42 protein-coding genes (2 of these 42 cut by a window edge) are annotated in these 57,671 nt (G+C 41.3%); 7 read left to right on the forward strand and 35 right to left on the reverse strand.

What is annotated here, in order from left to right; genetic code table 11:
• From IV512_RS09575 to IV512_RS09625, 11 genes are all read right to left on the reverse strand, one after another.
• Nucleotides 1–372: the start of an ABC transporter permease gene (locus tag IV512_RS09575; RefSeq protein WP_209402743.1), read on the reverse strand. The gene continues 597 nt to the left of window position 1, outside the view; the window shows 372 of its 969 coding nt (coding positions 1–372); the start codon lies at nt 370–372; the stop codon falls past the left edge of the window.
• A 27-nt stretch (nt 373–399) separates the two neighbouring features.
• Complete coding sequence (locus tag IV512_RS09580) at nt 400–1,917, reverse strand: sugar ABC transporter ATP-binding protein (RefSeq protein WP_209402746.1); 1,518 nt, start codon at nt 1,915–1,917, stop codon at nt 400–402.
• Nucleotides 1,918–1,921: 4 nt separating this feature from the next.
• Nucleotides 1,922–2,563: a DUF2291 family protein gene (locus IV512_RS09585; RefSeq protein WP_209402748.1), complete on the reverse strand. Its 642-nt coding sequence runs from the start codon at nt 2,561–2,563 to the stop codon at nt 1,922–1,924.
• Nucleotides 2,544–3,506, reverse strand: coding sequence for a D-ribose ABC transporter substrate-binding protein (locus IV512_RS09590; protein ID WP_209402750.1), 963 nt, complete (start codon nt 3,504–3,506; stop codon nt 2,544–2,546). The genes IV512_RS09585 and IV512_RS09590 overlap by 20 nt, the downstream gene beginning before the upstream one ends.
• A 5-nt stretch (nt 3,507–3,511) precedes the next feature.
• Complete coding sequence (locus IV512_RS09595; protein WP_209402752.1) at nt 3,512–4,483, reverse strand: transketolase family protein; 972 nt, start codon at nt 4,481–4,483, stop codon at nt 3,512–3,514.
• A gap of 6 nt (nt 4,484–4,489) precedes the next feature.
• Entirely contained in the window at nt 4,490–5,314 is an 825-nt protein-coding gene (locus IV512_RS09600) for a transketolase (RefSeq protein WP_209402754.1), read from the reverse strand.
• Nucleotide 5,315: 1 nt separating this feature from the next.
• Nucleotides 5,316–6,734: an L-fucose/L-arabinose isomerase family protein gene (locus IV512_RS09605; protein ID WP_209402756.1), complete on the reverse strand. Its 1,419-nt coding sequence runs from the start codon at nt 6,732–6,734 to the stop codon at nt 5,316–5,318.
• A 35-nt stretch (nt 6,735–6,769) separates the two neighbouring features.
• Nucleotides 6,770–7,537 carry a DeoR/GlpR family DNA-binding transcription regulator gene (locus IV512_RS09610; RefSeq protein WP_209402757.1) on the reverse strand — a complete coding sequence of 256 codons (768 nt, stop codon included), beginning with the start codon at nt 7,535–7,537 and terminating at the stop codon, nt 6,770–6,772.
• A 284-nt stretch (nt 7,538–7,821) separates the two neighbouring features.
• Nucleotides 7,822–9,156 (reverse strand): polysaccharide lyase family 1 protein, encoded by a 1,335-nt coding sequence (locus IV512_RS09615; RefSeq protein WP_209402759.1) that lies wholly within the window; start codon nt 9,154–9,156, stop codon nt 7,822–7,824.
• Between the two features lie 24 nt (nt 9,157–9,180).
• On the reverse strand, nt 9,181–10,620 hold the full coding sequence (locus IV512_RS09620; RefSeq protein ID WP_209402761.1) for a nucleoside hydrolase-like domain-containing protein: 1,440 nt from the start codon (nt 10,618–10,620) through the stop codon (nt 9,181–9,183).
• Between the two features lie 345 nt (nt 10,621–10,965).
• Complete coding sequence (locus tag IV512_RS09625) at nt 10,966–12,414, reverse strand: nucleoside hydrolase-like domain-containing protein (RefSeq protein WP_209402763.1); 1,449 nt, start codon at nt 12,412–12,414, stop codon at nt 10,966–10,968.
• A 262-nt stretch (nt 12,415–12,676) separates the two neighbouring features.
• On the opposite strand from IV512_RS09625, the gene IV512_RS09630 reads away from it, so the two are divergent.
• Nucleotides 12,677–13,993, forward strand: a complete 1,317-nt coding sequence (locus IV512_RS09630) for a nucleoside hydrolase-like domain-containing protein (RefSeq protein WP_245224715.1) — start codon at nt 12,677–12,679, stop codon at nt 13,991–13,993.
• A gap of 46 nt (nt 13,994–14,039) precedes the next feature.
• Nucleotides 14,040–15,185 carry an exo-alpha-sialidase gene (locus tag IV512_RS09635; RefSeq protein ID WP_209402765.1) on the forward strand — a complete coding sequence of 382 codons (1,146 nt, stop codon included), beginning with the start codon at nt 14,040–14,042 and terminating at the stop codon, nt 15,183–15,185.
• Nucleotides 15,186–15,195: 10 nt separating this feature from the next.
• Here IV512_RS09635 and IV512_RS09640 read toward each other — a convergent pair whose 3' ends face one another.
• Genes IV512_RS09640 through IV512_RS09680 form a run of 9 tightly spaced genes read right to left on the reverse strand, consistent with a single transcriptional unit; the run spans nt 15,196 to nt 25,498 of the window.
• Nucleotides 15,196–16,185 carry an alpha/beta hydrolase gene (locus IV512_RS09640; RefSeq protein WP_209402766.1) on the reverse strand — a complete coding sequence of 330 codons (990 nt, stop codon included), beginning with the start codon at nt 16,183–16,185 and terminating at the stop codon, nt 15,196–15,198.
• 13 nt (nt 16,186–16,198) lie between these two features.
• Complete coding sequence (locus IV512_RS09645) at nt 16,199–17,563, reverse strand: glycoside hydrolase family 28 protein (RefSeq protein ID WP_209402768.1); 1,365 nt, start codon at nt 17,561–17,563, stop codon at nt 16,199–16,201.
• Nucleotides 17,560–18,348, reverse strand: a complete 789-nt coding sequence (locus tag IV512_RS09650; RefSeq protein WP_371743281.1) for a rhamnogalacturonan acetylesterase — start codon at nt 18,346–18,348, stop codon at nt 17,560–17,562. Before IV512_RS09650 ends, IV512_RS09645 begins: the two co-directional genes overlap by 4 nt.
• On the reverse strand, nt 18,302–19,300 hold the full coding sequence (locus IV512_RS09655; protein WP_209402772.1) for a pectinesterase family protein: 999 nt from the start codon (nt 19,298–19,300) through the stop codon (nt 18,302–18,304). The genes IV512_RS09650 and IV512_RS09655 overlap by 47 nt, the downstream gene beginning before the upstream one ends.
• 1 nt (nt 19,301) lies before the next feature.
• Complete coding sequence (gene kdgD, locus IV512_RS09660) at nt 19,302–20,216, reverse strand: 5-dehydro-4-deoxyglucarate dehydratase (RefSeq protein ID WP_209402774.1); 915 nt, start codon at nt 20,214–20,216, stop codon at nt 19,302–19,304.
• A 19-nt stretch (nt 20,217–20,235) separates the two neighbouring features.
• A complete protein-coding gene (gene garD / locus IV512_RS09665) occupies nt 20,236–21,774 on the reverse strand; it encodes a galactarate dehydratase (protein ID WP_209402776.1) in 1,539 nt (512 codons plus the stop codon).
• Nucleotides 21,775–23,211 carry a GntP family permease gene (locus IV512_RS09670; RefSeq protein WP_209402778.1) on the reverse strand — a complete coding sequence of 479 codons (1,437 nt, stop codon included), beginning with the start codon at nt 23,209–23,211 and terminating at the stop codon, nt 21,775–21,777.
• A 15-nt stretch (nt 23,212–23,226) separates the two neighbouring features.
• Nucleotides 23,227–24,468: a glycoside hydrolase family 105 protein gene (locus IV512_RS09675; RefSeq protein WP_209402780.1), complete on the reverse strand. Its 1,242-nt coding sequence runs from the start codon at nt 24,466–24,468 to the stop codon at nt 23,227–23,229.
• 31 nt (nt 24,469–24,499) lie between these two features.
• The gene (locus IV512_RS09680; protein ID WP_209402781.1) at nt 24,500–25,498 is read right to left on the reverse strand and encodes a DUF4861 family protein; all 999 of its coding nucleotides are present in this window, start codon (nt 25,496–25,498) and stop codon (nt 24,500–24,502) included.
• A 579-nt stretch (nt 25,499–26,077) separates the two neighbouring features.
• Here IV512_RS09680 and IV512_RS09685 point away from each other — a divergent pair.
• Complete coding sequence (locus IV512_RS09685) at nt 26,078–29,371, forward strand: TonB-dependent receptor (protein WP_209402784.1); 3,294 nt, start codon at nt 26,078–26,080, stop codon at nt 29,369–29,371.
• A 20-nt stretch (nt 29,372–29,391) separates the two neighbouring features.
• Entirely contained in the window at nt 29,392–31,512 is a 2,121-nt protein-coding gene (locus IV512_RS09690; protein WP_209402786.1) for a RagB/SusD family nutrient uptake outer membrane protein, read from the forward strand.
• A 139-nt stretch (nt 31,513–31,651) separates the two neighbouring features.
• Here IV512_RS09690 and IV512_RS09695 read toward each other — a convergent pair whose 3' ends face one another.
• The 3 genes from IV512_RS09695 to IV512_RS09705 all read right to left on the reverse strand — a co-directional run bounded on the left by IV512_RS09695 (nt 31,652) and on the right by IV512_RS09705 (nt 38,094).
• Complete coding sequence (locus IV512_RS09695; protein ID WP_209402788.1) at nt 31,652–33,235, reverse strand: VCBS repeat-containing protein; 1,584 nt, start codon at nt 33,233–33,235, stop codon at nt 31,652–31,654.
• A gap of 143 nt (nt 33,236–33,378) precedes the next feature.
• Nucleotides 33,379–34,944 carry a RagB/SusD family nutrient uptake outer membrane protein gene (locus IV512_RS09700; RefSeq protein WP_209402790.1) on the reverse strand — a complete coding sequence of 522 codons (1,566 nt, stop codon included), beginning with the start codon at nt 34,942–34,944 and terminating at the stop codon, nt 33,379–33,381.
• A gap of 15 nt (nt 34,945–34,959) precedes the next feature.
• Nucleotides 34,960–38,094 (reverse strand): TonB-dependent receptor, encoded by a 3,135-nt coding sequence (locus tag IV512_RS09705; protein ID WP_209402792.1) that lies wholly within the window; start codon nt 38,092–38,094, stop codon nt 34,960–34,962.
• Nucleotides 38,095–38,440: 346 nt separating this feature from the next.
• Between IV512_RS09705 and IV512_RS09710 the strand changes: the two genes are divergently transcribed.
• Nucleotides 38,441–39,466 carry a LacI family DNA-binding transcriptional regulator gene (locus IV512_RS09710; RefSeq protein WP_209402794.1) on the forward strand — a complete coding sequence of 342 codons (1,026 nt, stop codon included), beginning with the start codon at nt 38,441–38,443 and terminating at the stop codon, nt 39,464–39,466.
• 13 nt (nt 39,467–39,479) lie between these two features.
• Here the strand turns inward: IV512_RS09710 and IV512_RS09715 are convergent, their stop codons facing one another.
• From IV512_RS09715 to IV512_RS09755, 9 genes are all read right to left on the reverse strand, one after another.
• Nucleotides 39,480–41,096 (reverse strand): UxaA family hydrolase, encoded by a 1,617-nt coding sequence (locus IV512_RS09715; RefSeq protein WP_209402796.1) that lies wholly within the window; start codon nt 41,094–41,096, stop codon nt 39,480–39,482.
• Nucleotides 41,086–42,552, reverse strand: a complete 1,467-nt coding sequence (locus IV512_RS09720; protein WP_209402798.1) for a tagaturonate reductase — start codon at nt 42,550–42,552, stop codon at nt 41,086–41,088. The genes IV512_RS09715 and IV512_RS09720 overlap by 11 nt, the downstream gene beginning before the upstream one ends.
• A gap of 45 nt (nt 42,553–42,597) precedes the next feature.
• Nucleotides 42,598–43,638: a sugar kinase gene (locus IV512_RS09725; protein WP_209402800.1), complete on the reverse strand. Its 1,041-nt coding sequence runs from the start codon at nt 43,636–43,638 to the stop codon at nt 42,598–42,600.
• Nucleotides 43,639–43,696: 58 nt separating this feature from the next.
• Nucleotides 43,697–44,530, reverse strand: coding sequence for a 5-dehydro-4-deoxy-D-glucuronate isomerase (gene kduI, locus IV512_RS09730; RefSeq protein ID WP_209402802.1), 834 nt, complete (start codon nt 44,528–44,530; stop codon nt 43,697–43,699).
• A gap of 225 nt (nt 44,531–44,755) precedes the next feature.
• Entirely contained in the window at nt 44,756–46,174 is a 1,419-nt protein-coding gene (locus IV512_RS09735) for a cytosine permease (RefSeq protein WP_209402804.1), read from the reverse strand.
• A 9-nt stretch (nt 46,175–46,183) separates the two neighbouring features.
• Entirely contained in the window at nt 46,184–47,335 is a 1,152-nt protein-coding gene (locus tag IV512_RS09740; RefSeq protein WP_209402806.1) for an alpha-hydroxy acid oxidase, read from the reverse strand.
• Nucleotide 47,336: 1 nt separating this feature from the next.
• A complete protein-coding gene (locus tag IV512_RS09745; RefSeq protein WP_209402808.1) occupies nt 47,337–48,704 on the reverse strand; it encodes an FGGY-family carbohydrate kinase in 1,368 nt (455 codons plus the stop codon).
• 15 nt (nt 48,705–48,719) lie between these two features.
• Nucleotides 48,720–50,000: a sugar isomerase gene (locus tag IV512_RS09750; RefSeq protein ID WP_209402810.1), complete on the reverse strand. Its 1,281-nt coding sequence runs from the start codon at nt 49,998–50,000 to the stop codon at nt 48,720–48,722.
• Between the two features lie 19 nt (nt 50,001–50,019).
• Nucleotides 50,020–52,116 carry a bifunctional aldolase/short-chain dehydrogenase gene (locus tag IV512_RS09755; protein ID WP_209402812.1) on the reverse strand — a complete coding sequence of 699 codons (2,097 nt, stop codon included), beginning with the start codon at nt 52,114–52,116 and terminating at the stop codon, nt 50,020–50,022.
• Between the two features lie 242 nt (nt 52,117–52,358).
• Between IV512_RS09755 and IV512_RS09760 the strand changes: the two genes are divergently transcribed.
• Nucleotides 52,359–53,405, forward strand: coding sequence for a GntR family transcriptional regulator (locus IV512_RS09760; protein ID WP_209402814.1), 1,047 nt, complete (start codon nt 52,359–52,361; stop codon nt 53,403–53,405).
• A gap of 74 nt (nt 53,406–53,479) precedes the next feature.
• A complete protein-coding gene (locus tag IV512_RS09765; RefSeq protein WP_209402816.1) occupies nt 53,480–54,976 on the forward strand; it encodes a rhamnogalacturonan acetylesterase in 1,497 nt (498 codons plus the stop codon).
• 22 nt (nt 54,977–54,998) lie between these two features.
• On the opposite strand, the gene rhaM is transcribed toward IV512_RS09765, so the two are convergent.
• From rhaM to IV512_RS09780, 3 genes are all read right to left on the reverse strand, one after another.
• The gene (gene rhaM, locus IV512_RS09770; RefSeq protein WP_209402818.1) at nt 54,999–55,313 is read right to left on the reverse strand and encodes an L-rhamnose mutarotase; all 315 of its coding nucleotides are present in this window, start codon (nt 55,311–55,313) and stop codon (nt 54,999–55,001) included.
• 18 nt (nt 55,314–55,331) lie between these two features.
• The gene (locus tag IV512_RS09775; RefSeq protein WP_209402820.1) at nt 55,332–56,639 is read right to left on the reverse strand and encodes a sulfatase-like hydrolase/transferase; all 1,308 of its coding nucleotides are present in this window, start codon (nt 56,637–56,639) and stop codon (nt 55,332–55,334) included.
• Nucleotides 56,640–56,711: 72 nt separating this feature from the next.
• A protein-coding gene (locus tag IV512_RS09780; protein ID WP_209402822.1) for a glycoside hydrolase family 105 protein crosses the window boundary here: on the reverse strand, nt 56,712–57,671 show its 3' portion. Its footprint extends 429 nt past the window's final position; only the last 960 of its 1,389 coding nucleotides appear in the window; the start codon falls outside the window, past its right edge — the gene reads right to left on this strand; the stop codon is at nt 56,712–56,714.

Consider the following 57,671-nt stretch of genomic DNA (forward strand, 5'->3'; position numbering starts at 1 on the left):
CTTAAAACGGGTAATCATCCAGCCATTGAACAGGCCTAGACCGCCACCGACCGAAAGACCGGCAAGAAGTGCACCGAGAACCGTAAAACCTATATAAATGTTCAACGAAGGTATCTCAACGCCGTATTTGAGAAGGCCCGCTGCTACTGCCCCACTAAAAGCCAAAATAGAACCTACCGATAAATCGATACCTCTAGTCAAAATCACCAGGGTCATGCCTACAGAGATGCATACATTAACGGATATCTGACGCATAATATTCCAGCCATTTTCGGGGGTCAAAAACTTGTCTGACATTATGGTCAACACTATGCACATAACCAATAAGGCTATGATAGACTGAAACTTTAAAAGCGTGTTCTTTATTGACATTTCTGTTTTATATCGTTACCGAATTTTTTAAGAAATAGCGGCATTCATTATCGCATCTTCATTGGCCTCTTCTTGACTGAATTCTCCCGTAATTCGAGATTCTCCCATAACCAATATTCTATCTGAAATAGCCATTACCTCCGGCAGCTCAGAAGAGACTACCAAAACCCCAAGACCATTCTTGGCCAAATTATTGATGAGATGATAAATCTCGTTTTTAGCATTTACGTCAATACCCCTGGTGGGCTCATCTAAAAACAAAATTTTGGGGGTGGTTGCCAACCATTTAGACAACACCACCTTTTGTTGGTTGCCACCGCTCAGATTTTTTGACAACTGCTTTTCCGAAGAAGCCTTTATCTTCAGGTCGCTCATATAGTTCTTGGTGAGGCGACCTTCTAACTGTTTGCTCAAAAATCCGTTTTTAATGGTCTGATCGATGCTGGCCATACTAACATTCTTGCAAATTTGCATTTGCAGAACCAAACCATCTTCTTTTCGGTCTTCAGGAACTAGCCCCATACCTAGGTTAACGGCATCGGTAACCGATTTGATTTTCACCTCTTCGCCTTCGATATAGATTTTGCCCAACATCAGTTTAGGGTGTAGACCGAACAGGGTTTCCAAAAGCTCTGTGCGCCCAGCGCCCATCAGTCCGAAAATGCCTAAAACCTCTCCTTTTCTCAGGGAAAAGCTCACATCTTTCACCAAAAACTCTGTTTTTTCACGATTCTTGGGCAGTGAAATGTTCTCAACCCTCAACATCTCTTCGCCAATAGGTGATGCCTCTTTGACATAAAGATTCTTTAAATCCCTTCCAACCATAAGCCTGATAAGGTCATCTTTAGATGCATCACTAATATCTTCAATAGTGCCGACCATTTTCCCATCTCTTAAACCGATAAAGCGGTCGGCTATCTTAAAAAGTTCATCCAACTTATGCGATATGTATAAAATGGAAACCCCTTGTTTCTTAAGGTTTGCTATTACCTTAAAAAGATTTTCGACCTCGGTATCTGTGATTGCGGAAGTGGGCTCATCCATAATAACCACTTTGGCATCTTCAAGTAAAGCCTTGGCGATTTCAATTTGCTGCTGCTGCCCCACTCTTAAATCGGCAACCAATGTAGTCGGTGCTATATCGCAATCCAACCGTTGTAAAAGCGATTTCGTCAGCTTGTTCATCTGCTTAAAATCGAGCATACCTAAAGCATCTTCAATTTCTCGCCCTAAGAAAATATTCGCGGTTACCGTCAAATACGGAATAAGATTCAACTCTTGGTGAATGATGGCAATACCCTTTTTCATAGCCTCCTTCGGATTGGAAAAATTCACCTTTTCACCCTTTACAAATAAATCACCTTCATAATCGGGATAAACCCCGGAAAGAATTTTCATCAGGGTAGATTTGCCAGCACCATTCTCACCAACAATAACATTTACCTTTCCTTGATGAACATCGATGGTCACATTATCCAATGCAGTTATGCCACCAAATTTTTTGGTGATACCCTGAGCTGTTAGTATGTGATTATTTACCGACAAGAAGTTAGTTGATTTTTAAAACCAAGGGAACTACCCGAAGTTCGTCTAAAGCAGGCTCTTTTTGATTGATTTTAATTGCACCCTTAAAGTATATTTGATCACCTTCTTTTATATTTTTTAAAAATGGAGGGATAATTTCGTCTCGAACTCGATTATTTAATTCGATCGAAATATTATTGAAATCCATCGTATTTTGGTAATCACCAATATCGAACATACCCGATGCCTCACGTATGGCATTGCCAAAAATAAAATCGGTAGCAATACGAATCTCTCTTCCGGAACCATCACCAAGGCCCACCAATACCGCTTCATCTAAAACACTGATCACTCGTGCATCATCTTCGACCATAAAGTAAAAATTTTTACTGATGCCCAACTTCTTACCTTGCTCTTCAAGTGTAAGATTCAAATCAGATTCCAGTCTAGAAATCAAATCCGAAGCATTGGCAACCTGTATTTGCCCCATACCATCGTTCATAAATTCCGCAGCCGCTAAAGCCGGATCAAAACTCAGGTCGCTTTGAGATTTCACCACTTCATCTAAAGGCCTAAAATAAACTGAGTTGTACAGCGCAATGGCCAATAACACCAATAAGACTACATTTTTGATAAGTTTTTTGGCTTTACTCGGTCGACCCTTCATACGCTCCAAATTCAGAAATATTTTCTTTGGTTACCACCTCCACGGCAATTGGCATTTTTTTGCTCATGTCTCTCTCACCCTTTAAATACTTATCAGCCAACTCGGCAGCGGTTCTCGCCATGAATTTAGGAGACTGCATTGCCGTTGCCGTAATTTTATTATCGCCAATGGCATTCATTACATCTTCGGCGCCATCGAATCCAAAGACCTTTACACTATCCGCTTTTCCTGCAGCTACCAAAGCTTGGTAAGCCCCCATTGCCATGGCATCGTTTCCACAAAATACAGCATCGATATCAGGGTTCGATTGAAGCACGGATTCTAAAACCTCCATCGCTTTGCTTCTATCAAAATCGGCACTTTGTTGAGATACCATTTCCAATTCAGGAAAGTGGTCGACAACACTGTGAAATCCTTTTGAGCGATTCCAGGTATTATTATCACCGACAAGACCTAAAAGCTCTACATATTTCCCCTTTTTATTTAGTTGACGTACAAAATATTGGCCTAGCTCTACACAACCGGAAAAACTGTCGGAAATAATTTGGGTTACCGGGCCATCTAGAGAATTCACCTCCCTATCCATACAAAAAGTGGGTATACCCGCCTGTTTGGCCCTGTTCACGTTACTTACTGACCCATCAGCATCGGTAGGGTTAAAAAGAATGGCATCAAAACCTGCAGCGATTAAATTTTCAAAATGCTCAGCCTCTTTTGCCGTATTGTTCTGTGAATCAAAAATAGTAGCCTCATAACCCAATTCTCTTGACCTTTCGGCCGCTGATTCACCCAGCACCACAAACCATGGGTTGTTTAAAGTAGAAACGACAACCGCCATTTTTTTTGTTTCGTTCTTATCACTATCACGACAAGACCAGACCAACAAAACGAGACTGGCAATTAAGATTGGACTTAAATTTTTGAAAACTAAACGTAGGTTCATTAGCATCAGTTTGACAACATTTCTTTTCCTAGGCAATAAAGTCCATCTTTAGAAATTCCGTAATAATTGAAGATTTCAACTTGAGATCCCGTTACCGTATATTCATCAGGTATACCTACCATAACGAATGGAACATGGTGTCTTTTTTGCATTAAGTGTGAGGCACAGGCTTCACCCAAACCTCCGTTGACCATATGCTCTTCGACCGTTATTATAGGCACTCCATACGCCGCTAAATTATCTAGCAGTTCGGTATCTAAGGGCTTAATAGTATGCATACTTATGACGGTAGATTCAACACCGTGCTTTTCTTTCAGTTCATTAGCAGCAGACAATGCGGGATAAACTGTTTCGCCGGTTGCGATAAAAATCAAATCTTTTCCTTCTCTAACCCTACGGCCCTTACCAAATTCAAATTTGGCATCGACATCATTCAAAAAAGGCATTGGTTTTTTACCCAATCTGATATATACAGGCTTATCTGCGGCGGCGGCAAAATGAACGGCCTGCTCTGTCTCGAAGTTATCTGCAGGAGCTAGAATCGAAATATTATTGATTGCTCTTAGAACAGCATAATCGTGTAGGCTATGGTGTGTGGTACCTAAAGCACCGTAACTGACACCGGCACTTATACCTACAAGCACTGCTGGGTTATCGGAATAGGCTACATCATTTTTAATCTGCTCAAGGGCCCTTGCGGTAATGAAACAGGCTGGAGAAACCGCAAATGGTTTTTTGCCAGCGGAGGCAAGACCTGCAGCGACGCCGACCAAATTTTGCTCGGCGATACCCACCTCTACGATTTGATTTGGATATTTTTCACCGAACGGCACCAATTTTCCTGAACCACGGGAATCACTGGTGACCACCATTATATTTTTGTTGGATGCTGCCAATTTTTCAAGTGTTTCAGCAAAAACAACTTGATTGGCGATACCCATTCTTAAATCTTTCTCTTCAATTTTATCTAACTCCATTCGCCTTTAGATTAAATCTTCTGCCTCTTGCAATTCCGACATCGCCAATTCGTACTGTTCTGGACTAGGCACCCCGTGGTGCCACTTAATATTTCTTTCCATGTAGCTAACTCCCTTGCCCTTTATCGTGTTTGCTATAATAAAGCTTGGCTTGCCTACCACTAGAGGACCATTATTCAATGCTTCTTCCAGTTCGAATAAATTATGACCATCGACCTCCTTTACAGCCCAACCAAAAGATTCCAGTTTTTCCCTGACCGAATCAAGGTTCATTACCTCTGCATTGTCGCCCGTAATTTGTTGTTTGTTATAATCAAGAATAGCATACAAATTATCTAGTTTGTAGTGCGCAGCGGATAAAAAAGCCTCCCAATTTGAACCCTCGGGAAGTTCCCCGTCGCCCAACAACGTAAATACTCGATGCGGCTTACCGTCTAATTTAGCAGCTATGGCCTCTCCAACACAAATTGAAAGACCATGACCCAAGGCACCGGTATTCTGCTCTACCCCGTTTACCTTTTTAGTGGGATGGCCTATATAATGCGACTCGTGCTGGCAGAGTGTTTCCAAATCACTTTCGGGAAAGAACCCTCTGTCGGCCAAGGTCGTAAAAAGCGCCTCTACACAATGCCCCTTACTTTGTATATACCTATCTCTATTGGGATTTTTAGCATCATCAGGGTCTATATTCAATACACGATTATAAAGCACGTTCAAAATGTCGATACAGGAAAGACTCCCACCCGTATGACCTGCCTTGGCCATATAAATATATTTGAGAATGTTTCTTCTCAAATAAACCGATTTCAACTGTAATTCTTTATCCGTCATCTTATTTTGTATTGTGCCGGTATACTTCCCACCCCATATAGTTACCCAAGGCTTCTTCTAGAATAGCGCCAGTTTTCGAAGCGTTCATGACTACATGATGTTCAAATCCGTTTCTGCATACATAGTTCATCAAACCTTGAAGATCATTGATTTGGGCAACGGCCCTGTTGCCAAATGTTTTAAGCGGGTCATCGGTCAATTCTCCCTCCCCTACGTAAGCTTTTATTATACCTTTAGGGTCATCGGTACTGATTCGACCATAGGTAAGCGGGTTCGCTGGTGTTCTACCATCAAGGGCGCCGTAGGTATTCTCAACTCCCACAGAAGTACCTAATATCGGTGCGTTGCTTATCTCAATATCAGGAAGAAAAGACTTTGCCCAGTTACCACAGTGAAAAAGCACACATTTATTCGGATCCTCTGCATAGTTATTGTTCCAATCGACCAAGGCGCTTGGTGAGCCAGAGGCCAATTGCATGGCGTACATGCTCAAGGTACCGGTTACATCGACTTCACAGGCTGATGGCAGCATATTTTCTGACATAATGCTCATACTGGTACACACATTACAACCAAAATTCTGCTGTAGGGATGTCCAGCATTGAATAGCCGTAGCATCGAGCGCATATTCTTCTACATATTGATTCAAGATGACATCTAGCTTAGCCATTTGGATCATTGCCTCATCAGGAGTCTTACCTTTTGGCGCATATGAATTAATGGCATCTAAATGCTGTTTTACAGCAGCATCATCTTTGGTAAGCTTATCGGCCTTGCCTAAAATTTCGGATAAATCGACAGTAGTTACCGTAATGCCGTTTCGTTGCAAAATTTTCTCGGAATATCGAACCGTATTAAAACCGCCCGGCCGCGCACCGACCGCCCCAATTCGAACATTTTTCAACCCCATGACTACGCGGCATACCGCAACAAAATCAAGCAGATCTTTCTGAAATAACTTATCTGTAGGAGAGCATACATGCGCAGTGGTCAACGAGTATTTAATACCGTATTGATAGAGATTATTGCAGACCGAAATCTTACCGCACCAAGAATCGCGTCGATTGACCACGTTCATTTTTGAAAGCTCATCGGGATAAGCTTGAACAAGTACAGGTACATTTAGATTTGATAATTTTAGCGTATCGGCAACCCCTTTTTCATCGCCGAAATTGGGCAACAAAACCAACACCCCTCCAATTTCATGCCTATGCCTTTGAAAAAGTTCAGCACACTTTTGGGCTTCCTTAAAAGTTTCTACACCCCCAAGTTTGGTATCGGTTGTTTCCAATAACACGGGTGGAATACCCAGTTTTTTAAAGACATCGATGATTTCGGTCCGCGCTTTGGCCACCAAACTATCGGGGAAAAAATCTCGGTTTCCGATTATAACACCTATACTTAATTTAGATTTGGACATTTATTTTTTTCGTTTTTTTCGAAAGGAATTAGCCCCTAAGCGAAAATTATTTCTATTTCATTATCCTTGAAAACCTGCTTATCTTTCTCTTGTATACCATCATCCATTACTATATAATCGATGAGGGATAGTGCCCCCAAGCTCGCCAATGCATTTTTTCCGATTTTGGTGCTATCCGCTACGAGATAAGTAATATCCGCTGCATTTATCATAGCCTTTTTAACCACCAAATCACTAATACTTGGATAGGTCAAGCCCGATTTCAAAGAAATACCTGCCGTAGCCAAGAACAATTTCTGAACATTTAGACCCTTAAAAAAGTCAGCAGCTTTTTGACCAGTGAGCGACAAAGTCGGAGGTTTGAACTCTCCCCCTGTCATTATCACCTCGATACCGGGTTCTGTACCCAACATAAGGGCAATATTCAACGCATTGGTAATTACGGTTAGGTTTTTATAACCGATCAGTTTTTTAGCAATTTCAGTAGTGGTGCTTCCCGAATCTAAAATAATCGTATCACCACTTTCAATAAAATCGAGACATTTAATCGCGATGGTTTCTTTAAGCTCTAGATTTTCTTGATGTACTAGTGAGAAGCTCTTGACCTTATCGCCCATATCTTTCAAGAAAGCTCCGCCGTGCTCCCTTATAATAAGCCCCTGATTCTCTAGTTTTTCTAAATCTTGACGGATGGTCACCTCTGTGACTTTAAAAAGTTTTGCTAGGTCTATAACCTTCGCCGAACCATCTTCTTTAAGGAATTCAATAATTTTCTCCCTTCTTTTCGTTGCCAATAATGCCATAATTCAAATATAAAAGTAAAAATTCGTAAATTAAAAAAACAAACGATAAATTTTGCTTCTTAAAATGATACAATTAAGGATTAATATTACAGTCAAAACCCGTATATACCATTATAAGATTTTCAAAAGATAATGTTTCTTACGATTTTACACCTGTATACTTATGAGGTTCTTCGAAATTTGTTTGAAATAGAAAATGTTGAAAGGCTTTTACATGGGACTAAACAGCTAAGGCAAGTATTTAAAGTGGGGCTCATGCACTCATAAATAAGATGAAAACTTGCTTATAAACCATTCAAATATACTTCGAGCATGGTATAACCATCTTTGCTGAGCTGATTACCATCATCGGCCATGTTTGGGCTAAGTCCATTGTTATTCTCCCATGTATCGGGCATGCCATCTTTGTCCGTATCTAAAGGAGGAGCAACTGAATCTAAAATAGGCCAACCACCTACATCTTCCTGAGTCTTGATGATTTGACCCGTATTATTTTTTACATCGCTCACTATTCTCATATCAACGGTATCTCTCTTGGGCAAGGTCGCTCCCCCAGACTCAAGCACTTTTCTGAAAGCTTCCGGAGCGCTCAAGGTCGTTATCAAACCTGTCTCAAAGGGCTTAACCTGCTTATATTCTTGAATATTAGTTTCCGTCCATGAATCATTAAAAGACACTAAACCCCACTGATCTGCTGGTTTAGCGTCCGCATAGTAATTTTCTATAAAATATGATTTGTTATAAGGCGAACCCGTGGAATATGCGATTCCATTGTTTTCTGAATTGAAACCAGGCACGAGGTAGTTGCCTACGTAATTCAATTTTGTAACGCTAATGCTATCGGCATTGTACCCGGCATAGCCGCCATCCCAATTATAGATGACATTATTTCTAAAATCAAGCAACAAGCCCTCGGGGTCTTCTGTGTAAGGGTTTGAATTGTAGTTGCCGGGTCGCGGACTTCGTCGTCTGTGATGTGCATAAAGATTCTTAAGAAAACTGTATTTGGCTCCCCCAGTACCGCGTATCAATGACCCGTAACCATGATTACTGGGGTTCAAACCTTCAGTAATAAAACACCATTGCACCGTAACATTGGTAAGGGTAGGTTCTCGGGTCGATGCTGAAAGCACCTCATCTAAGCTCCAGCTCGCCGAACAATGGTCTACTATGATATTTTTTCCTTTAGAAATGCTAATGGCATCTTTGCCCTGCAGACTACCTTGACCATGCATACCATCGCCCAATCGAACTCTCAAATGGCGTACCACCACATCGTCTGTAGCGATCAGCAATGTTTCTCCCCTGAGACATATACCATCACCAGGGGCTGTTTGCCCGGCAATGGTTATATTCGGATTTTCCACTACCAATCTTTTATTCAAGTCGATAATCCCCGAGACAGCGAACACCACCGTTCTTGCACCTTTTTGTTCAACGGCCCAGCGAAGACTTCCCTCGCCAGAATCTTCTAAATTTGTAACATAAATTACCTTGCCCCCTCTACCGCCCTTCGCATATGCCCCGAAACCTTCTGCCCCCGGAAAAGCAAGTTGTTGCCCGATTATAACATTGAAGCCGAGCAAAAAAACCAACCTTATAAAGCTGAACACCTTCATTTTATTAATTTTAAGTTTTCATACTTATTCCACTACATCTATAATGATTCGCTTGTATCGCGTCAGGTTTGGCGAACCATGGTCTGTAACCGCTAGTATAATATGCATAGTACCTGTTCCCGGAGGCATTACCCTACTTGTTTTTACTTTTAGCCAAGCCTGAGATTTATCTGAATCGTGTATGGTATGCTTTATACCAGTGGTCGAGTTTGACATACTGCGTGTACCCGGCTCTTCGTAGCAAAACCATTTATAGCTAAGTTCATCACCATCGGGATCAAAGGTCTTGGTGGCACTGAGATTAATTTTTTCGCCTGGTTTGGCTACTATATAATCCGAATGATCTAAAATAACTTCTGGGGGATGATTTGCTTCGGCATATGGCTTCACTGTCCAATCCATTCGAGCGGAAAAATCATTTTGATACGCTTCTCTCCAGCGCCAAATCGTAGCATGATTGGTAGTATGCCACTCTCCATCATTGCCCAACACCTCATCTTGCACATTTGTCCAAATCGGACGGGTTTCCGGCTCTAAAAACCATTTTTCGGTTTTTGGGGTATATAGCTCATAGCGACCGCCCCAACCACCCCAATCTGGTCGCTCGGGATTGCTCAGGCCATTGTTTATAAGATTAAAAAATGATGGTGTATCACCTTCCATCATGAATTTCCAACGGGGGTATTTGGCCCCCAACGGGCCCTCGTTTCGAACGTTTTCATCTAACCACTCATTGGTAACAAGTGAAAAATCAGCTCCGCCAAAACGGCCATGGAATTTATCACCCCCAATGGCGATCCATGTAGCGTGGTGAAAGCCGCCCCCAACATTCACCCCGGGCGTAACTATATAGAAAAGATTAGGGAACTCTTTACGAATCCACGGGCCAGTATTGTCTTGATCAGAAATGGCATATACCCGAAGCTTAGACACAAATTCATTCAACTCTTCTGTAGACCGGGTTTCTCTCACTTTCCACAATGCATGCGCCAATACGCTCGGGCCACCCCAGACCGTTACCCAAAGCGGCCGCTCATCATTCTTATCGACAGCAGCAATGAGCAATTCTGAACCGGACGAGTCGTTACTGCCGCCAACAGACTTCATATCGTCTGAATTAACGCTCTTGGCAATTACATTTAGCAATTCTTTTTCAGTTGGGTAATCCGGCTCATGCAATTCTAAGTTATTACGAACTTGGCCATAGGCTTTTACGATACTTTCTATATATTGAGGTTCAACAAAATTCTCCCCACCATGTGGCGTTGCGATCAAACCTTCTATATCGAAGTGGTTCGCATAGACCAACAATCGCACCAGTGACATTTGGTCATCGGGGTCGCCCCCTATATCGGTCAGTACCACTAGTCTATTTTTATCTTGCCCTAAAGCAAAAGTCGTTGACAGTATTAGAAATAACAGTATAAACAGACTTAGTCGACCCTCTTTATGATTCACTTTCATTTTTTAAATTTCGATCATATTATAATTTACTATTTTACAAGCCAGTGTTGGGTGACTCAAGCCACATTATTTTCCGTATTTCAAATTAGAATGGTCTTTCCGCTGTCATGCTAATTGAAAATCACACCTTGCAATTCTCAACCTTCTCTGAACCTTAAAAGGCTTGGTCATACTTAATGTTTTGCCACCGACTGACCTACCTTCTTTAAAGTTGATAAGCTATTATTCAATGAGACTTACACATCAGCATATCGCATTATCTTGAACAAAACCAACAGTATCCACCAACATTTTTATTTTATACGGGCGGAAACTTTACAATTAATTATTTTTTACGAATCTCAATTACTTTTTAGGTTCAACATTGATTACAACCCTTTTATATCGCGTAAGTGCGGGCACCCCATTATCGGTGACCGCCAAAACAATGTGAAGGGTGCCAGCTCTTCCTGCATTTTCAGGTATGGTAAACGAAGCCTTGACCTGATCTGAATCATCTATTTTAAGAGGATTACCTGTTCTACCATTCGATATAGTAAATGTGCCCGGCTCATCATAATGAAACCACTCATAAGAGAGTTGGTCACCATCGGGGTCTGTAGAACCTTCAGCGCTCAATTCAACTCGGCCACCCAGTTCGGCGGTCACTTGATTCGAATGGGCCAATTCAGGTACCGGTGGGTGGTTCGTTTCTTCGTAGGGTTTGATAGTCCAATCCATTCTTGCTACAAAATCGTTTTGATACGCCTCTCTCCAACGAAAAATGGTTGCGTAATTACTGGTATGCCAACTGCCGTCTTCACCAAATACCTCATCGCGCGCGTTGGTCCAAAGAGGTCTTGTTTCTGGCTCTATGAACCATTTTTCCGTTCTAGGCCGGTAGTGCTCGTACCTACCTCCCCAGCCTCCCCAATCTGGTTTTTCCGGGTTACCCAGGCCAACATCTATCAAATGCATGAAGCTTGGTGAATCGCCTTCCATTAAATAATCCATATGAGGATATTCAGCTCCTAACGGACCCTTACTTCTTATATGCTCATCTAACCACGGATTATCGACTATTTCAAAATTACCACCTGCGAACCGACCGTGAAATTTGTCTCCGCTAATACCCGTCCACGTGGCCATATGATACCCCCCATATCCATGAAAACCAGGGCTAGCGATATAAAACAACTTAGGAAATGTCTTTCTAAGCCAAGGACCACTATCATCTTGATCCGAAATGGTATATACCCTTATTTTAGAAACGAATTTAGCCACTTCTTCAGGGCTTCGTGTATTTTTCACCTTCCATAGAGCTTGTGCCAGACAATTCGGGCCTCCCCACACCAATACCCAAACGGGATGAGAATCTTCTTTATCTACCACTTCTATAATATGGTCAGACCCTTCAGAATCCATTCCTTCCCCAACGGCGTTCATTCCATAATCCTTTCTACCCTCCTTAACAACAGAGCGTAAATATTTTGCAGTGGGGTAGTCCTTTTCGTGTTTCAGTAGGTTTGGCTGAACCTTTTCATAGGCATCCAATATTTCTAGTATGCGCCAAGTCGCAATTTCATTTTGCTGATGTATAGAAGTTGTTGCAATGATCCCTTCCGTATCCCATTGGTTGGAATAGGTTAAGTAACGAACCAGTGACATGGCATCATCGGGCTCGTTCTCAATATCGGTCAAAACCACTATTCTTTCCTTTTCTTGGGCGTATAAGGTTGCCGTAAACACCATACTTAGGGTTATCACTAATAGAGACAACACCACCTTTTTAAATCTTTGCAAAATAGAAATCATATTTGTTGAGAATTAAATTTGACAATTGAGCCCCAAAATACATGTAATCTAATAAGCCCAATACCGCACTTCGTTAACAATTGGCCTGAAAATCCTATAAATCTTTAAATTTATAACAGTTTTATTACCAATACCATATCTGTCAAAAATAAGGGTAACTTCTAATTTTGCAAACATAATTTACGAATTTTTTCTTTTTTAACTTTCGTTTACTTTCTTTTTTTATAGATTTGAAATTTACCTCTTCCAACTAATTTTAATTATGACTTTAATCATGCGTTTCGATTACCAAGCACAATGCGCCGGAAAAAGAATTTTTATACTATTGACCATAAGCTTTTTCATAATGAGCTGTAATTCTACAGCCCAAGAAAAAACAAAGCCAAGAGTTCTCATAAGCAGTGATATAGGCGGTACAGACCCAGATGATTTTCAATCAATGATTCATTTATTAATGTACTCCGATGCCGTTTCCATTGAAGGATTAGTTGCTTCGCCCTATGGCCCAGGCCGAAAAAAAGATTTTTTGGACATCATCGACCTCTATGAAAAAGATTTGCCCAAACTTAAAAAACATGCCAATGAGTTGACGCACCCTGATTCATTAAGAGCTGTTTGTAAACAAGGTGCAATAGGAGTATCACCTTATAAAGGCTACGAAACCTCTACCGAAGGCTCTGATTGGATTATCAAATGCGCAAAAACACCAAGCGACCAGCCTTTGTGGGTCTTGGTTTGGGGAGGGTTAGAAGATGTTGCCCAAGCGCTTCACGATGCGCCAGAAATAAAAGAAAACATTCGGGTCTATTGGATTGGTGGTCCGAATAAAAAATGGGGTGTAAACGCCTATTCGTATATCGCCGAAAAACACCCCGACCTATGGATAATCGAGGCCAACGCAACCTACCGTGGTTGGTTTATAGATGATGGTTCGCCAAAAAATATAAATGCCAAGAACTATTACAAAAACTTCATCGAAGGGCGCGGTCATATGGGAAAAGATTTTGTAAACTATTACGATGGGGAGATAAAAATGGGAGATACACCATCACTGGCCTACGTGATGAACGGTGACCCCAATGACCCTTTAGGCGAGAGTTGGGGAGGTAGTTTTACGAAAATAAACAGAAGTACCAGGTCAATTTTTAAAAACCAAAGCACGGCCCATGATACCATAGCGGCCTATGATGTAATTGAATGGCAATTTGAAGGACCGGAAAAAGATATTCCACAGGATTCAGTCTGCTTCAATATTGAGATTTCGGGTCAAGTATGGAACGGGTATTATATTGGCAATGGCACCTATGCCGCAAAATATTCATCTAAAAAGCCTGAAACAGCAACCTATACCACCACGAGCGAAATTGCAGAATTAGACGGACTTACCGGACAGTATGCCAGTATCACACCGTGGCCTGGAAAATCTTCACCCGATGATTATACCCTGGGTGACAATTGGTACGGAGACCGTACAGAAAAGAAACTCTTCATGGGGGTTCAACAAGGTGCTAAAACTGTTGCCAAACATAGAAAAGCATTTTTAATGGACTGGGCAGAACGTTGGAAATGGCTCGAATAGCCGCACCCTTTCTTACCTGAATTACCGCCTTGAATATAATTTTGATATGAAATCTATTGCCATTAGCGTTTTGATTCTTTTTATTTCGAACCTATGGTGTCAAGAGAAATCCTCGGCACATGAACAGGCCATGGTGGTTTCAGAATATGTTTTCATCAACTCACCATTGTTCAAATCTTGTCATTCCGCATCGGTAGTAGAACTCTCTAATGGAGAGCTTCTATGTACTTTTTTTGCGGGATCCCGTGAGGCCGCCCCCGATGTAGAGATTTACATTACGCGAAAGCCTATAAATGGAAAATGGACTAAACCTGTTAGCGTAGCCGATGGTGTCGAACCCGATGGGGATAGGAAGGCCACCGGCAACCCAGTGCTATTTATGAACAAGAATGAAAAATTATTCTTACTCTACAAAGTGATTAAAGACAAACAATTTCAAGGGCGGCTAAAGACCTCAATGGATGGCGGAAGCACTTGGAGCTCCGCCCAAAAATTAGATGCTCCGCTTTTGGGCGCCATAAAAAACAAACCCATACGGCTTAACGACGGCACCATTTTATCTCCTTCTAGCACAGAAGACGAACACGGCTGGCGCGTACATATTGAACGTAGTACCGATGAGGGCGAAAGCTGGAAGCACATAGGGCCCCTAAATCCAGAGGCAAAAATTGGTGCCATTCAGCCGACTCTTCTAGTTCATTCCGATGACCGAATACAATTACTGGCACGCACCCGATCAGAATCAAAATTTATCGCCGAAAGCTGGTCAAATGATGGCGGTCTTACATGGTCGGCATTAGGAGCTAGTAACCTACCCAATAACAATTCTGGGTTAGATGGAATAACGCTAAAAAATGGTCGACATTTATTAGTTTACAACCATTCTACCAGAAACCAAGAAGGTATGGGCCATAAAGGGCGGGGCATATTGAATGTTGCCTTGAGTAATAATGGTAAGGATTGGAGTGCCAGTGCTATTCTTGAATACCTTAACGAACCTGGCAAACAATTTTCTTATCCTTCGGTAATTCAGACTGAAGATGGTTTGGTTCATATTGTATATACTTGGCATCGAGACCGCATCAAACATGTGGTTCTCGACCCTTCGAAACTGGCGGAACAAGCTATTATTGAAGGTAAATGGCCCCAAGAAGGTAAACTCTCCCTGAAAGCTTTTAAAAAAAATCGATAGTATTACGCTATTATTCAAAAACCTCTTTCATGAAATCATCCATGGCTTTGATAGAAGGGTCGAACCAAGGCTGATACAGAATAAACGAGTGAGGTGCTTCTTTAAAATCGACCACCTTTGAATAGGTGGATTGTTCATTTAATATTTTAATGTAATCGTTGCGCCCGGCATGCATACGGTCAACAGAACTATTAATGAATAATGTCGGGGGAGTTTCAGGGCCGGTATACGCTAAAGGTGAGGCAGCCTGCCATAAAATAGGTTTTTCCTTTTTTGAATATCCGAACCAATAGGTAGCCGCAGAGGTACGTTTGCTATCATCACCCTCACCACTTTCTGGGTGTACAAAAGACAAAGTGCCGTCGATGTCGATGACCGCATTCACTTGCGAATTTGGCTTCGCTGATTCTGTATTACCTTCAAACAAGGGCATATTACCAGTTGTTCCTAGAAAGGCAGCTAATTCGCCTCCTGCAGAAAAACCACAAACCACGATTTGTTTTGGGGAAAACTTGAACTTCTCAGCATGAGTTCTAACCCAGCGAACAGCGGCCTTAAGGTCATAAATAGCGGCAGGAAATAATGCTTCAGTCGACAGACGATACTCGGGTGTAAAACAAACATAGCCCAAACTGGCTAACTTTTGGGCCATGGGGTAATGTTGTGAACGGTCACCGGAACGCCATCCCCCCCCATGAATTATGATAACCGCCACACCCAAATTTTCACTTATGACATTTTTAAAAACATCAAGTTTTAACTCTCGGTTTCCTATCGTTGTATAAGTTATGTTCCGTTCTTCTTTTACCGTTTCGAATTTGAACTCTTTCACCACCTCTATCTCCGGATGATGGACCACATCTTTCGCAAAAGCTGAAGCGGTAGTATACGAAGTGTCTTTAATGCCGGTAACACCCTTCAAAGATTGCGATTGACCTGTACAAAACAATAAGCTGCATAAAGCCACCAATGGAATTCGAAGTTTGTTTTTACTGAGCATAATTCAGATAGGTTTATTTTACAGAACTGGGAGTTCCCGCCTTTTCACCAATAACCACTTCATTAAACTCGACATTCTTGGTATTAGTGAGCGTTAATCCGTTTTTAGCTGATTTGATCGTGATTGAATCAAGCAAAACATTTTCTACCTTACTGCCTTTAAAACCTTCTATTACAATGCCCGTATTGCTAACACTTTCACAGGTAACATTTGAAATTGTAATATCAGATATTTTTGAAGGATATGAGCCACTACCTTCTCCATGATAATTGGCGGTCATAAATAGTGCATCTTCCACTTGACCCAATTGTAGATCATTGATAAATATATCTTTGATATACCCCCCACGATCAGAATTGGTCTTGAAATAAATACCCCGCTTTAGGTAACCACTCGCTTGATTGTTCTCTACAAATACATTTCTTACCCCGGCCGACATTTCACTACCGATTACCAAGGCATGCAAACCTTTGAACCTATTATTTCTAATGATGATATTTTCAGAAGGTGTTTTTGCGTTCGACCTGCCTTCGTGGTCTCGCCCTGCCTTAATGGCTATATTATCATCGGCATTATTAAAATCGACATTCTCAATAAGTACATCACTAGAGTATTCTAGATCAATACCATCATTGTTCTTATTATGTGCATCATAAGAAATAGCCCTTATGGTAATATTATTCGAACGCAAGAGATGTACACACCAAAAGGGCGAATCTTCGAAACGAACACCTTCTAACAAAATATTCTTGCAGTCAAAGAACTGAACCAATTGGGGCCTTAAAAAATGACCTTCACCAAACTTTCTTTCTGTTATGGGCTTTCCCGAATGGTTAAATTCTCTACTTAATAGTTTATCAGCGTTTTCCTTTGGCTTCCATTCTGCCCATGTTTTGTGACCCTCTCCATCAATTACGCCTTCCCCAGTAATAGAAATATTGCTTTTGCCCCTCGCATATACCAAAGGACTGTAATTATAAAGAATAGTGCCCTCCCAACTAGTTTTCACCATAGGTAAATAATCTTCAGGGTTATCGCCAAATCTTATATTAGCCCCCTTTTCTAAATGTAAATTGAGGTTGCTTATTAAATGTATAGGGCCGTTTACCATATATGTACCCGATGGTACTACAAGGGTGCCCCCATTCTTCTTGTTCAAATGTTTTAATGCCTTATCAAAAGCTCGTTTACAATCTGTGAGCGAATCGCCTTTAGCACCAAACTGGGTAATTGACACCGAATAATCGGGAATTTCCGGTAATGAAATCCGACGTTCTATTTCAGAGATTATCGAATCTTCATCTACATTTATTTGTGAGTTTGATTGCTTTGGAAAAGCAATCAGAAAACCTATTAACAAAAAAGTCAAATACCTCATAAACCAATCAATTTAGACAAAGGCAGTTCAAACGACTTAATCTCTTTAACCGCCAATTCAGCGACCAACAAAGCTCCCTTTTTAGAAAGGTGGGTGTTATCTTGTATACCTTCTGGATAATAAGGGTGCTCACCCTCTTCGAAATGCAAATGCAACTTCTTGGATGCCTCAGGCCCATATGAAGTTTCAAGAATCTCTGTCAAATATTCTAAATCGACCAAGGGCACGTCGTACTCTTTGGCCACCATTCTGGTCACAACAGGGTAATCGCCATGGGTATCGACAAGAGTGCCAAATTCATTAAAGTTTCTGCGGACTATCGATGTAAAAAGAATCGCGGTGGCACCTTTCGCTCTGGTCTCCTTTACAAAACGAATTAAATTATGCCTGTATGTTGTATGGGGATTGGTAAATCTACTGGAATCTTTAAATTTTTGATCATTATGGCCGAATTGTATGAATACATAGTCTCCCGCTTTCAGGGAAGTATGTACAGAATCCCATCTTTTTTCGGAAATGAAACTTTTGGAGCTCCTCCCGTTCTTGGCCCTATTATCTATTTTGACCTTTTCGGTAAAAAAGTGGGCTAGCACTTGCGCCCACCCGTGCTCAGGGTTCTTTTCAGGCTCTTTTTTATCTGACATCGTCGAATCGCCAATGCAATAAATGGTGGTGTCTTGAGCTATGGTTGGCCAAGCCCCAAGCAACATTAAAAGCAGAACGATTTGAATTTTCATTTTACTCGAATTTAGAATACCATGGGTCACCAACATCTTTTCTATCATTCAATATATTTTTTTTAATATAATCCCTAGCTTGATTTTCACTTAACTGATGCGACCACTCGACACGACTTTTTGGTCTGAAACCAGGGCCCGAACCTTTATATTCAGCATAATACGATTGTTTTTCAGCTTCTTGGTTCGACCAATTATCCCACCCCGAGGGAACAATATGTTCTCCCATATGACATTCGATGAAAACTGTTTTAGCATAGGTTCGCCAAGGTCTTCCTAAAAACACAGAATCTACACCTTCCGCAGCGGTCAACTTACAGTTTTTAAGAACGTATCCGAACTCTTCATTTTGAGGTGTCGAAGCCGCTGTGATATAAGAATTTGATTTACTATGAAGAGTACAATCTTGAAAAAGAGCGGTCGCCTGACCGAAAATAAAATCGGTTGTTCCCTCAATATAGCAGTTTTTGTAAAACTGTTTGAAGCCTTCTCCCGTCACATAGAGCGTATCTTGATTTCCTGTAATGTTACAATTCTCGACAAAAATTCGGTTGGCATTTACTGCCAGAGCTACAGCTTGGCCAACTTCGCCCGCAGTATTCTCAATGGTTAGGTTGGCAGCATAAAAATCATTCCCTTGAACCAATAAAGTGGGCGTGTGAAAAGTACTGTTGCGACCAACACCTAGCTTGTCAAAATAGTCATTATAGGTAATAATTGTCTTCTCTCGGTCTTCCCCAATGATACTCATTCTATTGTTCCATTCGTAAACTTCAATTTTTTCTTTGTAAACACCATTACGCACCTTAATAGTAACCCTTTTATCAGGAAAACCCTTGGCACTATTGATTGCCTCTTGAATAGATGTAAAATCACCTGATCCGTCTAGGGCAACCGTCATATTATAAATGTCAATCTTTTTGGTCGATTGTTCTTGCCCATGAACCACAGAGCTGAATACCAGAAATACACAAAGAAGAGATTGAAAAGTAAACTTCATTTTATACCAATGATTTAGCTTTTTCAATCATTAATCTCAGCTCCTCGATTTCTGCTTCTGTGGGCATTTCTAACGGTGCCCGTACATTACCTGCAGGTTTACCGATTAAATTGGCTCCGGCTTTGATCAGGCTAACCGCATAACCTGATTTTTTACTACGCAATCTGATAAAGGGGATAAAAAAAGTGGTCAAAATTTCTTTTACCTTGTTGTGGTCACCTGCTCTAAGGGCCTTATAGTAAGATAGCGCCATTTCAGGAACAAAATTGAATACCGCTGAAGAATAGGTGTTCACCCCAATCGACAGATAGGCCTCCGAAATTATTTCTGCAGTAGGCACCCCTCCAATATAGGTAAGGCGATCACCTACCGTTTTTATCGTATCATTTAAGTCTTGCATGTTGCCCGTACCGTCTTTTAAACCTATAAAATTCGGACATTCACTCGCCAATTTTGCAACGGCTTTGCTAGATAGAATTCCATTCGCCCTATTATAATAAACCACGGGCAACTTTGTATTTTGCATTATGGTCTTTGCATAAGTAATCAGCCCATCTTCAGGGCATCCGGTCAAATAGGGAGGCATCAAAAGAAGACCGTCGATACCAGCTTCTTCAGCTATTTTAGCAAATTCTATGGCTTCAGGAATACTTCTGCCCACACTTGATAGCACAGGTACCTTACCGTTTACTTCACTTGCTGCTATGGTTACAATCTCTTTGTATTCCTCTTTGGATAAGGAAAAAAACTCCCCTGTTCCGCCGGCCACAAAAACAGCGGACACGTCATACTGAACGAACCACTTGATTCTGTCGGTATAGCTTGGGGCATCAAATTCTCCCTTATCATTCATATCAGTGATGGGAAAAGACAACAGTCCGTCTCCCAAGGCACTCTTTACTTTTTCAAAATCCATATTCTCAGTATTATTTTTATTAGGTTAACGGACCGGGATTGAACAGCACCAAATCATTATGTATGCCCAGTTGGTCACAAGCCACCATTTTTTTTCCACTGGCCACATCTAAAATGAACTGGAACAATTGCCAACCCAATTCTTCTATAGTGGCATCGCCCGTAGCTACTTTACCTGCATCAAAATCAATAAGATCATACCATCTTTCACTTAGCTCGGTATTCGAACCTACCTTTACTACCGGGACCATTGAAAGCCCATAAGGGGTACCCCGACCGGTCATAAAAACATGCATATTCATACCCGCGGCCAATTGTAAAGTTCCGCAGACAAAATCTCCCGCAGGGGTAGCGGCAAAATTTAAGCCTTTGTTCTCTATACGCCCTCCGGGAGGAATCACCCCGACAATAGGGCTAGTGCCTGATTTGGCTATGGAACCCAACGATTTTTCTACAATGGTACTCAACCCTCCCCTTTTGTTACCTGGTGTTGTATTCGCACTACGATCTGCATGACCGGCATTCAAATAATCATCGTACCATTTCATTTCGTTCAAAAGTGAGCGACTCACCTCTGTATGAGTAGTTCTAGGAACCAATAAATGAACAGCATCACGTACCTCGGTAACCTCAGAAAACATGACGCTACCCCCTGCCCTGACAATTAAATCGGAAGCAAAGCCCGCTACAGGGTTCGCGGTAAGACCCGAAAAAGCATCACTACCGCCGCATTGCATGCCCACGACCAAATCAGAGGCAGGGCGGGTGACCCGCTTTCGGGCATTCAATTTTTTAAGATGTTTTTCGGCCAAGGCTATCGCACCTTCGACCATTTCCATAAATCCGTAGAATTTTTTATCCTGCATGTAGATAATATCGTTCTCACTGTTGTCTTTCTGTATTTCAGGAAGAAGCGTCTCCGGTCGAAGCTTTTCACAACCCAAACCGATGACCATTACTTCACCGCCGAAGTTTGGATTTTTGGCAATATTCTGTATCGTTCGAATCGGTATGATGGCTGCCGGTGCGTCAATCGCCACTCCGCACCCATAAGAATGTGTTAGCCCGACAACGTCATCGACATTTGGATATTTTGGAAGGAGCTCTTTCTGAATCTTTCGGACTACATACTCCACTAGCCCTGCCACGCATTGAACACTAGTAGTTATGCCAAGTACATTCTTGGTACCTACAGAGCCATCGTCGTTTAAGAAGCCCTCAAAAGTATAACCGGTAAGTTCTTCTTGCTCTTCAAAAGTGTTTTCTGTAATCGAAATTAAATCAAGTGACGGTGGTTCAGGCAGACTAATATTCAGCTCGTTCACCCATTGGCCTTTTTTTAAGTCTTGGGCCGCATATGCTATGGTCTGCCCATATCTTGTGATAGCATCTCCTTTGTTTATGTCTTGTAGAGCCACCTTATGGCCCATAGGTACATTTTCGACCAAAGTTGGGCCGTCATTAATTATAGAATCCTTCTTTAACCCTTGGGAATCGACAACGATGCCGACATTGTCAATTGCTGATGATTTGATTAAGATGTTTCCCTTTTCGGCCATTTAGACAAAAGGTAAGAGTTTTGACAATAACATGACCGCGATTAGACCAGAAAAGCCCATAACCAAAAGCAAAAAGGAAAAGTATCGTATGGTCTCTTTTTCTTCCATACCGCTCATTTTGGTGATGATCCAAAATGCACTGTCGTTCATCCAAGCGAAAACTTTCGACCCACAGCCTATAGCCAAGGCAATGTAAACGGGGTGAAATGCCAAATCTGCTTGGGCCAAACCGCCAATTACACCAATAGCGGTAACCATAGCTACAGTGGCCGAACCCTGTGCAGTTCGAACACCTGCGGAAATGAAAAATGCCAAAGGCAGTACTGCCATTTGATAATTGGCCGCCAGCTCACCGACTCGTATGCCAATACCGGTCTGTTGGAGCATTTGCCCGAAGGCACCTCCGCACGAGGTAATCAAAATAATCATGCCAGCACTGCTCAATGCCTCGAAAATAAATTTTTTGAACAGGTCGATATCTTTTAATCGTTTCCACAATACGTACATTACGATCAGGGTTGATATCAACAAGGCAATATTGGCATCACCCAAAGTGGAAAAGAGATTTGCTATTGTACGTTGAACATCGCTTGCATTGTCTCCGGCAGCCTCCAAGGCCATTTTCGAAAAGGTATTACCGGTAATCAAGATAATGGGAAGAACAACAGGTAATGACGAGAGCCATAATGAAGGGAGTTCTTCTTGCTTTTTTTCAGAAAATTGCTTTAAGTCATTAATGGTTATGTCGGGGGTATCGCGCATGGGCAGATCCCACTTTCTATTGGCCCAAAGGGCATAAAAATATCCACAGACTACAGTAATGGCACCCACACAGAGTCCGCCAATAATCATGGCACCCAAATCAATTCCCATTTCCTCGGCCACAAAAAGAGGACCAGGCGTGGGCGGAATCAAAGAATGCGCCATAACCCCACCAGCTATAATAGTCATCAGGTAGAGGCCAAACTGCTTTGAACTTCTAACGCCCACCGATTTGACCAAAGGAATCATCAAATAAAAGACCGTATCAAAAAATACGGGAATCGCCAGTGTAAAGCTGCCAGTGAGTAGTGCGATTGACGTGTTTTTTTTGCCGAAAAGCTTTAGAAGTGCCCTAATTATACGCTCCGCCCCGCCACTTCTCATGAGCGCAGTGCCAATAATCGAGGCCAAAGCAATAAGAATACCTATTTTACCACTTGTATTACCAAAAGCTGCCGCCAACCTCTTGCCCAAACTCATATTGACCAAAACTTGAGTCTCTTTTTCGCCCATACCCTGACTGCCCGCAAAGGCCATTACCTGTTCAGGGGATGTCAAAAAAGCGGTGACCAAGGCGGCCAATAGTAAAGAGACCGCAGCGTGTAGCTTTAACTTTATAATACAGAACAAAACCGTTGCCGTACCTATCAGAATTATATACAACGGATCAATCATATTCGAATCTGAATTTTAACGGTCAAGCGCTAAGGAAGCCATCATAAAAGGACCGGTACCCTTAGGGTCGTTCGATCGTATAATTTCGTTCACATAATAGTCAAAAGAACCGTCTCTATAAGGATCACCACCAAGACCGGCCACCCCGCAACAACGGTTCAGGTTTACTACCCCGTTGTCTTCAACACTTATGAATTCCGTCAAAATACCTTCATAACTTTTCTTTGCATGTTGCATAAATTTTTCGGGCAAATAGCCTTTATTTACTCCCTTTGCCAAGGTATAGGTAAACATACAGGTGCCTGTTGCCTCTAAATAATTGCCCTCACGATCGGGCAAATCAAGAACTTGATACCAAGTTCCTGTATCGTCTTGATATTTAATGATGGCCTCGGCATATTGATTGAGATAGCCCTTGATTCTTTCCTTTCCTGGATGGTCGTCGGGAAGCAGTTCTATAATATCAACCAAAGCCATTCCGTACCAACCCATGCCCCGCGACCAAAAATGTTCAGAGAGACCTGTTTCTTTATTCGCCCAGCGCTGTTCTTTGCTTTCATCCCATCCGTGAAAATAGAGTCCGGTCTCAGGGTCTCTACTGTGCTTTTCAATAAGATCGAATTGTAGTACAATCTTGTCTATGGTTGTTTTGGCCTCATCATCGTCCATAAAATGGGTGGCATACTTTGCATGAAAAGGTTCAGCCATATAGAGACCATCTAACCACATTTGGTGAGGATATCTTTTTTTATGCCAATATCCACCTTCAGAAACCACTGGTTGATCAACCAACTGTTGATGAAGGGTATCCATAGCCATTTTAAACCTAGGCTCTTCCTTTTTCTGATTCAGGTAAAAAAGCACATCACCTGATTTGATCATATCAAGATTATAATTGCTCAACTTATAGGTATTGATAGTACCATCTTCCTTTACCATTCTATTGGCATAATCATAAATGTAATCTGAAATTTTATCATTGGGCGTACTCTCGACTACCCTAGACATGGCCTGCAACACTAAACCGTTAGTATAACTCCAGCGTGACTTTTCTTGAAAATCAAGAAGTGTCGGGTCAGGAAATCTATGAATTTCCGAAAGCGCCATTCGCTCTGACCATTTTAAATCTTCTGCAACTATTTTTTCTACCGATTTATCGGATTGAGCCTCTTTCTTTTCGCTTTTGCAATTGACCAGTGAAACAGAGATTACCATTAGTGATAAAATTGAAACTAAAGTTCTTGTTCGTCTTTTCATCGTATAAGGTTTAGTCGTTAGAAATAATTTATTATTCAGGAGTTCGAGCAAGTTCATTCAAGCGATCATCAATATAATTTATGAACTCTTCTTTCGATTTTAGTCCGTCTTTTTCTTTCTCCCAAGCAGCGGCAAAATAATAGGTGACGGGGTCTTCAGAGGGTTTGAAAACCAATAAATGATCATGTTCGGATTCTGCTACCTTATCAACCCTATCCGTTTTGTAGAATATGACCATACCCAAGTTATCGGGCACCAAGGTTTGTTCGCCATACGTGGCCAAATAGCCCCAATCACCATTCTCGCTTTGTTTTTCGATCAATTCTATTTCGTCGAATTTGACTATACCGGTACATAGACCCTCTATAGCCTTTGAAGGACTTAATGTGGCTTTGGTCATTCTTGAATCAGGTTCTATAAAAAGGTCTGTTTTTAAATCTAAAGTCTCATCGAAGGCCGTCCATCCTAAATAATTAATAGTAACTCCGGAACCTTGTTCAGAGTTTCGAATTCGAACATCTCTTGACTCCACTTCTTTAAAATGTTCGACATTTTTATCTCCGTCAAATCTTCCGTAAGAACCAATTCCCAATGAGCTACCAGCTTTCAAAACATCCATGCCCCATGCACTATCTTCGTGATAAGAGTCATAATTGTCGACACCTACTTTAGACAGCACCATGGTATCAACCTTCTTGCCGAAGACATCAATGGCATTTCGCCAATCGAAATAAATACGGTAACCCACTTTGTTACTTTCCCAGCCAGGACCTTCATAACGCACATAGTACGAATGATCGGTAAGGCTATCTGGAGCTTTAAGGTAATCGACATTCTTGAATGTCAGGTTTTCGCCTATGTACTTGGTGCCTTCCCACTGCCCCCCTTCTTTTATTGATATTTCGGCATAGGTTTTTTGAGTAGTCGGTTTGCTTTCAACAACTTGGTCCAATTTTTCTTCCTTCGACTTTTCTTTACAGCAGACACCTAATAAGCTTACTAATACTACCAATAAAAGTTTTTGGTTCATGACCATATAAATATGTTTTTAGGTTATAGTTAAAAGATACTATAAATTCATTTAGACATTTTGGTTTAAAAAAGGGTTTGATAGAATTTCTTCTCCCAAACCCTCAAACTAAACTAACTTAAAGAAACTATTTTTATTCTTACTCTGGCATCAAATTCAATTTGACCAACTGTTATTTCGCACCCAATATTTTATTCATCCATATAAAGAAAAAGCGACTTTTTCTAATGCAATCGATTACAAACATATTGAAATATTTTTAATTCTATTGAAATAAATCTTTAAAAATTAAGGGATTTTACATTTAGAGATCTTTTTTACGCTTTTTTAGCAATTTAATGAGGATTCTATTTCACATAAGAAGTGCTAAAGAAATATAAATACTTACTGAAAATCGTGCACGAGACTCTTTTGTCGCCCAAATAAATTATTCAAATCACGATGCATTGATAAATACTCCAATGACCTCCTTAAAAAACACAGGATTAAAAAAAATTATGTTAAGTAATTGTGAATACCATAATTTTTATATATTTGATGCAATCGATTACATTCAACTATTATTAAACTACCAATCTTATGAGGATTTCATTAATGCGTGCATTTGTGTTAATTAACACATTATTAATTAGTACATTAGCTTTCTCTCAAGAGAAAGTTATTTCAGGCACTATATCAGATGAGGCGGGTGTGCCATTGGCCGGAGTTTCCGTAATCTTAAAGGGAACTACGACCGGTACTGCATCAGATTTTGACGGCAACTTTACGCTTTCTGCCCAAACCGATGATGTTTTGACTTTTAGCTATATCGGGTATAAACCCCAAGAAATTGTCGTAGGCCAACAGACCGACTTTAATATTACCATGACCGAGGATGCCAGCTTACTCGACGAGGTGGTGGTAGTAGGCTATGGTACATCGACAAGAAGAGATGTCACCGGTTCCATCGCTTCAGTTTCCGGATCTGAAATTGCTGGAGTTCCAGTGCCTGATGCGGCTCAAGCACTACAAGGTAAATTGGCCGGTGTTCAAATTACCACACAAGATGGTAGACCTGGAGCAGATGTGAACATTAGGGTAAGAGGCGGCGGATCTATATCACAAAGCAACCAACCATTATTTATCGTTGACGGCTTTCCCGTTAGTACTATCAGTAACATTCCCGGTAATCAAATTAAAAGCATTGATGTGCTCAAAGATGCCTCTTCGACGGCAATTTATGGTGCAAGGGGTGCCAATGGGGTAATTATAGTAACCACAAAAGGCGGCAAAATCGGCAAGACAACAGTTTCTTACGACGGTTATACGCAATACAGCTACATACCAGAGTATATACCTGTAATGGATGGCTATGATTATATTCAGTTCAACTGGGCTTACGGAAAAGCTATTGGCGACCAGTATTCCGACGCTTGGGAGCGATTATGGAAAATCGGACAGTTTGAAGGAAGCAACACATCAGGAATCGATTACTATCGAAACGTAGAAAGCCGAGATTTTACCAAAGAGTTATACAACTCCGCTATTTCGCAAAACCATAATGTAAATATCTCGAGTGGCACTGAAAATACAAGATATCTATTATCACTCAATCATATCGATCAAGAAGGCAACAAAGTTAGGTCGTACTACAAAAGAACCAACCTGCAGCTAAAGCTCGATCAAAAAATAAACGATAAGCTCGATCTTTCATTGAACGCCCGTTTCGTTCAAGAAAGCGAAGGTAATAACGATGGCAACCATAATGCTTATTGGTTCAGACCTATCAACACATCTGATATTTTAGGTGATTCCGATATTACGAGCAATACCCAATTGGGCGACTACAATTCAGTTCTTCAAGATTCCTATAATCCTGTTTCTCTTTTAAATGACACCGAGAATCAAGATATATCAAGGTCTTTGGTGCTTAACACGGCACTGTCATGGGAAATCTTTAATGGGTTAACGGCAAAGGCAGATCTTGGGCTTAGTTCTAATTGGGGTAAACTCAAGACATGGACGGGCCCATACGTAAATAACTATTTTACTCCCGATGGTGTTCAGACCGACGGGGGCAATGCTCGGGTCAGAGCCAGTGAAGGCTGGAACTTACGCTTGGTAAACACCTTGAATTATGAAGTTCAAGGACTGGGAGACAACCACAGTTTGAGCATTCTCGCAGGTATGGAAGTAGCTGATAGTGGTTCTGAATATGTTGAAGCAACTGGAGTTAGGTATCCATCGGCCTATGACTCTGAAAGGGCGTGGGCAAACATGCGTGATTCCAATAGTGATTTTCCTGATTTAAACTTTTATACAACTTATGTTTCTCCCGCAAACCGACTACAATCGTACTTTGGTCGTGCCAACTACTCCTTTATGGATCGATATTTGTTGACGGCTACCTTTAGAGCCGATGGCTCTTCTAGATTTGCGCCAAGCAATCGTTGGGGTTATTTTCCTGCAGCTGCCTTTGCATGGCGTATTTCTGAAGAATCATTTCTTCAGAATGCCTCATGGTTAGATGATTTAAAGCTGCGCTTATCTTATGGCTCAGTTGGTAGCGATGCCATAAGTGCAGAATTATGGAAGCAGAGTTGGGCGTCAACTACGGGAACTTATTCGATTAACGAAGCCCTACAACCACAATACAGGCCCGCATCTAGCCTGATAGCCAACCCAAATTTAAAGTGGGAAACTACCATAACTAGAAATATCGGTCTAGATTTTACGCTGTTCAATTCAAAGCTATCCGGAACCGTAGAGGTTTATAAAAATACGGTTGAAGATCTACTCCTTGTAACTCCGGTATCAGACCTTACGGGTTTTCAATTTACGCAAGACAATATTGGTTCGACTAGTAATAAGGGTATCGAAATTTCATTCAGTGGAAGTCTAGTAAGCACCGATAATTTCAATTTGAACGGAAGCATTAATTTCAACCTCAATCGTGGCAACGTCGATGAACTTGATGAAGGTATCAATGGTGAATATAAATCAAATTTTGGCGGAGTACGTCATGCCCCCGGGTCAGGTGATTACTTTCTTACCGTTGGCGAACCCGTAGGTTTATATAGAGGCTGGGAACATGATGGGTGGTATACTACCGACGATTTCAACTACGACCCAAGCACAGAAATTTATACCCTTAAAGAAGGTGTGCCAGATTATGCCAGTGGTCTTTTACCTAACATTTACGGAACATTTAGTAACAAGCCTGGAGAGCAGACAGCTTACCCAGGCGTACAGAAAGTTAAAGATAGTAACGGCGATGGTATAGTCGACGAAGAAGATCTTGGTGTTATTGGTAATGCCAACCCCGTTCACACCGGAGGCTTTAGCTTGACGGGTAATTACAAAGCCTTTGATTTTGGCCTGAATTTCGTGTGGAGTTACGGCAATGACATATACAACGCTACTCATGTGGAGGCCTATTTGGGCAATAAAGAAGCCGGATTATTCAGAAACAGATTTCAAGAATTAGCGGGTCATTATAAAATCTACGATGTAATCGATGGGCAATTAACGAAAGTTGTAGAACCTGCCGCACTGGATGCCCTAAACACCAATGCGACCACCTTTTTACCTTATCCAGAAAGTAGTATCAATACAACTTTCGGAATCGAAGACGGGTCATTTCTGAGACTGAACACCCTAACTTTAGGCTATACCATTCCTGAGTCGAACAGAATTGGCCTTAACAAACTTCGAATTTATGGTTCCGTATTTAATGTATTCACCTTAACTAATTATAGTGGGTTTGATCCTGAAATCAATGTAGACCCCAATCCAGATCCAGATGATGGTAGATTCTACCCTACTCCAGGTCTAGATTACGCATCATACCCGAGACCTAGAACCTTTACTTTAGGAGTTAATATCGAATTTTAAAATTTAATCATTTATAAATTATGAAAAAGTATATATATATCATCGCTATCGCCCTAATTGTTGTAGGTACGGCGTGCGAAGACGAGTTTTTAGATGCTCCGGCTCCTTCTAGTGTTGATGAAGACTTTGTTTTCGCGTCAGCAGAAGATGCACAAAAAGTGATGGCCGGTATTTATGAAATATGGTACGATCTTGATCGTTTGCTTTATTATGAAACCGAAGTGGTAGGTTCTGACTCAGAACGCCATCCTGAAAACTATGCCTCACAGGGCAGGCATATTCCTGAGGGTCTTTTTGCCTCTGAATTTAACATTAACGATGGCAATTCGGCCACAACTTGGAAAGAGTGTTATACCGTTATCAACAGGTGTAATATAATGATAGAGGCTATTGAAGAAAAAGATGAATATCAACAAGCTCTGGCCAAGGGTTCCCCTAGCGCTTGGACTCAGATTTATGGTGAGGCGGTTGCAGCACGGGCTACATGTTACAAACTTTTGGTACGGTATTATGGTGACGTTCCATACTTCGATTATGCTATTAAAACTACCGCACAAACCGACACTTTAGGTTTAAGTTCTAGAGATTTGGTTTACGACAACGAGATTGCGGCCCTTAAAAAAGTGGTTCCTATGATGTACCGCTTGGGCGAAGGTGGTATTAATGCAGAACGTTTTTCAGGTACTTATGTCGATGCCCTGATCGGCAGATTGGCATTTGATGCCGCCGGATACCAATTACGAAGAACCGATTTCGATTACGGTAACGTAACCTTCAACCAAATCGGAATAGATAATTCTACTTGGCAAGCCAAGTATGTTAGACGTAGCGATTGGCAATCTTATATGCAAACAGCGAAGGAACACTATTTGAATGTAGTCAATAATCCCGGTTCGGCACGTTTGATAGAATCAGATGATAGAGGTGCTGGTTTCGACAACCCCTTTCAACGTAATTTTCAATATCTAATGGACTTGGAAATTAGCCCTGAATCCATTTATGAGTCTGGCTATACCCGCGGGTTCAATTCAGATTTTCCCTATTCATTCGGTCGTCCATCGGGTGGTGGCGGATCAAACGCATATCCTCCAAAAAACTATGGGCAAGCTAGAATATATGCAAGTTTTTATTACGGTGATTATCAACCCAATGATAGACGAAGAGATGTTACTGCATGTATTACGGCCAATTCGGGTGCCGCCTCTGAACGCTTGATAAATTTTGAACCTGGAAGTAGGGAAAAGGGGGGATTGGCAATGAACAAACTGGACGAATCACGTTTTGAAGATCCCTTCACCGACGCCCAAAGAAAATCAGGCTGTAACTGGCAACAATTGCGTATGGCCGATGTAATGTTAGACTTGGCGTATGCTTCGGCTGCCACTGGAGATGAAGCTACGGCAAAGACTTATTTGACCAAGGTGAGAAGCCGTGCTTTTTGGCCTTCTGATCAAGCTGAAATGGTAGATGGGTACATCGGAGGCCTTTCTGGTCAATCACTGTTAGATGCCATTGCCTTTGAACGAAAACTAGAACTGGCCGGAGAAGGCAAAACTCGTTGGGACATGACTCTTTATGGCCAAATGCCCGAGAGAATAAAAAGCTTGAGAGACAGACAAATTGCCATGGTAGAAGGTCTGAAGAGTGATGGGTTCTATACCTTTCCTGAAACAGGCATGACTATTTCAAACTTTGTTTGGACGAAGTATGTAAACAATAAAGATGATTTTGACACATCCATAAATCTTTTAACCACCCAAACACCACAGAATATTACAATTGACGACCCTGCATACCCGGTACTTGTACCCGGCTGGCGAGGAACCAGTGACCTTTGGACCGATTATATCAGCACCCTAGAAAGTGACAAGGTAAACCTTGCCATTCGAGGTCTTTATGAATATATCGACCCCGATGGACCAGTAGCGGCAGCCCTCGAGGCCGATGGTTATGAAATGACACCATGGGGAGCCAATATGGTTGCCAACGAAAGTCAGTATACCTCTGATATTTTTAAAGGCTATCCAGACTCATATTATCAAGCCGGTGAACCACCTAGGTACATGAGAGCCATTCCGTTTGAGACTCTTTCAAAATCGAAGGGATTAATAACACAAGGTTACGGGCATGCTTCCGAGTAGCACAATATTTAAAGGCTCAATCGTCTGGTAGCGATTGATTTTTAGTATTTTTTTTGAGTTAGTTTGAATTTGGGGCCGCTTTTTAAGTGGCCCTTTTTCTTGTCGACGGATTAAGGAAATAGTAAACCGTATCTGCATTTCAATCAAACTTTAGCAACAGCAAGGTAGGCGAATTTTTGGCAAATTGGCTAGCGGTTTTGCCATCTTTATCACCATTGATTGCCATGCCGGTAAATGAACCTAAAAGCAATTCTGGAAAGTTATTTTGATCCACATCGGTAGGCTCCATAACAAGCCATCTTCCGGAACCTGACCCTGCAAAAGTACTCAACCTAAATGCAATGGAATCGTTCACGGTTTTGTTCTCCATATAAATGAATCCTTCCTGCGGCGCTTCTATTAGATCGGGAAAGAAGGAAGCAAGTGCAATGTCTAGGTCACCATCTTTGTCAAAATCATAGGGAACTGCCTTATATGCCCCATTTTGATGCTGAAAAAAGGCCTCCTTAAAATTATCATCACCATCGTTGATATAGATGCGTAGACCGTGATAGGGTTTTGGGAACCTTGAGTAATCGGCATTATCTCCGTTAACATACATAATGTCGGCATGCCCATCTTTGTTCCAATCGACCATAGAAAAGGATACAGAACCATAGACAGCGGGAAATCTTAATAAGTTTTTCAGTCTAAATTCTCCATCACCTTCGTTATAGTAGGCATCAATTCTTTCTTTGCCTTGGCCCATTAATACTATGATATCATTTAGTCCATCGTTGTTCAGGTCAACTATATTTACAGCAGCCGCACCTGGATCATAGCTTAATATTCGTTTGTCGTAACCTCGATCTTTTCGTTTTAGAAACAAGCTCAGCTTACCCGTATGATTGCCGTGTTCGCAAACCAGAATATCTTCAAGACCATCACCGTTAAGGTCTTCAAAAATGCTCTGTACGGGTCTCTGTAGGTTCTTCAGTACACTGCTAAAACCCTTATAATCCTTATCACCTGGTCTTTTGAAAATTTTGACCAAACTACCGTTTGGGTTATCGGAAGGGGTAAAACTGCCCATTAAGGTAGCAAATATAGTATCTGACTTGTGGGTTATGTGTGAAATGGCCGATGGCAATGCCAAGGTACTCAATGATTTTAGGTCACTGCTCAATATATTCAATGTACTATAGTCTTGTTTGGTATCGGCCACATAGACCTGATTTAGCTCTGCATTGAAATTAATTGCAGTAATCATTGGAGGTGAAATACGAAAATCGGATAATGACACCTTAAGATGGGAATTGCTTTCATTCAGTTCTTTCTGCAACTGAAAAACAGAATCAGGAGCTTTTTCAATGTAATATTGCTTTATTGACTCCCACTCTAGATTGCTTACCAATTGCTGCCTTGGGAAAATATTGCTTTCTTCGACCAGAAACCCTCCAGCATTCGATTCAATCAGACTTTCTCTAGTGATATCGCTATAGATACCCATGCGATATGCCATTTGCGGTAAAACCCCGAACTGCCATGTACTTTTTGCAAGTAATTCCGGTTCAGGAAAAATATGGCAACTGGCGCAATAAGTTCTAGCCAAGCTCTCACCTGAGGGCTTACTTTGAGATGATTCTTTTAGATCTGAGGGTATTTTTTTTTTAGAAGCGTTGTCGTTGCACGATATGAAAAGCCAACACAAGAAAATTAGAAAACTGAAAAATCTAAAAAGCATTGAACCTTTTTGAATGGTTTACACTATAAAAATGCAATAATTATCCATTATAACCTAAGCCTTGTCGTAAGGCATTGCTAAATATTGACAGAGATGGTCAAAAGGCTAGAAAAGAAAAAAGGGCGAAAATTTCGCCCTTTTCTTTATTGAGGATAACCTGGGTTCTGTTCCAGATTGGGATTTTTATCCAATGCGTCTTGTGGTAAGGGGAAGATGGTATTCCAATCGTCCAATTCATAGAAATCTAAATTCGGCTGATAGCGCGCTATAAGATCTAAAAGAGCTTGGTTCGGTGTAAATGGATCACCGTTATCATCGAACATCGGTGGAACGGTATAGGTAGCATAAGCCACCTTATTGGTCAACAACTTGCCCTGCCTTACCAATTCTTCATAATCTTGCCCTTCATAACATAGCTCTTTCCTAAATTCAAGATAGATCGAGTCTCTAAGTTGCTCTTGAGACAAGCCTGACAAATCGGGCAGACCTGCGCGAGTTCTTACCCTATTAACATATTGATAGGCGTTACCTGGCCCTTCGTCTTCATTTATTGCCTCTGCCGCCGTCAATAATACGTCGGCAAATCGTAACACTTTTATATTATATGCCATACCGTCGGATACTTTGTTCAGTGGATCACGGTATTTGTTTATATGTGGAACAGGATAAGTGTTTTCATACCATTGTACTATGGTGTCGCCCTCAAGGCTAGGAAATTCGGTCAGCCAAGTAGCTTCTTTGCGCTTATCTTGCTCACCAAACTGGTTAAACCACCATAAGCTGCCAATAATCGTGCCCCACTGACCTGGACCATACCCATTACTGTTCGGCTCGAAGTTATTCCCTAATTGATGACCCTGTGGCGAGATTCCGTTGTATTGTACCTCAAAAATACTTTCAACATTATTATCGACGCTACCTGTTGATTGCCAATAGTTATCTTTAGGGTCGGGCACTAAATCTAAGCCACTGGGAGAGTTGATTACCGCTACGGCATTCGTTTTGGCATTGGCCCAATCTTTTCGATACAATTGTACTTTGGCCAACATGCCCTGTGCAGCCTCTTTCGAGGCACGCCCCACATCGCTACCTGAATACTGATTAATATTGGGCAATGCTTGCATGGCCTCCGTCAAATCTGTAATAATCTGTGTGTAAACCTCATCGGCGGTATTTCGAGATACCTGCAATTCACCGATATCGGAAGTAACCGTCTCCGTTAAGATAAGGGGCACGCCGCCCCATCGTCTGACCATATTAAAATAGGTCAGTGCCCTAAGAAATTTTGCTTCGCCGAGAATTCTGGTCTTGAGTGCCTCATCCATTTCAATTTCGGGAACATTATCTAAAACCGCATTAGCTCGGTTGACGGCCTGCCAAACCGCACCCCATATAGCGATATTGTAGCGGCTACTGCCCACCATACCGGCATCGTTCAATGTTATGATTTCACCTCGATCAGAAGTTGCGCTCAATCGGGAGAAACACCCGTCAGAAGCTAGCGTACTAGACGTCATCCAATACCTTGAATAGTAATCATTAACTCTTAAAGCCGCATAGGCCCCATTTACAGCAGCTAATGCATCTTCTTCCGTTTGATAAAAATTTACGGGTGATATCGAGTCTTTCGGAATCTCCTCTAGATAATCTTCGCAAGAGGAAGAGAAAACCCCTAGACAGACCAATAGTAAATAAATTGTATTTTTCATTTTAGTAATTTTTTATTAGAAGTCAAGTTTCAATCCCATTAATACCGTTTTTGCCAGCGGATAAGAGCTGATGTCCCAACCGAAAGAGCCTCTTACATTGGCCCGACCGTTCGTGTCAGGGTTATACCCCAAATAATCGGTTATTGTTATCAGGTTTTGTCCGGTTACATATATTGATCCCCCTACATTGCCGAGAAAACCTTCCGGAAAATTATAGGTGAGCGTTATTTCACGCATTCTCAAATAGCTTGCATCTTCTAGGAAAAAGTCAGATTCACCAATATTTCCTGAACCTCCTACCAAAGGTGAGTTTTGGTAAGGTGTTGGCCATACTGCATCGGTGTTTTGCGGAGTCCAATAGTCGGCCCGCTCGCTCAATACGTTCTGCCCCCTTGTTACGGAGGTATTGAACCTTCTCATGGCGTTATAGACCAATCCTCCTTTTTGACCTTGGAAAAACGTTCTTAACTCTAAATTTTTATACGTAAAACTTGTATTGAATCCATAAAGTAAGTCTGGATGCGGACTTCCCAAAACCGTTCTGTCATTACTATCTAGCACGTTATCGCCATTAACATCTACATAACGTACCATACCGGGTAGCACACCATTTTGAAGTGTCTGCCCTGCATCGGCTTCTCCTTGACTGCGGTACAGACCATCGGTTTTGTACCCAAAGAATACTCCGGTAGGTTCCCCGACCGAAACGTATGATCTTGGCGTCGATCCGGCAAACGTGGGCTGCGCAATTTCATAAGACTGGTCTCCATCACCCACTTCACTTGGACTACCCAAAGAGGTGACCTCATTCTTGTTTCCTGAGAGGTTAAAACCAACATTCCAACCGAAATTGTCCGTATTTATGATTGTCCCGTCCATAGAAAGCTCCCATCCAATATTTTCCATTTCACCTAAGTTCTGTACAGAGGGATCAATGATTCCCGAGGTTTCAGGTAAACGAACCTCGAGCAACAAATCTTCGGTTTTTTTGATATAATAATCAAAAGTAGCATTTAGCCTACCTCTAAGAATGGAGGCGTCTAAACCAAAGTTGGCTTGACTGGTTATTTCCCAGGTCAAATCGGGCACTGGTACGCGAAGGGGTGAAAACCCGTTTACGGTAGTGCCATCACCAAAATTATACGGGGCAGATTGCAAAAGAGCCAGCGATCTGTACGTTGGTAATTCTTGATTACCTACCTGACCCCAACCTGCCCGAAATTTTAAGTTGTCGAAAAAATTCGATTCAGACATGAAAGACTCATTAGAAATTCTCCATGCCAGAGCTGCAGAAGGAAAAAAGGCCCATTTGTTATCGGCGGCAAATTTTGAAGAGCCATCTCGACGACCTGTTACCGTAATCAAGTAGCGATCATCATAATTGTAGTTTACCCTACCTAGAAATGAAACGATACTGAATTCGGCATATCTAGAATCGACCGAGGGCACAACAGAGCCTCCACCCAAATCGTAGGGCCCTGTAATATCGGTGGCAAAGCCTCTACCTGATATCAGTCTGAACTCCTCAGTCTCTTGCTGTAAAGTAAATCCGCCCAACAACTGTAAATTATGATTTCCAAAAGTTTTATTGTAGTTAAGCGTGTTTTCGTTTAACAGCGAACTTCTATTGACAGAACTTACATCAGCTGAATTAAGGGGGTTTTCGTTATTGAATTTTGAGGTTCTATAAACATGTCGGTCGCGATTTTCGATATCGGCACCAACACTTACCCTGAATTTTAAATCTTTGATCAAATCATATTCTGCGTATAAAGTACCCAAGATACGGGTATTGACACTCTTATCTGAAAATTCATTTATAAATGCGACGGGGTTTAAACTACCCTGTGCATCTGGAGCATTAACTACGAACCTATTACTTGAATAGGTGCCATCTGGTTGATATATAGGTAGTATAGGAGAGGTAGACAGGGCAAGGGCCGTTATACTATTGGTAGCCTCGCCCTCTGTTTCAGCCGCATTATTTATAGCCCTCGAAATATTTAGAGAAGTACCTATCTTGAATTTTTTGCTCGCCTGAATATCAAGGTTGGTTCTTAGTGAATACCTGGTAAAGTCAGAGCCTTTTATTATACCTTCTTGCTCAAAAACACTTCCGGATAAGTTATATTGAACGGCTTCGGTACCTCCATTTACACCAATCTGATGATTCTGAATCAAAGCACTTCTGAAAATCTCATCTTGCCAATCGGTATCGTTTGCCGGAGCATCAGTAAAAACTACAGGGTCGTTACTGTTCGCAGCAGTTTCATTATATATATTCTGATACTCTTGGGCATTGAGCATGTCTATCTTATTCGATACAGACTGTATACCGCCATACCCATTATAAGAAATTCGCGGAGCCCCTTGCTGCCCTCTCTTAGTGGTTATTAATATTACGCCATTGGCACCACGAACGCCATATATGGCAGCAGCTGAGGCATCTTTAAGTACCTCGATAGACTGAATATCGGAAGGATTTAATGAAGCTAACGGGTTTTGGTTGACCGTATAATCAGTGCCCGTACTACTATCTTGACCTCTTCCAGCGCTTGTAGAAAATTGAGATTGCCCCGTGACAGGAAAGCCGTCAATCACATATAAAGGTTCATTACCGTTCAGAATTGAGGTTGTACCTCTAATCTTTACACTAATACCACCGCCCGGAGCAGATGTATTATTTGTGATATTGACACCGGCTATTCTCCCTTGCAAGCCCTGCTCCATAGAGGTAATAGGTTGCGAATTAAGTTCCTCGGCGGATACAGACGCTACCGACCCCGTTAAATCACTCTTTTTCTGGGTACCGTAGCCAACCACCACGACCTCGTCAAGCTCACTGGCATCTTCTACCATAACCGTATTGATGGTAGTTTGACCGTTCACCGCAACTTCTTGGGTTTTATAACCGATATAGCTATATACCAAGACGGCATTCGAATTGGCATTAATACTATAATTACCGTCAAAATCTGAAGCTGTACCGTTTGTAGTGTTTTTTACCAATACGGTTACACCTGGTAAGGGCACTCCACTTTCGTCGGATACAGTACCACTTACAGTCAGTGAATTTTGCGCGTATATCGGCGCGGACATCAACAGTACTAAAAACAGAATGTGAAGTTTGTTTTTGTTTTTGGTTTTCATACTTAGAATTTTAAATGTCGATTTTGCAACTTTGGCGATTTTCAATATTAATCGATGAAGTCATAGACGTTACAGTCATAAAATGTAATCGATTGCTCAATATTACTAAAAATTTGCAAACTTCATGTTAAAATTTTAATTCAAAATAGTATTTTAACAAATTATAGCCCTAAATAGTATAAATTCGATTACTGAATTAGTCTATATTTATGTATCTCAAAACATTTTATCCGAAAATCCGCTAATAGATTCTACTTTGCAAGCACAATGCAATCGATAACGCTACTTACTTTAGTTTATATTTGCCGGATATATATTTCGACCCGTTGTACACAATAAGTGCTAAATGAAAAAAAAGACCACCATCTATGATATTGCCAAAGAACTAAATATCACCGCTGCAACAGTATCTAGAGCCCTAAATGACAATCCAAGAATTAGCGCCGATACCAAAAAATTGGTTATGGCGACCGCCAAAAGGCTCAATTATAAACAAAATAGAGTAGCCCAGGCACTCAAAAGCGGTAAGAGTAAAAATGTAGGAGTCGTGCTACCCTATATCAATAGAAATTTTTTCTCAACGGTAATTAGAGGCATAGAGGAAGAACTCAACCCGAAAGGCTATAACGTTATTATAACTCAAACCCATGAGAAAGCGAACAAAGAAATTGATATAGTACAAAACCTTTTAAATGCTCAAGTAGACGGTATTCTAATATCAGTATCAAGGCAAACAAACAGCAATGATCATCTTACTCAGGTCTTAAAGAAAAATGTACCCCTAATATTCTTCGACCGGAAGAAAGATATCAAAGGGGGCAGCTCGGTTACCTTAGACGACTTTCAAGGAGCATACAAAGCAACTCAGCATCTTATCGCACAAGGTTGTACCAAAATAGCACATATGACCATTGATTTGGCATTGCTCATCTATCAGAACCGTTTGGCAGGATATAAACAGGCCCTATCGGAGCACGGTATTGATTTCAATCCTGATTATGTGATTGGTCTACAGAGTGAAATTGTAGCCGGTATCGATGCTGCCAAAAAATTAATGAGTTTACCGGAACCTCCTGATGCTATATTCTCAGCGACCGACCTTGGGGCCTTGGGTGCAATTCAATACTTAAAGGAAATCGGAAAAACCATACCAGACGATTTTTGCGTTGTTGGTTTCAGCAACGAACCATTTACGCAATTTATGGAGCTTCCCATTTCTTCGGTAGACCAGTCTCCCCTATTAATGGGCAAAACAGCTGCCAAGGTTTTCTTGGAACAAATAGATTCGGATGATGTTAAAATAGAAAAAAATGTAGTTCTCAGCCCTACCCTGGAAATTAGAAAATCATCTTTAAAAAGGGATAATCAATAAGTTGTTCATTTATCTATAAAGAGACCCCTCTTTTCCAAGGTATAAAGTCGTTCTGGTTCAATATATCGGCTTTCGCCATAATCTCACCGCTCGCCACCTTGATTACATATTCTAAAATCTCTTCGCCCATCTCGGGTATGGATTTTTCACCTCGAACCACAGCTCCCGTATCTATATCGATGATATCGGGCATACGCTCGGCCAAAACCGTATTGGAAGACACCTTTAAAACCGGAGCGATGGGGTTACCTGTAGGGGTGCCCAAGCCTGTTGTAAACACTACAATATTAGCTCCCGAACCTACCATACCCGTGGTACTTTCAACGTCGTTTCCTGGGGTACAGAGTAAATTAAGGCCTGGCTTGGTAACATATTCACCATAATCTAGAATTGCCTCGATTGGCGAAGTTCCGCCTTTTTTGGCCGCACCAGCCGATTTCATAGCATCGGTAATCAATCCGTCTTTTATATTACCAGGGGAAGGATTCATATCAAAACCCGAGCCTGAAGCTTCGGCCGCGTTTTCGTAGGCTTTCATCAATTTCATAAACCTTTCAGCATCTTCATCGTTAACGCATCGATTGACCAATTCTTGCTCTACACCACACAACTCTGGAAATTCAGATAGAATCGGCGATCCTCCCACAGCTGCCAAAATATCGGAAGCATAACCCAAAGCGGGATTTGCAGAAATACCAGAAAAGCCATCAGATCCCCCACATTCGAGACCCATTTTTAATTTAGATATCGGAGCCGGTTGGCGCTGAATTCCATTGGCCTCTTTTATACCGGCAAAAGATTCTTTAATGATAGTATTCAGCATATCATCTACCGTACCCATTTGTTGCTGTTCATATATCAGAACAGGTTTTTTCATATCTGGGTCGATATCACTAAGTGCATTTTTCAAGATTTCAATCTGAAGGTTTTGACAACCGAGACTCAAAACAGTAGCACCTGCTACATTGGGGTTTTTTACATAACCTGCCAACAACTTCGCCAAGGTCTCAGAATCTTGCCTGATACCACCGCAACCACCCTGATGGGTAATGAACCTAACTTCGATATTGTCAAAAGTCTGTTGTGTTTCCTCATCGGCTTCTACCTCGTTATTGGCCGAGTTTCCACTAATAAGGTTTCTTAACAGATGTCTTTGCTTATTGACTTCACCTATAGAAAGCTCTTTTTCAAAAACATCTTTTAAAACTTCTATATTTCTGTTTTCACAAAAGACTAAAGGAAAAAATAGCCAAACGTTGGCCGTTCCCACCTGACCGTCAGGCCTGTGGTAACCCATAAAGGTTCTATCTTTAAATTTAGAAACGTCAGGAGCGTTCCAAGAGATAGACCCTGTTTTCTTCTCAACGGAACTGCTCTGGTGCTTTACATTATCAACAGTGAGAGCATCTCCCCGTTTAATTTCACTAACAGCCTTGCCAACCAAAACGCCATACATGAAAATCTTGTCATCTACGGCAAGGTCTACCAAAGTAATTTTGTGTTTGGCTTTTGTGTCTGAGAGTATAATTATTTCTTCACCTTCGAACTCGACCCTATCACCTTGTATCAAGTCAACTAGGGCTATGGCCACATTATCTTCGGGCTGAACCTTTATCAATTTAGTTTGCATAACTCGTAGTTTTGAATTCATTCTCAAATCTAATATATCCTCCTTGAACACCATCTTCTTCAATATATTCAAGAGCTTTCGCTACCGCATTTTGTAATCTTGGAACTTGGGTTAAATTTTCACCCCAATAGCCTTCATTTTGAAGAACCTGTTCAGCAACCCTGTCATACGAATTAGATTCCCAAATACGTTTCATGTTGGCCACAATTGCATCATCATCATTAACAGGAAGGTCGTTCCCATTAAAAGTTCCTTTATAAAAGCGAATCAAGCAAGCAAAAGCATACACCAAATGTAGCGGAAGGCTGTTTTTTCGTTTTGTATATTCTAACAAACTTGGCAAAACCCTTACTTTAAACTTTGACATACTGTTCAAAGCAATACTTGATAGCATATGCTTTACGAACGGATTTCTAAATCGGTCAAAAACCGCACTAGCGAATGCTTCAAGTTCCTCTTTTTCCATATCTAGTGTCGGAATGATTTCATCGAACACCAGAGAGCGAATAAACGGACCCGTAAAACTCTCGTCAACACTTTCTTTTACCGTCTGATTTCCGTAGAGTATTGAAAATGGAACCATAGAAGTGTGCGCACCGTTCAGAATACGAACTTTTCTGGTTCTAAAGGGCTGCATATCGCTGACAATCTTAACATCTAAATCGGTCTTATCAAAAGGCAATTTTTTCTTCAATGTTTCATCTCCCTCGATAACCCATAGAAAAAAGGTTTCTGCACTTACAATCAGGTTATCTTCGTAATCTAATTGCTTGTTGTATTCTTCTATTTGATCTCTAGGGTAACCTGGCACTATACGATCCACCAAAGTATTGTGAAAACTGCAAGCCGATGTTACCCAATTCTTGAACTCTTCGGATAAATTCCACAATGCAATATAATCGAGTACAACTTGTTTTAGCGTGTCAGAATTGTAATTGATCAATTCACAGGGAATAATGGTCAAAGCCTTATCCTTCGCACCATTAAAATATTTGAATCTATGGTGAAGTAGTACTGTTAACTTCGCAGGAAATGAAGACGGCGGGGCCATATCAATCGTATCAGATTCTACAAAGGCAATACCCGCCTCTGTTGTGTTTGATATGATAAATTCTAATTTCTCTTCTTCAGCTAACTTTAGATAAGCATCAAAACTTAAATAGGGGTCGATACCCTTTACGATATTCGTGATAATTTCTTTCTCTTCGACTTCATTACCGTCTTTAATTCCTTTCGTAAAAAGAGTATAAAGCCCCTCTTGAGAATTCAAGACAGAAACCATACCTTTTGAGATAGGCTGTACAACGGCAATACCGGCATCAAACCCAACTTCTTGGTTCAACTTTTGAAAGGCATATTCAACGAATGCCCTGAGAAAATTACCTTCGCCGAACTGAATCACCTTGATCGGTAAGTTTGAACTTGTTCCGCTATTCGCTCTATTTAGCTTCTTCATCTACTTAAATATTTACACTTCGAATTTATCTACTGTATTTTAAAATTATCTAGCCACCCTTCCAGAAGCATCACCACTCATGAGTTTTTCGACCTCTGAGACAGTTGCTAAATTCGCATCGCCTTTTATGGTATGCTTTAAACAAGATGCGGCTACGGCAAAATTCAAGGCATTCTGGTCATCATCAGGGTATTGTAAAAGTCCGTAAATGAGTCCGCCCATAAACGAATCACCGCCTCCAACACGATCAACGATATCGGTAATCTGATACTGCGGAGACTCATACATTTTTTCACCGTCGTAAAGTACACCGGCCCATGTATTGTGCGAAGCACTAATAGACCCTCTTAAGGTAGTAATGACTTTTTTGGCCTTCGGAAATTTCTTCATCATTTGCTTACATACCGACAAGAAAGCTTCGGCCTTAACATCATGACCATGCTTGTGAACGTCTAAGCCTTCGGGGTGAATGCCAAAATGTTTTTCAGCATCTTCTTCGTTACCTAATACTATATCGCAGTATGAGGTAAGTTCGGTCATTATCTTCTCTCGGTCACCACCATAGTTCCAAAGTTTGGCACGGTAGTTCAAATCGGTAGAAATGGTGATGCCCTTCTCGCTTGCAGCTTTGACTGCCTCGAGGCATGCATCTGCAGCTCCTTGGGAGATGGCAGGTGTAATACCCGTCCAATGAAACCACTCGACTCCTTCAAAAACAGCATCCCAGTCTATCATTCCCGGACCGATTTCCGCAATTGCAGAGTGTGCCCTATCATAGACAACTTTACTACCGCGACTAACTGCCCCGGTCTCTAAGAAGTAGATACCCAAACGGTCGCCACCATAAACAATTTTATCTACCCCTACGCCTCTCTTACGCATTTCCATCATGGCGCATTCACCAATATCATTTTTGGGCAATCGAGTAACGAAATCTACGGGCACGCCATAGTTTGCCAGCGAAACGGCAACATTAGATTCACCCCCGCCATACACTACATCAAAACTATTGGTCTGTGAAAATCTTAAAAATTCCGGAGGGGCAAGGCGAAGCATTATCTCACCGAAAGTAACTACTTTTTTCATGAAAAAATCAGATTGAATTGTTAGTTGTTTAAAGTTTCAAAAATTATTCGAACTAAGCTTATTTTAATTCATTTGGGGGGCACACATCCATATCACTGTAATCGAGGTTTTCACCTGCCATGCCCCAAATAAAGGAATAGTTGCTCGTACCGGATCCTGAGTGAATCGACCATTCAGGTGAGAGAACTGCCTGGTTACCCTGCATGAATATATGACGTGTATTCTGCGGCTGCCCCATAAAGTGACACACTGTCTGACCTTCCTCTAGATCAAAATAGAAATAAGCCTCCATTCTTCTTTCATGGGTATGGGCGGGCATGGTATTCCAAACATTACCTTCGACCAATTCAGTGATACCCATTTGCAATTGGCATGTTTCGACAATGCTGTTCACAATTAGTTTGTTTAGAATTCGCTTATTGGCATATTTGGCATCACCCAATTCAATCACTTCAGCCTTGTCTTTACCTACTTTCACAGTAGGGAAACTTTGATGCGCGGGTGCAGAATTGATATAGAACAGAGACTTTGAACTGCTGGCCTTAAATATAACTTCTTTGGCACCCTTACCAACATACAGCGCCTCTTTCTTATCGAGTTCGTATATCGTGCCGTCTACAGAAACACTACCCTTGCCACCTACATTTACGATACCTAATTCACGTCGATCTAGAAAATTCTCAGATTTCAGATAAGGTATGGTTTCTAGAACTAAATCTTTGCCAACTGGTTTTGCACCGCCCACAATGTACCTATCATACATTGAATAGGTAAGGTTAATGGCATCATCTTGAAATAGATTTTCCATTAGAAAGTGCTCTCTTAATTCTTCAGTTCCGTATTTTTTGGCATCCTCTGGGTGCGATGCATACCTAAATTCGTAATTTGTCATAGTAAATTTTATTTATGTAATCGATTACGCGAATATAATCATTTTAAAAAAACCGAAGGAAAATGCCCTGTGATTTTAAAATAAACTTAATATGGGGGTGCATAATACAAGTTTTTGACAAACTCACCAAAAAAGATATGTACACGAGCCCATTTTGAACAAATGTGTTAACTATTTTACCATTTGTTTTATTTAACAAAAATCGAGAATAAAAATTCTTGTATTCTAGACTGCAACTTTCTTTTGAACATATTTACTGAATACCAAAAAGAGTATCCCACATAATAGCCATGCAGGCAGGGTCACAAAAGAAAGAAAGACATCGAATTGAACGGAAATAAAATAGAAGAGGCCAAAACTTATCGCCCAAGCAAAGAGCACCGCCTTATTAAAGCGTATATTGTTTTGTTCTGCATAGTTGGCTACGAGCCCAAATCTCGCACCAAAGAAATGTTCGAAAACTATTATCGCCCCGACAGGTGCCAGTATAAATCCGTAAAGTGCTACGAAATCAAGTAACTTCATGGCAAATGCAGGAAAAAGTCCAGCAATGGTGGCCACTGCGCCGGCAAGAATGGTTACCCAAAACGTAGAAGTCTTCGGTAGAACTGCCTGAAATGCCAGACCGGCCCTGTAAATTGTCGGGTTCGCTGTTGTCCACCCTGCGAGTAATACTGCTAGTATACCAAAGAAACCTAAAGCCTTATATGCCAAGGGACCAGGAGCTACCGTAGGTGCCTCCCCGTTGCCCAACATGGCTTGGGCCTCGGGTGTCTTAAGGTATACGGCGTAGAGCAAAGCAGCCGCTATCCAAGCCATATAATGCCCAACATAGATGCCTGCGGCCGTCGTCCAGCCGGCACTTGCTTTTTTAGCGAATCGAAATACCGATAAATCAGACATACCCACGTGCATGGCAGCGTTCGCAAACCAAGACCACAACACAATGTGCCAAAATGTATATTTTATTTGACCGGGAAAGGGTTCTCCCCCATCTCCCCATATATCCCAGAACTCCGAAAAGTTAGTGACTCCCAATTCATTTAAGGAAACTATACCGCAGGCCAAAAATGCTAGAACAATAAAAGGAGACATCCAATTAGAGGCCTTGGACACCGTGTTAAAGCCCTTCGCGGCAATTAGGGAAATCACGGTTCCTACGGCTAACACAATAATTATCCATGTAGGGCCATTGGGGAGGGTATCTGTCAGTTTGGGCATTTCCATATTAAAAGGAATTCCCACGGCAGTGGCAGAAATGGTTATCATCGCCCCCGCCAAAAAGCAGAAGAGAATACCATTTGCCAAGTTGTAACCGATTACCAACTTTTTACCGCAAATTTTTTCTAACTGATAGTAGAGGGTCAATCGATGCTTGACCGCAATTTCAGCCGTTAAGAATCGCCAGCTCAACACTGCCAGTAAATTACCGATCAAGAGACCTATAATCAAATCAAAGGCACTAACACCAGTCGTTAGAAACAATGGACCGATGACAAATTCGGTACCCGCGGCATGCTCACCCGCATACATACCCAAAAAGCTTTTCCAACTCTTCAACTTTGATTGGGGAACGGGCTGTCTTTCAAACTCACCTCCCGCCAAGTCTTCAATAATTTCTTCTTCTTGACTGTGCAATGTCATAATATTGGTTTAATTGGTTATCAGATGCTGCGGAAGATCTTCAACCCTCTCACAGCACAATTGGTCCATCACCTGTTGAAATTGTCTTTTCAACATAGCTACGGTATGGTCTCCGCCCTTATTGCCGAGTGCTGCGGCACCGTACATGAAAGACCTACCCATAAAAGTGAATTTGGCCCCGCTCGCCATAGCCCTAGCTATATCAGGACCAGAACGTAGACCACTGTCAATCATGACCTCGATCTGGTCGCCGTATTTAGGAGCGATATCTTCTAATGAAGCAATAGTAGATTGCCCCGCATCGAGTTGTCTACCCCCATGATTGGAAACGATTATGCCATCGAATCCCATTTTAATGGCATCTTCAGTATCTTGTTCAGAAGCCACGCCTTTAAGTACCAATTTCCCTTTCCAACGATCACGAATGGGCTTTATTTTTTCTGCATTTAGCTTGCCCGAAAAGGTCTTATCCATAAATTGACCTAATTGCTTTAGATTAAGGCCTTCGGGGGTATAGGGCTTCAGGTTTTCAAATGTTGGTTGGCCATATCTTAACGTGTTCATCGCCCATGTGGGCTTACCTAATATCTGAAGTATATTTCTAACTGACATTTTGGGCGGTAAGGCCAATCCGTTTCTGATATCCCTTGGGCGGTAACCGAAAGTGGGTACATCACATAGCAATACTAATACCGGGCATTCGGCTGCTTGTGCCCTGTCGATAATATCGTTTCGAACGGCATCTTCAACAGGATTGTACAATTGAAACCAAGCTTTGCCTTCGGTCAGTTCGCTTGCCCGTTCAATATTCATCGTAGTAACCGTACTTAGAATAAAAGGAATATTATGTTTGTGTGCCGATTTAGCCAATATCTCTGGGGAATTTGGCCACATTAGGCCTTGTAGACCAACAGGGGAAATACCGAGCGGTGCGTCGAACTCCATACCCAAAACCTTGGTTTTTGTAGAGCTCGTTCCATAATTCTGAAGGTATCGCGGCTGTAGTTGAACTTCACGCAATTCAGCCGTATTTCTCGTAATATTTACATCTTCGTTACAACCTCCGTCTAAATACTCAAATGCAAAGTTGGGAACCCTTTTTTCCGCTTTCGTTCGCAATGCGTCTACAGATGGGTATTGTGAGTTTATTTCACTCTTCATTTTAAAGCGATTTAATAAGGGAACAATCTTTCAGCCCGTAGTTTTGGGCCAAAAACTCTTTGTCAAGTTCGGTCTTGGAGATAACGATGGCTGCTCCTAGAGCAGATCCTAACGAAGCATCGGTGGTACGTATTTTCATGCCCCTAAGGTAATGAGATAAAAGTTTTATATAAACATCGTTATCACTAAAACCTCCATCGATATAAAGGTCTGAAATCTTTTGATCACCTATCGCCGACGAGATACTCTCTACCTGAAGTAACATCAATTCTAACATCAATTGATGGTATGCATGCTCGAAAACATCATACCTGATTTTCGTAACCTCGGGCTGATTTTGAGAAGAGATACTTTTCCATTTGAACATGGGTTCGAAATCTTTATTGATTTCGAAGAATGTTTCTTCGTTAAATTTTACCGTTCTATGATAATCGGCATGCACGCCAAAATGAGCCGTCAACTCTTTGGTCTGAAGTTTATATTCGTTACCTAAAAAAAGTCGGGCCACCTTTACAGGGCTACCATCGATACGCATATTGAACAAACTTTCCCTTTCAATATCCTCAAGGCTCAGCATACCCGTGGTAAACGGATTGATCGAAATACTCCATGTACCGGTCGAAACCAGTAAAAACGGATCAGAAAGACTTCTTACATAAGGCAAAAGAGCAGATGAACTATCGTGAATACCGGGGCCGATACGTAGTTTTTTATTTCCGTATTCAACACTTACGGTATGATTTGAATCTACAATTGGTGGAAATTTTTCATCTACTCCCTCTTTAAAAACCCAATGGTGATACTCTTTTTTTTCAAAGTCCCAAAGATTGGTATGGCACCCAATACTTGTGAACTCACTTACAGGAACCCCCGTAAATAAATAACTCAAATATTGAGGTAGGTGAAGTGAATATTTAATTTTTTTAAAAACGTCTGGCTGCTCACTTTTTAACCAAAACAAATGCATTCCCGTGTTGAGCATGCCCATATTGAGAGAACCTGTAACCCTTGAGAATTCATCAACCGGCCCGTACTTCTCGTAAAAGGCATCAACTACATCTTCTTTTATAGGCTTCATATAATTATAAAGCGGAGTAAGCACCTTACCCTTCTCATCTATATGCACCAAACTTGCCCCGTAACACGAAAAGTTAAGCGACTCAATATCATAGTCTGAAGAACTGAGCATTCGGTCAAAAACCTCTTTCGCCCAGTCTTCGAGCGTTTTTAAATCTTCCGTAGGATAACCATCTTCATCAACAATCTCTTCAAAACGCGCATATTCTCTATACACTTCTTGAAAATCTTCATTAAAAAGAAAGAACTTTTTATTCGTTCTACCAATATCAAATACAGCAGTTACCTTCATCGAATATTATTAAATTTATAATCCTGAGGCTACGGCATTTTTACCTCGCTCATCAATCAGTTTCTGACGTACCTTCATGCTGCGATAAGCCTTAATGGGATCTAAGGCCCCACCCGAATTTAATCGCGCTTGCCTCAATAAAGGCCTTACATCGGTTCGATAGGCATTTTGAAGAATTTCTTGGCAAAGCACCACATCATTATCTAACTGTGCCGACCTCAACATTTCTTGATCGATCAATAATGCTTTGGCATAAGCTTCTTGAATGGCCTCTAACGACTGAATCAAATCTTCTAACGGGTCTTTAATATTATGACTCGCATCTATCATCCAGGCCGGGTAGGGGTTCTGCGGATTGTTTTTCATTCCATAGACCAACTCGTTAAATATCAAGAACAAGGCATAAGGTTTTACACTACCGACCGTACTATCGTCATCGCCATATTTGCTATCATTAAAATGAAAACCACCTAATTTACCTTTCATCATCAAGGTTGACACTATCTGCTCAATATTGGTGTTTGGCAAATGGTGCCCCAAATCAACCAACGTATAGGCTTTATCTCCGCAGGCATTGGCCAACATAAACGATGTGCCCCAATCTTGAATAACGGTACTATAGAAATTGGGCTCGTAGGGCTTATACTCTATAAACATCTTCCAATCGATGGGCAGCTCTTTGTAAATTTCTTTTAAGCTATCTTCGGTATGCTGCAAAGCGGTCTGAAAATTACTCTGGCCCGGAAAATTAGAGCCATCGGCAAGCCATACCGTTAGGCTTTTTGAGCCAAGCTTTTTGCCTATTTCGACCACGTCGATATTATGCCCTACCGCTTGATCTCTTACAGCCTTGTTCACATTACTCAACGAACCGAACTTGTAACTTTCCTTTGCACCTTTCTGATCTTGAAAAGTATTTGAATTTACGGCATCGAAAACCAAGTCGTTCGAGACCGCCAATTCTTTAATGGCATTATAATCTTCAAGAACATCCCAAGGGATGTGCAATGAAATCGCACCCGCCGTTTTGGTCAATGAATGGATAATGCCTACATCTTCAATTTTCTGCTCTAGGGTTGAAGGCTCACCATAATAGGAGAACCTACCGAAACGTGTACCCCCGGCACCCAATGCCCAACTAGGTATAGCCACTTGAAAATCGGCTAGTCTTTGAACTGTATTCTTAATATTAACCCCTTGTTTGGATAAGGTATTAGCTAGAAAATCAAAACTAGATTCGTGGGTTTGCCTATAACTGTTGTTATTGGCCAGTAACTGTTCTTTATTTACCTGCATATTGTAACCTGATTATTATTTATCGAACGAAAGCGTTGGCCATACCACCATCTACATTGATAATGTTACCAGTACTTTTATGAAGCACCCCTACAAAAGCAAATACTCCATCTGCAATATCGGCAGGGTAAATAATTTCGTTCATCAAATTTCTTTTGGCATAATGAGCCGGCAATTCTTCTACAGTAATACCATAGGCCTTGGCACGGCCTTCGGCCCAATCGCCTTCCCATATCTTGCTGCCCACGATCACACCATCGGGGTTTACCACATTAACTCGTATCTTCTCACCGCCCAATTCTGCGGCCAAAAGTCTTGACATATGCTGCTGTGCGGCCTTTGCCGTACCATAACCCACATTGTTCGGCCCCGAAACCAATCCGTTTTTACTGGCGATACTAATAAAATCGCCGCCTAAACCTTGTAAGCGCATGATTTTAACGGCCTCTTTGGCCAATTCAAACTGACCTTTGACTAATACGTCTTGAAGAATATCCCAGTCTTTTTCAGTAGTTTCCGTCAACGGCTTAGAAATAGCCAAACCTGCACTATGCACTACTATATCAACACCTCCAAAATCTAAACATGCCTTTTTGTAGGCAGCCACAATCGATTCTGATTTAGTTACATCGCACACCGCATAAGAAGCAGTATCACCCTTATAGGTTTGCACACCTTCTTTCAAGCGATCTTCCACAATATCGGTCAATACTACATTAGCGCCCTCGGCGGCTAATTTATCGGCAATCGCTTTTCCAATTCCACCACCTCCACCGGTAACCAAGGCTACTTTTCTTGATAATGGTTTTTCCTTCGGCATACGCTGAAGCTTAGCCTCTTCCAATAACCAATATTCAATATCAAAAGCTTCTTGTCTTGGCAACGAGGTATATTCGGTTATAGCTTCCGCACCGCGCATCACATTAATGGCATTGATATAAAACTCACTGGCCACCCTAGTGGTCTGCTTATTTTTGGCAAAACTGAACATTCCAACTCCCGGGTAAATTATGATGACCGGGTTAGGGTCTCTCATCGCCGGACTATTGTCTTTTTTACAAGACTCATAATACTGGGCATATTCTTTTCTATATTGTTCGAAGGCAGGCTCTAATTTTTTTAGTACCTCTTCTGCATTACTTAGGTCTTCATTCTTATCTAGGTCAAGAACCAATGGCTGAATCTTAGTTCGCAAGAAATGATCGGGGCATGAGGTACCCATAGGTGCCAATCGTTCCAAGTCATTACTGTTGATATACTCTAAAACCACGTCGGTATCACTAAAATGACCGATCATTCTATTTTCTGAAGAACACAAGCCCCTTAAAAGTGGCATTAATTGCGAAGCTCTGTCTTTACGCTCATCTGCCGGTAGACTTTGTACCTTTTGACCGCCGAACACCTCACCTTGTTCCTTGATTTTTTTAGCGATATATTCCGAAGCCATTTCTATAACTTCTAAACTGTTCATATAACAATCGTAAGAAGTGTCACCCCAGGTAAACAGGCCATGGCTACCTAAAACAATACCGCGAATACCAGGGTTATCGTTCAGACATTTCTCTAACTGCAGGCCTAAATCAAAACCAGGTCGTTGCCATGGCACCCAACCCATGGTATCGCCCCAAATTTCTTTGGTCACCTTCTCGCTATCTTTTGCCGCGGCAACCGCAATCAAAGCATCCGGGTGTAAATGGTCGATATGCTTAAAGGGAAGCAAGCCATGCAAAGGTGTATCTATCGAAGGGGCCCTACTATCTAAATCGTATATACAGTGATTGAACAGGCCTACCATTCTATCTTCATCATGCAGACCATCATAAACATTCTTAAGATTTCTCAATCTTTCGGTGTAAAGTCCTGCAATACCTGCCCGATCTAAAGTACCAATATCACCTCCTGAACCTTTGATCCACATTACCTCTACTTCTTCATTGGTCAGCGGGTCTTTTTCTATAGTCTTGCAACTGGTATTACCACCACCGTAATTGGTAATTCTCAAATCTGCACCAAGAATATTAGAGCGATACAGAAAAAGAGCAACTTGATCGTCGCCTAATTCGATTGCCTTTTTTTCGTCCCATAGATAGTTTACATGTTGAAATGTCTTTTGCATAACTTATATCTTATAATGTGGTTTCCGTTTGTTTTAACCGTTTCATCAAAAATACATATTACATTTTCTGTGACTATCCTGTGCTGTACTGTTACCTTTGAAATAATATAAAAGAACAGCCCGTAAATATTGCTCTACCTTAATTTTTGTTTACTTTTAAAACCCACTTCAACAGTTTGTTTTAAGAGGTGAAAGCAATTATTTAAGTATTTTAAATCTGAAAATTGATTTTAAAAAAACCTATGTCAAAAACTTTGGACATAAAGATTAATGAAGCCTCTCGTATACCTAAATATATGCAGGTGGTTGATTCTATTATGGATGGTATTGCCATGGGCGACCTACCCATCGGCAGCAAAATACCTTCTATCAACGAACTGAGCGAAAACCTTTTGTTGTCAAGAGATACTATAGAAAAGGCTTACCGGCAATTAAAAGTGCAAAAAACGATTACTTCCGTAAAGGGAAAAGGGTACTACATTGCCAAAACAGATTTGATTTCGAAAATCAATGTCTTTTTTTTGGTCAACAAGCCCAGCTCATATAAAATGCGTATTTATAATTCTTTTGTCAACGGGCTAGGGGTAAACGGACATGTTAACCTCTTTATTTACCACTGCGAAGAATCGTTATTCACCCACTATATAGAACGCAATATAGGCGCATATGACTATTATGTCATCATGCCCCATTTCAAAGATGAAAACCTAAACCACACCTCGACGACCAATAAAGTTATATCGGTACTGAATAAAATACCGAACAACAGGTTAATTGTTCTTGACAATTCGCAAATCGAAATCAATGGAAACTACGCAGCGTTATTTCAAGATTTTGAAAACGATATCTATGAGGCTTTATTGGAAGGTAAAGAGCGTCTTACAAAATACGACAAGCTAATTCTGGTATACCCTGAAAAAAAGGTATACCCCTACCCCAAACGTATTATGCGTGGGTTCAAACGTTTTTGTGGCGAGCAAGGTTTCGACTTTGAAATATTAGGTGAGATTTATGAGGATATGGAACTGCAAAGTCGAGATGCCTATATCATTATTGAAGAATCAGACCTGGTCAATTTAGTACGTCAGGTACGAAAGAAAAATTTAACATTAGGAAACGATATTGGGATAATTTCATATAACGAAACGCCGCTTAAAGAGCTTCTAGGCATTACTGTTATCAGCACCGATTTCAATGCCATGGGCGAAACTGCCGCCTATATGGTACTCAAAAATAAAAAGGAAAAAGTAAAAAATGTATTTCGCTATATCGAGCGAAATTCGGTCTAACAAATTTGTACGACTAAAAAAAAGTGCAAAATATCTTACAAATCACTTATTTTTGGGATTCCTAACCCCACATAATGAGATTACGCATATTATTTGCGCTAGTCCTAATCGGACTATGCGCTGTTTCCTGTTCTTTCACTCCGAATAAAAAAACCATAATCTATACTGTTGGCGACTCTACCGTAAAAAACGGGCAGGGCGATGGTGACCATGGTCTTTGGGGCTGGGGAGATTTTATCGAACATTTTCTTGATAGTACAGAAGTTCACGTAGAAAATCGTGCTCTAGGCGGCACCAGTAGCCGTACCTATATCGACAAAGGACTTTGGGACAGTGTTTACAACAAACTCAATAAAGGCGATTACGTGTTGATTCAGTTCGGTCATAACGACGACGGCCCCATTAATGACGATTTTAGGGCCAGGGGTACCATCAATGGTATCGATGACAAATCAGAAGAAATTGACAATTTGCTTACGGGAAAGCACGAGGTCGTTCATACCTATGGATGGTACCTTAGAAAAATGATTGTCGAAGCAAAAGACAAAGGTGCCATACCTATTGTGTTATCGCCCATTCCTAGAAATAAATGGGACAATGATAAGGTAGGTCGAAATAATGATTCTTATGGGTTATGGTCAAAACAGGTCGCCGAACAAGAAGACGTAACATTTATAGATCTAAACGATAAAATGGCCCAAGAAATGGAGAACATCGGAGAGCTTGGGGTTACCGGAAATTATTTTTACGAGCGCGACCATACACATACGACCGTTCGCGGCGCCGTTTTGGCCGCGTCTATCGTCATTAACGAAATACGTAGTACCGATTCGGGTATGGAAGACCATCTGACCGATTACCCCCAAATTACATTGCCCAAAAAGAAAAACCTGTTTCTGGTCGGTGATTCGACTATGGCCGATAATGCCAATGAAAATGCTGTTGGCTGGGGCGTGCCCTTCGAACAGTTCGTAGATACTACAAGGTTGAACTTTTTTAACAATGCCCGCGGTGGCAGAAGTAGTAGAACATTTATTTCTGAAGGTCTTTGGGATGACGTTCTAAACGAAGTTCAGGCCGAAGATTTTGTGTTGATTCAATTTGGGCACAATGATACGGGCAATATCGACAAAGAAAAATTTCGGGGATCATTAAGTGGCACGGGTGAAGATGTACAAGAAATCGTCAAGAATGATTCGACCGAAATCGTTCATACCTACGGTTGGTATTTACGTAAGATGCTCAACGAAACTAAACAAAAAGGTGCAGTACCAATTCTTCTCAGCCTTACCCCAAGAAATAAATGGCCCAATGGTATAGTAGAACAACGTTGCGAAACCTATATAAAATGGTGTGAAGAAGTCGCTGAAACCGAGAATGTATCTTTTATTGACCTGAGCAATGAAATTGCAAAACGCTACCAATTATTAGGAAAAGAAAAAGTGAATCTTTTTTTCCCAAAAGACCATACCCATACCAATGGTGAAGGGGCTCTTTTTAACGCCCAAGCCGTTGCAGAAATACTTAAAAAGGATAAGGAATCGGGACTACACGATTATATCTTTTATTGAATTTGAAATAAGAAGCCTAAGATTATTTCATAAAAAACACTTCTTTCAACCCATTTTCTACAGGTGAGTTGTCTGGGTTGGTTTCCATAATATCGGCCATATAGGCCCACCATTTTTTGACAATTGGGTTTGCTGGAATTTTAGTGCCGTCAAAATCATCTTCTAACTTCTGAAAGGCAAAAAGGGTCAATGTTTTCTCGTCTAAAAAAATAGAATACTCATGAATACCGGCAGCTGTTAACAGTTCAGAAAGCTCGGGCCATATCTCATCATGCCGCTTTTTATATTCAGCTTCAAAACCTGGTTTTAGTTTCATGGTAAAAGCATTTCTGTACATCTAGATTTGGTTTAAGAGTTAAAGTTGGTCACGATTTATATGTATTGCCATAAGCTTTTTCAATTCACTTACCCTATCAGGCATCATATCAGATAGGTTCTTACTTTCCTCAGGGTCATTCTCAATATGAAACAGTTCAAATTCTGCCGATCGGTTTCCTTGGCCAGGGGTACGGACCAGTTTCCAAGGTGCTTTAATTAGACTTTGCTGTTTATGACCCCTAATATAAATCTCGTTTTTCAACTGTGCACCATTGACCAAATCATCAAATATGGCAGCGCCTTCCACATTAGAAGGAATGTCAGCATTGACCATTTCTAAAATAGATGGCATTAAATCGGTAACCGAAATGAATTCATTGGAGACACCCGCTTTGAACTTATCCTTTAAAGAGATTATTGCTGGTACGCGAATTCCACCCTCATAATTGCTAGACTTCCAATTACGTAATGGCGTGTTGTCGCCCAGAACATCGTTCGGACCGTGTTTACCTTCATACTGCTCTTCAGGGTACCAATTTTCCATTCCGCCATTGTCACTCATAAAAATAATCAGCGTGTTTTCCGAAAGTTCCATAGCTTTCAGTTCTGCCAATAATTTGCCCATATCATCGTCTACATGGCTCATGGCCGCAGCAAAATCTCTTCTAGAATCATTTTCAATTTCAGCATAGGTTTCTACCCATTCTTTTGGTTCTTGAAGTGGAAAATGCGGCGCACTGTAGGCCACCTGAGCAAAAAATGGTTTCAATGAATCCCGTTTATAACGAAGCCAATGAATGGTTTCTTTTCCGATAAGTTCGGTGGCATGGCCCTCTTCAGAAATGAATTCTCCGTTTCGGTGCCAACTTGGATCTCCGTTTTTGTACTCATGCGAATATTGGTCAATTTGACCGTGTAAAAAACCATAAGAATAATCGAACCCATACGCTGACGGGCCGTTGGCCGGTTGCAAACCCAAATGCCACTTACCGAAAAGAGCCGTTTGATACCCTATGGTTTTTAATTGAGCGGGCAAGGTGATAATACTATCCGGTAAGGTTTTTTCACCTTTACCGCTTATGGGCGCCAAGATACCAAGTCGGCTAGCAGGCATACCTGTTAATAGTGCCGCCCGCGTGGGGGAACAGGTAGGGGCCACATAAAAACGATTAAGTTGCAATCCGTTTTTAGCCAACTCATCAATATGGGGAGTACGTATTTCCGAGCCGTTGTATCCAACATCATTCCATCCGGCATCATCCAAAATTACAAATAGAATATTGGGCAACTCACGCTGACTTTCAGTGTCTTCCGGTTTCGTTTTGGTTCCGCAGCCGAGTAACATACAAAAAGCAATAAGCAGTATGCCTCCTAATATGTTTATCTTAATTTTAGACAAAAATTTCACCGTGAACATTTAATTTTCCCCGAAGATGGGGCCATCCGTTTTTATCTCTTCGTCATAAAACTGAATAGCACTATCATTTAACATAGGGTGGCTATTCTTCAAGAGCGTAATCATTTCCGCACCGGCCAAAAGAACTGGTCCGTAGCCATGGGCGGCATAGACATTTACCGGCCTGTAATAATAAAAAGCAGCATCAAAGCCCATTCCCGTACCCACACATGTACCTTCAACTTGACCTTTGTCGTTCACTTTTTCAGTAATGGCGTTCCAAGCTAAGGTTACCGCGGGGCCATAGGCTTTGGCATCAACGTAACCTTTATTAATAGCACGTGCAATGGAGTATGTATAAATTGCACTAGCGGAAGTTTCTAAATATGAATCATTACGATCTAGCAATTGGTGCCAAAGTCCCATGCCTGATTGCAGCCGTGTAATGCCCTCAATGTGTTTTTTTAGCAATTTAAGCACATCGTCCCTGCCGTTATGATTTTCAGGCAGTACTTCTAATAACTCTACCATGGTCATTATGGCCCAACCATTGGCCCTGCCCCAATAAAATTCTGGATGTTGCTCAGAACCTACTATATAAGCATGCATGAACAGCCCTTTTTCGTCGTTGAACATACGTTCTGCGAACTGTAAAACTTGCTTGACCGCATCATCAAAATAGGCATCGTCGTTCGCATATTTACCCATCTGTGCCAAAGCTGGTACGCTCATGAACAAATCGTCTAACCATAACGAATTTTTCATGGGTCGGTTTCGGGCCAAAGTACCATCATCTAAGCGGTATTGATTCTTGCTGATATAATTCAAAAAGTTATTTATCAACGGATCCACATCTGCATTCAGACCTCGAGTTTTCGCTTTGATCATAGCTGCGGCCACAGCACCCGAATCATCTAAGGCATGAGGGTGCAACACCCTTTTCATTGGATGTTTCAAATCGGGGTTTTTCTCTTCCAATTC

Source organism: Pseudozobellia sp. WGM2, assembly GCF_017810075.1.
In the GTDB taxonomy this organism is placed as follows: Bacteria; Bacteroidota; Bacteroidia; order Flavobacteriales; family Flavobacteriaceae; genus JADNYK01.

What these genes read in the sequence shown, in the direction of transcription:
- IV512_RS09680 (WP_209402781.1), bottom strand. Translation starts at nt 25,498, where the DNA reads ATGAACCAAAAACTTTTATTGGTAGTATTAGTAAGCTTATTAGGTGTC.
- IV512_RS09715 (WP_209402796.1), bottom strand. Translation starts at nt 41,096, where the DNA reads ATGCAAACTAAATTGATAAAGGTTCAGCCCGAAGATAATGTGGCCATA.
- IV512_RS09625 (WP_209402763.1), bottom strand. Translation starts at nt 12,414, where the DNA reads ATGATTTCTATTTTGCAAAGATTTAAAAAGGTGGTGTTGTCTCTATTA.
- IV512_RS09595 (WP_209402752.1), bottom strand. Translation starts at nt 4,483, where the DNA reads ATGGAGTTAGATAAAATTGAAGAGAAAGATTTAAGAATGGGTATCGCC.
- IV512_RS09605 (WP_209402756.1), bottom strand. Translation starts at nt 6,734, where the DNA reads ATGTCCAAATCTAAATTAAGTATAGGTGTTATAATCGGAAACCGAGAT.
- IV512_RS09760 (WP_209402814.1), top strand. Translation starts at nt 52,359, where the DNA reads ATGTCAAAAACTTTGGACATAAAGATTAATGAAGCCTCTCGTATACCT.
- IV512_RS09765 (WP_209402816.1), top strand. Translation starts at nt 53,480, where the DNA reads ATGAGATTACGCATATTATTTGCGCTAGTCCTAATCGGACTATGCGCT.
- IV512_RS09710 (WP_209402794.1), top strand. Translation starts at nt 38,441, where the DNA reads ATGAAAAAAAAGACCACCATCTATGATATTGCCAAAGAACTAAATATC.
- IV512_RS09755 (WP_209402812.1), bottom strand. Translation starts at nt 52,116, where the DNA reads ATGCAAAAGACATTTCAACATGTAAACTATCTATGGGACGAAAAAAAG.
- IV512_RS09630 (WP_245224715.1), top strand. Translation starts at nt 12,677, where the DNA reads ATGACTTTAATCATGCGTTTCGATTACCAAGCACAATGCGCCGGAAAA.
- IV512_RS09610 (WP_209402757.1), bottom strand. Translation starts at nt 7,537, where the DNA reads ATGGCATTATTGGCAACGAAAAGAAGGGAGAAAATTATTGAATTCCTT.
- IV512_RS09675 (WP_209402780.1), bottom strand. Translation starts at nt 24,468, where the DNA reads ATGAAAAGACGAACAAGAACTTTAGTTTCAATTTTATCACTAATGGTA.
- IV512_RS09635 (WP_209402765.1), top strand. Translation starts at nt 14,040, where the DNA reads ATGAAATCTATTGCCATTAGCGTTTTGATTCTTTTTATTTCGAACCTA.
- IV512_RS09700 (WP_209402790.1), bottom strand. Translation starts at nt 34,944, where the DNA reads ATGAAAAATACAATTTATTTACTATTGGTCTGTCTAGGGGTTTTCTCT.
- IV512_RS09645 (WP_209402768.1), bottom strand. Translation starts at nt 17,563, where the DNA reads ATGAGGTATTTGACTTTTTTGTTAATAGGTTTTCTGATTGCTTTTCCA.
- IV512_RS09690 (WP_209402786.1), top strand. Translation starts at nt 29,392, where the DNA reads ATGAAAAAGTATATATATATCATCGCTATCGCCCTAATTGTTGTAGGT.
- IV512_RS09735 (WP_209402804.1), bottom strand. Translation starts at nt 46,174, where the DNA reads ATGACATTGCACAGTCAAGAAGAAGAAATTATTGAAGACTTGGCGGGA.
- IV512_RS09615 (WP_209402759.1), bottom strand. Translation starts at nt 9,156, where the DNA reads ATGAAGGTGTTCAGCTTTATAAGGTTGGTTTTTTTGCTCGGCTTCAAT.
- rhaM (WP_209402818.1), bottom strand. Translation starts at nt 55,313, where the DNA reads ATGTACAGAAATGCTTTTACCATGAAACTAAAACCAGGTTTTGAAGCT.
- IV512_RS09620 (WP_209402761.1), bottom strand. Translation starts at nt 10,620, where the DNA reads ATGAAAGTGAATCATAAAGAGGGTCGACTAAGTCTGTTTATACTGTTA.
- IV512_RS09775 (WP_209402820.1), bottom strand. Translation starts at nt 56,639, where the DNA reads ATGTTACTCGGCTGCGGAACCAAAACGAAACCGGAAGACACTGAAAGT.
- IV512_RS09695 (WP_209402788.1), bottom strand. Translation starts at nt 33,235, where the DNA reads ATGCTTTTTAGATTTTTCAGTTTTCTAATTTTCTTGTGTTGGCTTTTC.
- IV512_RS09650 (WP_371743281.1), bottom strand. Translation starts at nt 18,348, where the DNA reads ATGATAGAAAAGATGTTGGTGACCCATGGTATTCTAAATTCGAGTAAA.
- kdgD (WP_209402774.1), bottom strand. Translation starts at nt 20,216, where the DNA reads ATGGATTTTGAAAAAGTAAAGAGTGCCTTGGGAGACGGACTGTTGTCT.
- IV512_RS09600 (WP_209402754.1), bottom strand. Translation starts at nt 5,314, where the DNA reads ATGACGGATAAAGAATTACAGTTGAAATCGGTTTATTTGAGAAGAAAC.
- IV512_RS09740 (WP_209402806.1), bottom strand. Translation starts at nt 47,335, where the DNA reads ATGAAGAGTGAAATAAACTCACAATACCCATCTGTAGACGCATTGCGA.
- IV512_RS09685 (WP_209402784.1), top strand. Translation starts at nt 26,078, where the DNA reads ATGAGGATTTCATTAATGCGTGCATTTGTGTTAATTAACACATTATTA.
- IV512_RS09585 (WP_209402748.1), bottom strand. Translation starts at nt 2,563, where the DNA reads ATGAAGGGTCGACCGAGTAAAGCCAAAAAACTTATCAAAAATGTAGTC.
- IV512_RS09590 (WP_209402750.1), bottom strand. Translation starts at nt 3,506, where the DNA reads ATGAACCTACGTTTAGTTTTCAAAAATTTAAGTCCAATCTTAATTGCC.
- IV512_RS09720 (WP_209402798.1), bottom strand. Translation starts at nt 42,552, where the DNA reads ATGAAGAAGCTAAATAGAGCGAATAGCGGAACAAGTTCAAACTTACCG.
- IV512_RS09655 (WP_209402772.1), bottom strand. Translation starts at nt 19,300, where the DNA reads ATGAAGTTTACTTTTCAATCTCTTCTTTGTGTATTTCTGGTATTCAGC.
- IV512_RS09725 (WP_209402800.1), bottom strand. Translation starts at nt 43,638, where the DNA reads ATGAAAAAAGTAGTTACTTTCGGTGAGATAATGCTTCGCCTTGCCCCT.
- IV512_RS09670 (WP_209402778.1), bottom strand. Translation starts at nt 23,211, where the DNA reads ATGATTGATCCGTTGTATATAATTCTGATAGGTACGGCAACGGTTTTG.
- IV512_RS09705 (WP_209402792.1), bottom strand. Translation starts at nt 38,094, where the DNA reads ATGAAAACCAAAAACAAAAACAAACTTCACATTCTGTTTTTAGTACTG.
- kduI (WP_209402802.1), bottom strand. Translation starts at nt 44,530, where the DNA reads ATGACAAATTACGAATTTAGGTATGCATCGCACCCAGAGGATGCCAAA.
- IV512_RS09745 (WP_209402808.1), bottom strand. Translation starts at nt 48,704, where the DNA reads ATGAAGGTAACTGCTGTATTTGATATTGGTAGAACGAATAAAAAGTTC.
- garD (WP_209402776.1), bottom strand. Translation starts at nt 21,774, where the DNA reads ATGGCCGAAAAGGGAAACATCTTAATCAAATCATCAGCAATTGACAAT.
- IV512_RS09640 (WP_209402766.1), bottom strand. Translation starts at nt 16,185, where the DNA reads ATGCTCAGTAAAAACAAACTTCGAATTCCATTGGTGGCTTTATGCAGC.
- IV512_RS09750 (WP_209402810.1), bottom strand. Translation starts at nt 50,000, where the DNA reads ATGCAGGTAAATAAAGAACAGTTACTGGCCAATAACAACAGTTATAGG.